This is a genomic window from Thermodesulfobacteriota bacterium (assembly GCA_026415035.1).
Taxonomy (GTDB): domain Bacteria; phylum Desulfobacterota; class BSN033; order BSN033; family UBA1163; genus RBG-16-49-23.
In genome coordinates, this window is the sequence record JAOAHX010000003.1 from 1 (window position 1) to 57,671 (window position 57,671).

General features: G+C 55.1%; 48 protein-coding genes (1 of these 48 running past the window's edge). 25 read left to right on the forward strand and 23 right to left on the reverse strand.

Annotated features, from left to right (window positions below; all coding sequences use genetic code 11):
* From N3G78_02650 to N3G78_02715, 14 genes are all read right to left on the reverse strand, one after another.
* Window positions 1–313 (reverse strand): aldehyde ferredoxin oxidoreductase (locus N3G78_02650; GenBank protein ID MCX8116817.1); only part of this gene is annotated, 313 nt, incomplete at its 3' end.
* Window positions 300–578 carry an IBR domain-containing protein gene (locus tag N3G78_02655; protein ID MCX8116818.1) on the reverse strand — a complete coding sequence of 93 codons (279 nt, stop codon included), beginning with the start codon at window positions 576–578 and terminating at the stop codon, window positions 300–302. The genes N3G78_02650 and N3G78_02655, both read right to left, overlap by 14 nt.
* A 220-nt stretch (window positions 579–798) precedes the next feature.
* Window positions 799–2,163, reverse strand: coding sequence for a hypothetical protein (locus N3G78_02660; GenBank protein MCX8116819.1), 1,365 nt, complete (start codon window positions 2,161–2,163; stop codon window positions 799–801).
* A 44-nt stretch (window positions 2,164–2,207) separates the two neighbouring features.
* Window positions 2,208–2,948: a 3-oxoacyl-ACP reductase FabG gene (gene fabG, locus N3G78_02665; GenBank protein MCX8116820.1), complete on the reverse strand. Its 741-nt coding sequence runs from the start codon at window positions 2,946–2,948 to the stop codon at window positions 2,208–2,210.
* Between the two features lie 35 nt (window positions 2,949–2,983).
* Window positions 2,984–3,595 (reverse strand): hypothetical protein, encoded by a 612-nt coding sequence (locus N3G78_02670; GenBank protein MCX8116821.1) that lies wholly within the window; start codon window positions 3,593–3,595, stop codon window positions 2,984–2,986.
* A gap of 30 nt (window positions 3,596–3,625) precedes the next feature.
* Window positions 3,626–4,162 (reverse strand): isoprenylcysteine carboxylmethyltransferase family protein, encoded by a 537-nt coding sequence (locus tag N3G78_02675; GenBank protein ID MCX8116822.1) that lies wholly within the window; start codon window positions 4,160–4,162, stop codon window positions 3,626–3,628.
* Window positions 4,159–4,464, reverse strand: a complete 306-nt coding sequence (locus tag N3G78_02680) for a lipid-A-disaccharide synthase N-terminal domain-containing protein (protein ID MCX8116823.1) — start codon at window positions 4,462–4,464, stop codon at window positions 4,159–4,161. Before N3G78_02680 ends, N3G78_02675 begins: the two co-directional genes overlap by 4 nt.
* Window positions 4,465–4,541: 77 nt before the next feature.
* Window positions 4,542–5,267, reverse strand: coding sequence for a glycosyltransferase family 2 protein (locus tag N3G78_02685; protein MCX8116824.1), 726 nt, complete (start codon window positions 5,265–5,267; stop codon window positions 4,542–4,544).
* A 131-nt stretch (window positions 5,268–5,398) separates the two neighbouring features.
* Window positions 5,399–7,093 (reverse strand): glycosyltransferase family 39 protein, encoded by a 1,695-nt coding sequence (locus N3G78_02690; GenBank protein MCX8116825.1) that lies wholly within the window; start codon window positions 7,091–7,093, stop codon window positions 5,399–5,401.
* Window positions 7,094–7,197: 104 nt separating this feature from the next.
* Window positions 7,198–8,217 carry a metallophosphoesterase gene (locus tag N3G78_02695; GenBank protein MCX8116826.1) on the reverse strand — a complete coding sequence of 340 codons (1,020 nt, stop codon included), beginning with the start codon at window positions 8,215–8,217 and terminating at the stop codon, window positions 7,198–7,200.
* Between the two features lie 83 nt (window positions 8,218–8,300).
* A complete protein-coding gene (locus tag N3G78_02700) occupies window positions 8,301–9,908 on the reverse strand; it encodes a glycosyltransferase family 39 protein (GenBank protein ID MCX8116827.1) in 1,608 nt (535 codons plus the stop codon).
* 5 nt (window positions 9,909–9,913) lie between these two features.
* Window positions 9,914–11,281 carry a glycosyltransferase family 39 protein gene (locus N3G78_02705; GenBank protein MCX8116828.1) on the reverse strand — a complete coding sequence of 456 codons (1,368 nt, stop codon included), beginning with the start codon at window positions 11,279–11,281 and terminating at the stop codon, window positions 9,914–9,916.
* 95 nt (window positions 11,282–11,376) lie between these two features.
* A complete protein-coding gene (locus N3G78_02710) occupies window positions 11,377–12,801 on the reverse strand; it encodes a HAMP domain-containing histidine kinase (GenBank protein MCX8116829.1) in 1,425 nt (474 codons plus the stop codon).
* Window positions 12,779–13,456, reverse strand: coding sequence for a response regulator (locus tag N3G78_02715; GenBank protein ID MCX8116830.1), 678 nt, complete (start codon window positions 13,454–13,456; stop codon window positions 12,779–12,781). Before N3G78_02715 ends, N3G78_02710 begins: the two co-directional genes overlap by 23 nt.
* 81 nt (window positions 13,457–13,537) lie before the next feature.
* On the opposite strand from N3G78_02715, the gene lnt reads away from it, so the two are divergent.
* From lnt to N3G78_02735, 4 genes are all read left to right on the forward strand, one after another.
* A complete protein-coding gene (lnt, locus tag N3G78_02720) occupies window positions 13,538–15,076 on the forward strand; it encodes an apolipoprotein N-acyltransferase (GenBank protein ID MCX8116831.1) in 1,539 nt (512 codons plus the stop codon).
* 353 nt (window positions 15,077–15,429) lie between these two features.
* Window positions 15,430–16,002: a DUF4126 domain-containing protein gene (locus N3G78_02725; protein MCX8116832.1), complete on the forward strand. Its 573-nt coding sequence runs from the start codon at window positions 15,430–15,432 to the stop codon at window positions 16,000–16,002.
* Between the two features lie 10 nt (window positions 16,003–16,012).
* Complete coding sequence (locus N3G78_02730) at window positions 16,013–16,786, forward strand: ChaN family lipoprotein (GenBank protein MCX8116833.1); 774 nt, start codon at window positions 16,013–16,015, stop codon at window positions 16,784–16,786.
* A gap of 207 nt (window positions 16,787–16,993) precedes the next feature.
* Window positions 16,994–17,386: a hypothetical protein gene (locus N3G78_02735; GenBank protein ID MCX8116834.1), complete on the forward strand. Its 393-nt coding sequence runs from the start codon at window positions 16,994–16,996 to the stop codon at window positions 17,384–17,386.
* A gap of 163 nt (window positions 17,387–17,549) precedes the next feature.
* Here N3G78_02735 and N3G78_02740 read toward each other — a convergent pair whose 3' ends face one another.
* The 6 genes from N3G78_02740 to N3G78_02765 form a co-directional block, all read right to left on the reverse strand.
* Window positions 17,550–18,830 (reverse strand): iron-containing alcohol dehydrogenase, encoded by a 1,281-nt coding sequence (locus tag N3G78_02740; GenBank protein ID MCX8116835.1) that lies wholly within the window; start codon window positions 18,828–18,830, stop codon window positions 17,550–17,552.
* A gap of 22 nt (window positions 18,831–18,852) precedes the next feature.
* Window positions 18,853–19,278, reverse strand: a complete 426-nt coding sequence (locus N3G78_02745) for a hypothetical protein (GenBank protein ID MCX8116836.1) — start codon at window positions 19,276–19,278, stop codon at window positions 18,853–18,855.
* 179 nt (window positions 19,279–19,457) lie between these two features.
* Window positions 19,458–20,129: a 2Fe-2S iron-sulfur cluster-binding protein gene (locus N3G78_02750; GenBank protein ID MCX8116837.1), complete on the reverse strand. Its 672-nt coding sequence runs from the start codon at window positions 20,127–20,129 to the stop codon at window positions 19,458–19,460.
* A gap of 13 nt (window positions 20,130–20,142) precedes the next feature.
* Window positions 20,143–21,993 (reverse strand): NADH-quinone oxidoreductase subunit NuoF, encoded by a 1,851-nt coding sequence (locus tag N3G78_02755; GenBank protein MCX8116838.1) that lies wholly within the window; start codon window positions 21,991–21,993, stop codon window positions 20,143–20,145.
* Entirely contained in the window at window positions 21,990–22,481 is a 492-nt protein-coding gene (gene nuoE, locus N3G78_02760; GenBank protein MCX8116839.1) for an NADH-quinone oxidoreductase subunit NuoE, read from the reverse strand. Before nuoE ends, N3G78_02755 begins: the two co-directional genes overlap by 4 nt.
* 88 nt (window positions 22,482–22,569) lie before the next feature.
* The gene (locus tag N3G78_02765; protein MCX8116840.1) at window positions 22,570–23,877 is read right to left on the reverse strand and encodes a helix-turn-helix domain-containing protein; all 1,308 of its coding nucleotides are present in this window, start codon (window positions 23,875–23,877) and stop codon (window positions 22,570–22,572) included.
* Between the two features lie 300 nt (window positions 23,878–24,177).
* Here N3G78_02765 and N3G78_02770 point away from each other — a divergent pair, with 300 nt between their 5' ends.
* The 14 genes from N3G78_02770 to glnD all read left to right on the forward strand — a co-directional run bounded on the left by N3G78_02770 (window position 24,178) and on the right by glnD (window position 44,360).
* Complete coding sequence (locus N3G78_02770; protein ID MCX8116841.1) at window positions 24,178–25,746, forward strand: FMN-binding glutamate synthase family protein; 1,569 nt, start codon at window positions 24,178–24,180, stop codon at window positions 25,744–25,746.
* Window positions 25,747–25,947: 201 nt separating this feature from the next.
* A complete protein-coding gene (locus tag N3G78_02775) occupies window positions 25,948–28,233 on the forward strand; it encodes a PEP/pyruvate-binding domain-containing protein (protein ID MCX8116842.1) in 2,286 nt (761 codons plus the stop codon).
* A gap of 30 nt (window positions 28,234–28,263) precedes the next feature.
* Complete coding sequence (locus N3G78_02780) at window positions 28,264–29,511, forward strand: Glu/Leu/Phe/Val dehydrogenase (GenBank protein MCX8116843.1); 1,248 nt, start codon at window positions 28,264–28,266, stop codon at window positions 29,509–29,511.
* 103 nt (window positions 29,512–29,614) lie between these two features.
* Window positions 29,615–31,318, forward strand: a complete 1,704-nt coding sequence (locus tag N3G78_02785; GenBank protein MCX8116844.1) for a GAF domain-containing protein — start codon at window positions 29,615–29,617, stop codon at window positions 31,316–31,318.
* A 10-nt stretch (window positions 31,319–31,328) separates the two neighbouring features.
* Complete coding sequence (locus tag N3G78_02790; protein MCX8116845.1) at window positions 31,329–32,762, forward strand: sigma-54 dependent transcriptional regulator; 1,434 nt, start codon at window positions 31,329–31,331, stop codon at window positions 32,760–32,762.
* 8 nt (window positions 32,763–32,770) lie between these two features.
* Window positions 32,771–34,507: an NAD+ synthase gene (locus N3G78_02795; protein ID MCX8116846.1), complete on the forward strand. Its 1,737-nt coding sequence runs from the start codon at window positions 32,771–32,773 to the stop codon at window positions 34,505–34,507.
* Between the two features lie 429 nt (window positions 34,508–34,936).
* Window positions 34,937–36,541, forward strand: a complete 1,605-nt coding sequence (nifA, locus tag N3G78_02800) for a nif-specific transcriptional activator NifA (GenBank protein ID MCX8116847.1) — start codon at window positions 34,937–34,939, stop codon at window positions 36,539–36,541.
* Window positions 36,542–36,740: 199 nt separating this feature from the next.
* The gene (locus tag N3G78_02805; GenBank protein ID MCX8116848.1) at window positions 36,741–37,526 is read left to right on the forward strand and encodes a hypothetical protein; all 786 of its coding nucleotides are present in this window, start codon (window positions 36,741–36,743) and stop codon (window positions 37,524–37,526) included.
* A 39-nt stretch (window positions 37,527–37,565) separates the two neighbouring features.
* Complete coding sequence (gene amt, locus N3G78_02810; protein MCX8116849.1) at window positions 37,566–38,918, forward strand: ammonium transporter; 1,353 nt, start codon at window positions 37,566–37,568, stop codon at window positions 38,916–38,918.
* 27 nt (window positions 38,919–38,945) lie between these two features.
* Window positions 38,946–39,284 (forward strand): P-II family nitrogen regulator, encoded by a 339-nt coding sequence (locus N3G78_02815; protein ID MCX8116850.1) that lies wholly within the window; start codon window positions 38,946–38,948, stop codon window positions 39,282–39,284.
* A gap of 204 nt (window positions 39,285–39,488) precedes the next feature.
* Window positions 39,489–40,226, forward strand: a complete 738-nt coding sequence (locus N3G78_02820) for a type 1 glutamine amidotransferase (protein ID MCX8116851.1) — start codon at window positions 39,489–39,491, stop codon at window positions 40,224–40,226.
* Window positions 40,227–40,229: 3 nt separating this feature from the next.
* Window positions 40,230–41,456 (forward strand): ammonium transporter, encoded by a 1,227-nt coding sequence (locus N3G78_02825; protein ID MCX8116852.1) that lies wholly within the window; start codon window positions 40,230–40,232, stop codon window positions 41,454–41,456.
* A 17-nt stretch (window positions 41,457–41,473) separates the two neighbouring features.
* Entirely contained in the window at window positions 41,474–41,812 is a 339-nt protein-coding gene (locus N3G78_02830; GenBank protein ID MCX8116853.1) for a P-II family nitrogen regulator, read from the forward strand.
* The gene (gene glnD / locus N3G78_02835) at window positions 41,802–44,360 is read left to right on the forward strand and encodes a [protein-PII] uridylyltransferase (protein ID MCX8116854.1); all 2,559 of its coding nucleotides are present in this window, start codon (window positions 41,802–41,804) and stop codon (window positions 44,358–44,360) included. Before N3G78_02830 ends, glnD begins: the two co-directional genes overlap by 11 nt.
* Before the next feature lie 26 nt (window positions 44,361–44,386).
* On the opposite strand, the gene katG is transcribed toward glnD, so the two are convergent.
* Window positions 44,387–46,552 (reverse strand): catalase/peroxidase HPI, encoded by a 2,166-nt coding sequence (gene katG, locus N3G78_02840; GenBank protein MCX8116855.1) that lies wholly within the window; start codon window positions 46,550–46,552, stop codon window positions 44,387–44,389.
* A gap of 162 nt (window positions 46,553–46,714) precedes the next feature.
* Here katG and N3G78_02845 point away from each other — a divergent pair, with 162 nt between their 5' ends.
* The 5 genes from N3G78_02845 to N3G78_02865 all read left to right on the forward strand — a co-directional run bounded on the left by N3G78_02845 (window position 46,715) and on the right by N3G78_02865 (window position 51,528).
* Complete coding sequence (locus N3G78_02845) at window positions 46,715–47,149, forward strand: transcriptional repressor (protein MCX8116856.1); 435 nt, start codon at window positions 46,715–46,717, stop codon at window positions 47,147–47,149.
* Between the two features lie 122 nt (window positions 47,150–47,271).
* On the forward strand, window positions 47,272–48,489 hold the full coding sequence (locus N3G78_02850) for an efflux RND transporter periplasmic adaptor subunit (protein MCX8116857.1): 1,218 nt from the start codon (window positions 47,272–47,274) through the stop codon (window positions 48,487–48,489).
* Between the two features lie 44 nt (window positions 48,490–48,533).
* Entirely contained in the window at window positions 48,534–49,229 is a 696-nt protein-coding gene (locus tag N3G78_02855; GenBank protein MCX8116858.1) for an ABC transporter ATP-binding protein, read from the forward strand.
* The gene (locus N3G78_02860) at window positions 49,204–50,361 is read left to right on the forward strand and encodes an FtsX-like permease family protein (protein ID MCX8116859.1); all 1,158 of its coding nucleotides are present in this window, start codon (window positions 49,204–49,206) and stop codon (window positions 50,359–50,361) included. The genes N3G78_02855 and N3G78_02860 overlap by 26 nt, the downstream gene beginning before the upstream one ends.
* Window positions 50,362–51,528 carry an ABC transporter permease gene (locus N3G78_02865; GenBank protein ID MCX8116860.1) on the forward strand — a complete coding sequence of 389 codons (1,167 nt, stop codon included), beginning with the start codon at window positions 50,362–50,364 and terminating at the stop codon, window positions 51,526–51,528. It abuts the gene before it with no gap.
* Window positions 51,529–51,537: 9 nt separating this feature from the next.
* Here N3G78_02865 and N3G78_02870 read toward each other — a convergent pair whose 3' ends face one another.
* Both N3G78_02870 and N3G78_02875 read right to left on the reverse strand, forming a co-directional pair.
* The gene (locus tag N3G78_02870; GenBank protein MCX8116861.1) at window positions 51,538–51,930 is read right to left on the reverse strand and encodes a VanZ family protein; all 393 of its coding nucleotides are present in this window, start codon (window positions 51,928–51,930) and stop codon (window positions 51,538–51,540) included.
* A complete protein-coding gene (locus N3G78_02875) occupies window positions 51,931–52,257 on the reverse strand; it encodes a hypothetical protein (GenBank protein ID MCX8116862.1) in 327 nt (108 codons plus the stop codon).
* 366 nt (window positions 52,258–52,623) lie between these two features.
* Here N3G78_02875 and N3G78_02880 point away from each other — a divergent pair, with 366 nt between their 5' ends.
* On the forward strand, window positions 52,624–53,946 hold the full coding sequence (locus N3G78_02880) for a glutamine synthetase family protein (protein MCX8116863.1): 1,323 nt from the start codon (window positions 52,624–52,626) through the stop codon (window positions 53,944–53,946).
* Window positions 53,947–53,999: 53 nt separating this feature from the next.
* Window positions 54,000–57,671: the 5' portion of a glutamate synthase-related protein gene (locus N3G78_02885; protein MCX8116864.1), read on the forward strand. Its footprint extends 2,103 nt past the window's final position; the window shows 3,672 of its 5,775 coding nt (coding positions 1–3,672); it begins with the start codon at window positions 54,000–54,002; its stop codon lies beyond the right edge, outside the window.

A 57,671-nucleotide genomic window follows, 5' to 3' on the forward strand; every position in this document is an offset into this window, starting at 1 on the left:
CTGCCCAGGCCAGCTCGGGCGTGAAGAACCCGCCCATGTTACAGCTGCCTAACATCCCTCCCAATGGAGACTTGGCCATCACATGGCATCTGGAGGTGGCGGAGGCCAGGGTGGCGGTGAGCAGCCCGCCGCTCACGATGAGGGTGTTTTTGGGACCTAAGGGATCGACGTTCTTCTCGGTGTGGTTGTAAAGCAGGTAGGCATCGAGGCCCCTTCCCCCGAGAAACTTCCGGCGTATCTCAATGGGAATCGGCCTGATGTCAATCTTACCCGTGGTGAGGTCGATATAAGCGATCTTTCTATCCAAGGCCATCTTTCTTCTCCTCCTTCATCTTTCTTTCGAATGCTTCCTCTGCGAGCCGTTTGTTCACGTCCCAGACAGGCCCTCGGATGCGGGGAAAACCCTCTTTTACCCAGGCCACCCGGAATTCACTCCCACAGGTGGGGCACTTCACGGTCTTCGCACCGGGCGCGGGTTGAAGCCTCCCCATGCAGCTGGGATTGTGGCATCTCACCATTCCATAGGTCCTGGTCTTTCGTAGGCTCTCGGCTGTTGAAAGTCCTTCCTTCTCCTCCATGGCAACCCCCTTTCTCGGAAAATGGAAGGGAAACCGGAAGACCTCCTGTTTCCCCAGGTTTAAAGTTCACAATAGTGAACCCACCGCTCCATGACGCCAACCTGCCAATATATGAGATTCTTAAACCATTATAAAATTTTTGTCAAGCCAAATTTTCGGAACCTAAAAAAAGTTCACGATAGTGAACAAAGAGGCGCCCCTCCCCCGTCCCGGGCCTCCTTCAGGGAGGGTCGATTGCGGAGAGTTCCTCCCGGGATCGCGAGGAGTCTAAAAGGGGGGTGGGGTTCCACCACTCGATCCAGGTCCCTTCCCGACTAAATCGAATATCCGTCCTCTTTTCGATCTCCCGGATCCAGTCTCCCAAGGAAGAGGCGTGGTGGATGATGAGGGGGGTGCTGTGGTCCGGAAGGATGTCCTCGTAGAATCGGTGGAGGAAGATGTTCCGGTCGATCTCCTGCAAAATCTCTCCCTCATCCCAGGGCGTGGGCCGGATAAAGCCGTGGTTCGCCCCTTCGTCTCTCCGATAGAGGAGATGATCCGGGAATCGGTCCTTGAGGCGTCGGAGGGTTTGAACCCCTTTTACGATGTCCGAAAACGTGATCCCCTTGCCGAAATATCTCAAAAGTCGATCGGAGAACGACTCGAATCCGATGGAGGCGAAGAGGAGTTTCACGTCCCCTTCCTGGGCCAACTGAAGGAGGCCCGGAAGATCCTCGGCATGGGCATTGATATCATCGACCCTGCAAACGAGGTGGATTTGCGAAAGGGCGAGGGACTGACGGGCCGCCTCTTTTAAAAGGAGGCCGAGGGAGCGGAGGGGATACTCGTCGATCAGTTCAAAAGGGATCTTTCTCCCGCCTTTTTCGGGCAGGCCCTGGATTTGGTGGATCACCTGATTGAGCGCGAGGGTCCCCTGGAACCCTTTGTCCCGGGCCACATCGCAGAAGGTGCACCCGCGGCTCGTCACCTCGATCGGCTCCCTGAATCGGTCCCGGATCTCCACCGGAGGGGGGAGGAGGAGTCTTTGAACTTTTTGGCCGTAGGGACAACCGATGCCCTGCAATACCTGACCGATTTGGACAGGGTGTTCTTTAAGGTCGGCGGAGAAGGTAAAGAGATTCGACCAATCGACCTCGAGGAAAAGGGAGGGGGTCCAGGGCGCCTTAAAAATCCCCCGGCCCGATCGGAAGAGTTCTGCCGGAAAGCCCTCTACGGGTCCGTGGTAGCAGAGATCAACCAAGGAGTGCAGCCCCTTGAATCGGCCCGGGTGCAGGTCACTGTCAGGCTCGCCCAAGTAATCCTCGGGGGCCTGGGGCCCGGCCAGAAGGATCAGGAATCCCAGGCGTTTAAGGTCCTTCATCAATGCGATCAGATCTTTCCGTCCACACAGGTGGGAGAAAGCGATGATCTTTTCCCTCCCCCGATAATGGTCAGAGAGGAAACGGAATAGGCCTTCCTTGGAGAATGAGCGTCCGAGGCCGACCACGATGGATTCAATGGATAGTTTTTTCTGAAAGTAGGTGGCCGCCAGTTGGGGCCCAAGGAGTCCATAGGGTTGGCCGGTGTGATGGGAGAGGATGATCATGGCCTTTAGGATCTCGTGAGGAGGAATAATCGACTCTGTTTAGGCTACATGTTCCAGCCGCCGGAGACCTCCACTTCGGCACCGGTCATGAAACTGGCCTCGTCCGAAGCCAGAAAGGCGACGACGTTGGCGACCTCTTCGGGTTGTCCTGCTCGCCTCATCGGCGTCTGGTCGATGATCATCTTCTGATACTTCTCGGCCATCTTCGAAACCGTGGGGGTCAAAATGAAACCGGGCAAGACAGCGTTCACATTGATCTGATATTTGCCCAGCTCCCTGGCCACACTCTTGGTCAGCCCGAGGATCCCAGCCTTGGCCGTGCTGTAGCTGATCTCCGAGACCGCTCCTCGCTTGCCCCAGACAGAGGAGATGTTGATGATCTTTCCATACCCCCTCTCCATCATATGGGGGGCTACCGCCTGAATGCAGTTCAAAGTCCCGGTCAAGTGGACGCCGAAGACGGCCTGCCAGTCCTCCTCCTTCGTTTTCAAAAGGCTTCCCGGACGATCGAACCCGGCATTATTGACCAGGATATCGACTCTCCCGAAGGTCGAGAGGATCTCCCGAACCATCTGGTCGACCTGTTTCCGATCAGCCACATCCACGGCAAAGAAAAGTCCTTTTCTTCCTAATCTCTCGATTTCCCTCCGGGTCTCTTCGCCCGTTTCGCGGTTCCATTCCGCAACGACCACATCCGCCCCCTCCTGGGCCATCTTCAGGGCAATGGCCTTCCCGATCCCCTGCCCTGCACCCGTCACAATGGCTATCTTCTCTTTCAACCTCATTCGTTCCTCCTGAATGATTGTGAATCGGAATAGATTTAATTAAAAATCCACAGCCTTCGCCATCGGTTGAATCGTTTGAGAAAGGCGGCCTCTTCCGGTGTCAAAAAAGAGGGAGACGCCCTCTCTTTCAATTTCAACAACCCTCCATAATCGACCAATTGGAGGAAAGGAAAGAGAAGGCGCCCGAGCCACCCTCCCTTGTCGAATGAAAAACTGCTGTTAAAATCGATCAAGAAGGGCTTTCCCTCATCGGAGACGAGGATGTTGCCCTTGTGTCGGAGGTCTAAATGGACGACGCCCCTCGCATGGACTTCTCTCAAAATCCTTTCCAATCGCCAGAAAAAAGAAGGTGAAAGCCTCTCGCCCCGACCGATGGCCTTCCCGGGAATATACTCCATGGCAAAGGCAAAGCGATCGATCCGTTCAATCGGCTGGGGAATGCCCTCCAACCCCTTGAGACGTTGGTAAATTTTCCACTCCTTTTCGATCAACCAGAGGCCGAGGGTCCAGCGAAGGAAGAATCCCCGACTCTTCACATCTTTGACCACGAAGGTCTGACCCTTCACCACAACTTGGTGGAGGTCTGGCTTCCCGAAACGCCCCTTCACCAGGCAGATGGAATTCTTTTCGATCTCTTCTCGCGTCATCTCTAAAGAGGGCGATCCAAAAGGATCGGTCTAAAAGACCGTTTCCCAGAAGGGCCTGGTCAAGATCAAAAGGACCCCGCCGAGGACGAGCAACAGAATCCCCTCTTCGCTGTTCTCGATAAAATTCTTGAATCGCCAGGGAACCTTCTCCTTAGAGTAGGGCCTCCATCGGGGGAGATAGTCGGGGACCTTCTCGTCGTACTCCTCATAGGACCGGCCAAAGATTCTCTTCAGCCGTTCCCCCTCGACCCTTTTCTTATAAGGGATGTAATGGAAGCAGAACATAAACATCGCAGCGGCAAGAAGGTAGATATTATCGGCCAAGATGCAAAAACCGGCCGTGATCAGGATCGAGCCGATATAGAGGGGGTTCTTTACATAAGAATAAGGGCCGCTCACCGTCAACACCTCGTTCTTTTGCAGGTGTCCGGCGGCCCAGATCCGGATCGACTCGCCCAATGCGATGAGGACAAGGCCCACCCCAATCCCTACGGGATTGGGTCTGGCGAAGACCACGAGCAGAATCGCCCCGAGGAATAGCGGAATTCTCCGAACCTTCCTGTTCATTCCCGATCCCCTTTCGTTAAAGCCCTTTCCGTTCCACCGGTTCCCTCTTTGGCCTTCTTCTTGTAGATGAACCAGAGGTTCCTGAAATAGATGAAATTCCCCGGAAGGTAGGCCAGGATGAAAACAGGGTCCATCCGATGAATGGCGTAGGCGAGAACGATCAGTCCTCCCGCCAGACTGAAATACCAGAAGGAGATCGGGATGACGCTCTCTTTCCTTCTCTCGGAGGCGATCCACTGAACGAGGAAACGCATCGTGAACATGGCCTGTCCGAAGAATCCGAAGAGGAGCCAAAAGTCCAATTTGAATCGGGGATATCTCGCCGAGAGATCCCTGAGAAAATCGGCAGCGAAACCAACGATTGGGAGATGTTCCATCCTCATATCCTCTCTTCAATCTCGTACTGGATGCGACGGCTCTTCAGCCACCTCACCCCCAAGAGGTCCACGAAGGCGCGCACGGCCCGGTTACGGATATTATACTTCGACTGTCCGAACCTCCTGGGATGGTGAGCAACCGGCACCTCGATCACTCGATGTCCCCCCATCTTCACCAGCGTCGAAAGAAACCGGTGCATCCCGTTGAAGGTCGGAATCTCCGCGAGGCACTCCCTCTTGAAAGCCCGGAGGGTGCAGGCGCTGTCGTGGATCTGTTCGTCGCTCAGCCAATTGCGGACCCGGTTGGCGATCTTGGAAGAGACCCTTTTCAGCCAGGGGTCGTCCCTCTTCTGCCGCCATCCTGTCGCCATGTCGTAACGGTCCAGATAACCTAACAGCTTCGGGATATCTTCGGGATCGTTCTGAAGATCGGAGTCGAGGGTGACGATCGTCCGACCCTTCGCCTCTCTCATCCCGACGAGCAAGGCCGTGCTCAACCCTCGGTTCTTCTTCAGGCCGATGATACGGAGGCCAGGATAGAGAGAGACCATCTCCTTCAGAACCTCCCGGCTTCGGTCAGAACTTCCATCATCCACGAAGATCATCTCGTAACCCAAGCCGAGGGAATTTAAAACCTTTGACAATCTCGGGATGAGGAGGGGAAGGTTCTCCTCCTCATTAAATACGGGAACCACCACGGAGAGTTCAAGGACGGAAGGAGGATTCATCTTTCTTGCCTTATGCTCCCATCAGAGGTAAATCATCCAGCCTGAAATCATCTTCAAAACCCTTGTAAAACCATCCTTTTCGTTGGAGAATGGGTGATCGGTCCCCCTATGCTCTCGTTTTTGCTTTAAAATTACCTGTTCGACACCAGAACGACATCGTCGCCTCCGACCTTCCTTCGGGCGATCACCTTCATCTCCGGCATCCCCTCCTTCCCCTGCATCTGGGCGAACTCCCTATATTTCAAAAGGCAGAAGACCCTTTCGGTGGATTGAAACAGGCGGAGGAGATCTTCCCTCTTATGAAGCTCCAAGATGGGTACGATCCCCGTGTAATAACTATAGGGTGCGATGACCGGAATCCCATAGACGGCCAGCTTCTCACCGGGTCGAATCCTCGAGGTGACCTCCTCGGAAATGAACCGGGCCGATTTAAAGGGATTGAGGGCGGGGAAGATGACGCTCTGGGTGTAGAAGATCGTCCCTCCCATGATCCCGACGATGAGCAAAAGGAGGGCCAGTCGTTTTCCAAAGCGACAAAGGAGGAAAAGGGCGAGGCTTCCCCCAATGAAAAGGAACCCGACCGGAAGGCTGTGGTAAAGGTAAGAATCGAATTTCGTTGACACGACGTAGAGGACACCCACCCCCAATCCGAGAAGAAGTCCCAGAAGGATATGGAAAGGAATGGTAAACCAACGGGGATGGAGGTTTCTCACCGATCCTGAAATATAATCTTCCCAAAACTTGCCCACCATCAGGGAAACCGCTGGGAATAGGGGGAGGAGGTAAAGTCCCCTTTTTCCCTTTGAAAGGGAGAAAAAGAGGAAGATGACCGCGAACCAGACCAGGAGGAAGAGGAACTCCCGCTTTAGTCCCTCCTTCCTGGTCGAGAGGCCGTGGGCGAGCGCGCCTGGCAGAAAGAAGATCCAGGGCAAAAAATCGGCCGGAAAGTTGTAGAGGTAATAGTAGAAGGGGCGGATGTGGCTCGACCCCTTCGCAAAACGGTCCACCGTGTGAAGCAGGATCGTTTCGTTAAAATACTCTTTCCCTCCTTTTAAGAGGGCAGGGCCATACCAAGCGAAAACAATGAGAAGAAACAAGATCATTCCAGGAAGGAGCCTCATCCTTTTGATGCCATCCCAATCTCGCCGGACCGCAAGATAGGCGAGGCTCACCAGGAGGGGAAGAATGAATCCCACAGGCCCCTTCGTTAGGGTCGCCAACGCCATGGCTATATAGAAACCAAATATGAGAAGGGAGCCCTCCCCTTCTCTTTGGTTTTGTCGAAAGGAGGGGCCCATAGGATCCCCTCTCTCTCCCTGTGAGGGAGGGGTCATCTCCCAATGCCACTTGACGAAACAGAAGAACGCCGCCGTCGTAAAAAAGGTCAGGGTCGCATCGATGTTGGCTCTTGTTGCAAGATAGGCAAACTCGAGGCTCGTGGCAAGGACGAGTCCGGAGATGAAGCCGGTTCGGGTCGAAAATAACCTCCTTCCGAGGAGAAAAGTAAGGAGGACCGTTAGCGTCGCAAAAAAGGCAGAAGGAAACCTTACTGAGAAAGAGGTAAAGCCGTTCCAGAGAAAAGACGAAAGGGCAATCAACCAGAAAAAGAGCGGAGGCTTGTCCCCGTACCTTTCTCCGTTAAAATGCATCAGAATCCAGTCTCCTCTGTGGACCATCTCCCTTGCCACCTGGGCATAGCGGGGTTCATCCGGATTCCAGAGGTCCCACTGCCCGAGGTTGACAAAAAAGAGGACAAAACAAAGGGCAAGGAGAAGGCCCACCTGCCCTGAGGGACGATTCGGTAAATGGAACAATCGGGAACCCATTTTATCCCTGTGTTCAAAAAACTAACCTATCTTAAACCAGCAACCTTATGATTTCAACTTTAACCACTCCCGTTCTCCCCTAACTTAAAGGGAGAGAAAAGGGGTCATGGGTGATTTTCCGAAAGGTTTTCCTTTTGCGAAGATAGACGCTTTGGAAAGATTCGGAGGGATCTGTTAAGCTGGAGGAGAAAGCCTCCGGCAACGACTATCAAACCAATGAAGATCAGGTAATAGACTTTGAGCGAGGTTCCGAGGGAAGGGAAAATGTTGGTAAAGACCCACTCTTCAAATCTATCCTCCAGCCCGAACTGTTGGGGAGCCGTGATCACCTCCTCAACGATCTTTTTGGGCTCCACGGTGATCTTTAGGATGTGGTGAAACTTGCCCCATTCCGGCTGGGACGGCTTCAGGCGTCCTCCCCCGCCCGAAACGATCAAATTAACCCCCCCTTTCTGGCCCCTCCAATGGCCGTGGTAATCCCCGAAGAAGCAGGCCGTCACTTTGTATTCCTCCAAAAGGCCGAGGAATTCTTCCTCCCTTGGAACGGGCAGGCTCCCTTCGATGTGATCCGCCAACCCTTTTGGCGGGTAGTGAATAAAAACGAAAATATGCTCTCTCCCTCTGCCCTTCAGAAGCAATGTCTTGCGAAGGTGGGCTAAAAAGAGGTGGGGCGATTTCACATCCACCCCGCAGATGATAAAGAGGCAGTCGTTAAAGATGAAATCAAAATTCCTTTCGCCATAAAGGGATTCATAAATCTCCGGGGTGACCCCCCGGTCCTTTCTCCGGATATTAGAACCGGTATAGTCGATATCATGATTTCCAGCCACCAGAAAGACCGGAAAGGGTGGGGCGATCTCGGCGGTCATTTCCGTGAGAAAGAAGCGGTGGTTCCAGAGGTCGGGTTTTTTAACGAAATCTCCCAAGATCACCAGGAAGGAGGGATGATCTTTCTTGAGGGCCTTTTCGATCAAAGTCTCGCTTGTCGCACTCCCACTGGTGTCACCGATGACCAGGAAGGAGAAAGGAAACCCTTCTTCCTTTAAGGCAGAGACGTTGGAGGGCCAGTTTCCCACCAGAGGTCGAGGGGGGAGGTTCAGGTAATCTTGGAGATATCCGATCACCCTCCACCAAAGATAAGCGAGGCATAAAGAAAGGAGCAGGGAAATAACCCAGATAAAAACCCGTTTCTTTTCCACCGCTAACCTCATCGATTGGACAGGAGCACGAGGTCCCAGTGCCATACCCTTTCCTCTTCGATCGGGAGGATTTCTCTTTTTAGATCTTTTTGAAGTTGATCGAGATCCTTCCTCTGGATCACCATGAAGACCCTCCCTGGGGACTCAAAGACTTCTTGGAACCGCCGCTGATCCCGGATCTCTTCCACGAAGGGAATCCGGGTATAATAAATCAGCCCCGCGGGGCGAAAGAAACAGACCTTTAATTCATCTCCTGGTTCCATTCTTTTGAGAACCCTCCCTGAAAAGGCCTTCATGGACCTCTGTTCGTTGAGCCTCTCCGGAAGGGTATGAGAGAGGTGAAGGTGCAGAAAGGAGAAGGTCGCAAGGAGACAGACGAAAGAAGCCCGCATCTTCCTCTTGAATGAGAAAAAGGTGGAGAGGACCAACCCAAGCCCTAAGTAAAAACCGATCAATAACCCCACGGAATGGTAGGCCCTCAAGGCCGGGAAAAACCGGTCAGGAATTCCACATACAAGCCCGGCAAATCCCAGAAGGGAAAATGAGCCCAAAAAGACCAGGGGGAGGAGGAATTTTTTGTCCCTTTCCCTTGAGCCCAACCCCCCATCCCACAGGGCCCCCACCATCAGAGCGGCGGCAGGATAAAGGGGGAGGATATAATTGTCTTTCTTTCCTTTCGAAAAAGTGAAGAAGAGGAACACGATCGCGAACCAGACGATTAAAAACAACGAGGCTTTTCTTTCGGGCCCTCCCTCCCGTAAACCCCATAGAAAGGCCCCCGGCAAAAAAAGGCTCCAGGGTAGGAATTCGAGGGGAAATCGACTCAAATAGAAATAAATCGGTTGGGGATGGAAATGTCTCCCAGAACCGGCCAGCCTTCCAAGATTTTGTTCGAATAGGATTCTCTCCCGATAAGGATCTCCTCCGATCCAGCAGGCCGGAAGGAGCCAGAGGGACACGACGGCGACAGAAAGGATAAAACCGGAGAATAAGTCACGGTTCCATGCCTTCTCCGCCCTTTTTCGAATCAGGGCATAGGAGAAAAGGATGGGAAAAGAAAGGTATATGGCTGGTCCTTTCGTGAGGACTCCCACCCCTGTGAAAAAACCTGCGAAGAGATAATCCTTCGGCCGCCTTTCCTCATTTTCGAAACCCCGATATAAAAAGAAAAGGGAGAGAAGAAAGAGAAGCGTAAAAAGGGAGTCCAACATCATCCAACGGGATAGGTGTGGGAATAAAAAACAGGAAGCCAGCACCAAACCGGACAAAAAACCTGCCCGGGTATTAAAAAGCCTCTCTCCCATTAAAAAGGTGACGACAAGGGTCATCAACCCGGCCAGCGCGGAGGGGAGGCGGTTTGAAAACTCGGAATCTTCCCCTAAAAAGAAGACCGAAAGGTTAACCAGCCAGAAAAAGAGAGGGGGCTTCTCCGCATAGAGGGCGCCGTTGAGGTGGGGGAGGATCCAATTTCCCCCCTCCCTCATCTCTCGGGCCACGAGCGCATACCGGGTCTCATCCGGATCCCAGAGGTCCCGGCCGCCGAGGTTGAAGAAAAAGAGCAGGAATCCTGCAGATAACAGAAGGGAGAGAAAGATCTTTCTTGAATTTGAATCCATGACGTTCAGGACGGGTGGATCTTGACTAATAAAAAGTTCATCCCTTTATTTTCAATGAATTTAATTGGAGTTATCCGAAATCCTACTTCGATCAACCCCTCCGCAACCTTTTGCGGGGTAATCACAAAGGCCTCCTTCTTCCCCGCTGTTGCCTGGATTAGCCCTTCGATGCCCTTCACTTGGGGAACGATCGGATCTCCATAAAAATTTATTTTGGTGAGAAGATCTACGTCCATCTGGTAGGCGAACAGGTTCTCCTTTCGGTAAGGCCTCAACGCCTTTTCAATGACCATTCCCCGGGAGCGTTTTTCATTCCCCTGAATCAACTTCAACTCATACCCATGCCAGGTGACGATTGCGGCAAGGGAGATCACCCCTAATAAGATGGGGGCGCGGGTTCTCCAGAACCCTCCCATCAAGAGAGCCAGTGCCGGAAGGGCGGGAAGCAAATATTTGGGAGCTCTTACGGGAAATAAGGTGAGAAGGGAGAAAAGGCCCAAAAACCAGAGGATGAGAAATGTTTCATCGGGGTTTCTCTCCTTTTTCCAGTAGTAAAGAACAAGAGAGGGCAGAAAGATGGACCAAGGAGCAAAATCGAGCCAGACCCGGTATCCGTAAAGATAGAAGGGAGCCTTCCGGGTGAGGATCTTCGTCTCTCGCCAGACCCTTAGGGCCTCATCCCATCCCACATGGTGAAGGAAGGGGACCAGCCAGAGACCAAAAAGGAAGACCACCCCCAAATATCCTATGAGGAACTCTTTTCGAAGGAGGAGCCTCAGTTCACGTCGGGTCATGAGGAAGAGGATCATGAGGGATAAAGGAAAGAGGATGCCAACCGGCCCTTTCGTCAATCCCGCCAACCCCATGAAGAAAAAGGAAAGCCCGTGGAGGCCAATCTTCCTCCCTGGATAGGCTAAATAAAAAAAGTAAAGGGAAAGCAGAATCAGTACCGAGAAGACCATGTCTGTTCTGGCGATCCTCCCCTGCCAGAAATAGAGGTAAGAGGAGAGGAGGACGCCTGCGGAAATCAAGCCGTATCGCTCCCCCTTCCAGAGCGTTCGACCCCAGAAATAGACGACGAGGACCCCGATCCAGGCAAATAGGGCAGAGGGGAGCCTCGCTAAAAATGGAGTGACCTCGCCGTAAAGCTTCGAGGGAATGGCAATGAGCCAGAACAGGAGAGGAGGTTTATGAAGAAAGATCTCTCCATTCAACCGGGGGACCACCCAATCTCCTGATCGGATCATCTCCTTGGCCACCTCGGCATAGCGGAGGTAATCATGATTTTCGAGACTTCTCCCCCAGAGATTAAAGAAGAGGAAGAATAGGCTTCCCCCGAGAAAGGCGAGGAATGGAACCCGAAGGCCCTTCATCCCAGGCAACTCCTTTTTTGTGGACCTATTCAATTGTAAACCGGAAAAATTAAGGGGAGGTTAAAGAAACATTAAGATTTCTTAAGGGGGTAGATTCAGGGTTTAAAGATGGGTAAATAGACGGTGAAGGTAGTCCCTTGACCCAATTGGCTTTCCACTTCGATCTTTCCGCGATGGGCATGAGCAATCTTTTCAGCAATGCTGAGTCCCAATCCAACCCCGCCCGTCTCCTTCGAGCGCGATTTGTCCACCCGATAAAAACGTTTAAAGATGTGGGCTTGTTCCTCCTTGGGGATTCCGATGCCGGTGTCCTCGACTTTTACCCTGACCACCTCCTCATTTTTTTCCATGGTGATCCGAATCCGTCCCTTTTGGGTATACTTAATGGCGTTGTCGATCAGATTGGTAAAGAGCTGTTGAAGTCGAGTCTTATCCCCCGCCACCGTCACTTGGGGAAAGGGGCCCGCGAGAAGCTCAATATTTTTCTGCTCGGCGAGGACCCTGAAAAGATGCACGAGCTCGCTCAAGAGGGAATCCAACGAAAGGAGCATGAAATGCAATTCCGCCTGGTTGGAATCGAATTTGGAAAGGAGGATCAGGTCATTGATCATCCGGTTCATCTTCTCGAATTCTTCCAAAAAATGGACCATGGCCTCCTGATATTCCTCGAGGCTTCTCCTCCCAGAAAGCAGGACCTCGGCTTCCCCTTTCAGGGCGCAGAGGGGCGTTTTCAGCTCATGGGAGACATCCGCGATGAATTCAGCCCTCTGTTTAAAGGAAGAATCCAAACGGGCAATCATCTCATTGATGGTATGGATGAGTTCGTCGATCTCGTCCCCCGTCCCCCGCGTCCCCAGCCTCTCGCCCAAGTTTTTTGAGGTGATGGTCTGCGTCTTTGAAGTGATATACCGGATGGGAGAAAGCGATCTTCGGGCCAAGACCCACCCTCCAACCGTTCCGAGGACCAATACGGTGAGAAGGCCTATGAAGATGCTGTTTCTGAACTGAACTAAATTCTTTCTTGCGAAATGAAGATGCGTTCCGATTTGAATGATCTGATGGAACGTCCCGTTTTGGTAAACCGGAGTACTGATGATACGATAAGGGGTTCGTCGCTTCGAAGAAATGAATCTCTCCCGGGTTTCCTTACCGTTTTTGGCGTTGGTCAACACCGTTTCAGAGACAGCATATCCGAGCGCTCGGAAGCCCTCCGAGGTGTAGAGAGGGGTTCCCTCTCGGTCCAAAATTTGGAAAAAGAAGGGATAATACTTCCTCCCCAGCACTTCATCTTCAAAGGTCATCAAAAAAAAGGATTCCTGGGGGGTACGGGACAACACCCGTTCCATTACCCTTGTCTCGTCCAGAAGAAACTGGTCGATCTCTTTAATGAGTTGATGTCTCAATCGAAAATAGAGGAATCCAAAAATGACCAGGGTGGACGTGGTAAAGGTAAAGATGTACCAGAGGGTCAATTTGAAGTCGGTCCTCCTGTACCATTTACCCCCGATCCTCAAGGACATATCCCACTCCTTTGACGGTGTGAAGCAATTTTGGCTTGAAATCCTTGTCGATTTTATTTCTCAGGTTAGAGACGTGGACCTCGATGATATTGGTCGAGGTATCAAAATGGTAATCAAAAATCTTCTCTGCGATCATCGTCCGCGTGATCACCTCCCCCGGGTGCCTCATCAACAATTCGAGAAGGGCATACTCTTTGGGAGTGAGTTCGATCCTCACCTTGTCGCGGTACACCCGGTGGCCTTCGGGTTCCAAGACGAGATTGGCCACCTGCAATCGGTGGGGATACTCCCCTTTCTTCTCTCTTCTCAAGATCGCCCGGATCCTTGCCAGAAGTTCGTTGAAGGAGAAGGGTTTAACCAGGTAATCATCGGCCCCTAAATCCAAGCCCTGGACAATATCGGTCTCTCTATCCTTTGCCGTTAAAAAGATAACGGGGACCGGATCTCCCCTTTTTCTCAATTCTTTTAAGACTTCTCTTCCATCTTTTTGAGGGAGAAGAATATCGAGGATGATGAGATCATAGATCTGTCGAAGCGCTAAACGCAACCCCTCTGCTCCGTCATAGGCCACATCTACAGAAAAGGAATGCTCCAGCAGCCCCTTTTTGATGAACCTTGCAATTCCCTTGTCATCTTCAATGCACAATATTTTCATGCCAAAATTCATTTTAACAAATTCCGGTAAGGAATCAAATCTTCCTTGAAAAACAAGGCGTTATTATTTAAGATGAGACGGATGAGAAAAAAAGATTATTTATTCGCCTTCCTTTCGGGGGTTCTCCTTTTCCTCTCCTTCCCAAGAGTCGATCTCGAGTTTTTAGCCTGGTTTGCTCTGGTTCCTCTCTTTTTTGCGATCGAAGGGAAGCGCCCGTGGAAGAGTTTTAAGCTCGGATTCTTGACAGGCGTCGTCTCTTTCCTCGGAATCCTTTACTGGATCATTGTGGCGGTCCATAATTACGGAAATGTCCCGCTCCTCTTGAGCATTCTGATCCTTTTACTTCTGGTAGGCTACCTCAGTCTTTTCATCGGGGCGTTTGCATATCTGTACCGTTTAATCCAGACCCGCCTCGAATTGCAGACCATCCTTTTGGGCCCTCTTCTTTGGATTTCCCTCGAATATCTCCGTTCTTTTTTGCTCACCGGTTTCCCTTGGGCAAGCATCGCCTATTCTCAGTATATCAACCTTCCCTTCATCCAGATGGCGGATCTTACAGGGATTTATGGCCCCTCCTTCCTCATCCTCCTGGTCAACACCACCCTCATTTCCGTGCTCCAGAGGTGGCCTCAGAAGTCTTTCCCTCTCCGGGAGGTGGTGACCACGACGCTCCTCCTCCTGGGAAGCCTGTTCTATGGGTATTTCAGAATGGCCGAAGTGGACCGGCAGGCCCTTCAAAATCCTCCCCTCAAAATCGGGCTGGTCCAGGGAAACATCGACCAGTCCATCAAATGGGACGAAGCCTTCCAAAAAGAGACCCTGAAGATCTACGAGCGACTCTCCTTCAAGGTGGCCGAGAAGAGACCCGACCTCATCATCTGGCCCGAGACAGCCACGCCTTTCTTCTTCCAGGATGCCAAAGAGTTTCAGCCGATCGTCCTCGATATCCCGAAGAAGACCGATGCCTATCTCCTCTTCGGGACCCCTTCCTACCGGATCGAACGCGGAAAGATCCATCATTACAACAGCGCCTTGCTCCTCTCCCCTCTGGGTGAGCTCAAAGGGAAATATGATAAGATCCACCTTGTCCCCTACGGCGAATACGTCCCTTTTGGGGAATATCTCTCCTTGGGCTCGCTGGGAGAAGGAATCGGAGATTTTAAACCGGGCAAAGAGATCGTCAACTTCTCTCTCCCCGCGGGCAAGTTTGGCGTGGTGATCTGCTTCGAGATCATCTTTCCGGACCTCTGTCGGAGATTCGTGAAAGAGGGGGCCAACTTCCTGGTCACCATCACCAACGACGCCTGGTTCGGCAGGACCTCCGCACCCTATCAACATCTCACCATCGCCGTGTTCAGGGCGATCGAGAATCGCGTCTTCATCGCTCGATCGGCCAATACCGGGATCAGCGCCTTCATCGATCCCGTGGGAAGAATTTACAAACAGGGAGGCCTTTTTACGGAAGAGGCGTTGAACGGAACCATCGGCCTATCAAAAGAAAAAACGTTTTACACGCTCTATGGCGATGTCTTCGCCTGGACCTGCTCCGGCCTCTCCATCGCCCTATTGGGCTATGCCTTGCTTCAGAGAAAGAAGAGGGAATTCATCCAAACGACATGAAGGTGGTGTCATGGCGAGGAGGATCGCGATGAAGCAATCTCATCCCCCTTTTGTCATCGGAGGGATCCCGCATCCGATGCCGAAGACCGAAGTGATCTCAAAGCATTGGTTCGCTACGCTCGCGATGATGAACAGGGGATTGCCATGCCTGAGAGCCCTCATGCACTTCGACGTGGAGGCATGGGCTACGCCCTCGCAACGACTTCGTCGGATTGCCACGCACCTTGCAGGTGCTCGCAATGACAGAAGAAAAACGTTTGTAATGACGGTGACAATAATTATCTCATTTGCATGATTTTTGAGGGCTTTGGGACTAATAAACGATGAAGACTTTCAGGGATTAAACGGAAATGTTGACAGAAACCTTACTCGGGATTGCCATTGGGATAGGGTTGAGCGCCGCCTGCGGGTTCAGGGTCTTTGTGCCATTGCTGGTGATGAACCTTGCTTCCCTTGCGGGCCATCTCCATCTCTCGCCAGGGTTTGAATGGATTGGAAGTGAATACGCCACCCTCGCCTTTGGCATCGCAACCGTCGTCGAAATCCTTGGGTATTACATTCCTTGGGTAGATCAATGCTTAGATCTGATCGCTACACCCGCAGCCATCCTTGCAGGAACGATCGTCACCGCCTCCATGGTCATGGAGCTTTCCCCTTTTCTGAAATGGACCCTCGCAATCATCGCTGGCGGCGGGGCCGCCGCATTGGTGCAGGGATCCACCGTGGCCCTCCGCACCAAATCGACGACCCTCACCGGGGGCATGGGAAACCCCTTGGTCTCTACTGCGGAAGCGATCGGTTCGCTCATCACTTCTTTGCTCGCCATCCTCGTTCCCATTCTTTGTCTGGTGCTTCTCGCCCTGCTCATTTTTTGGGCCATCCGTAAAGCCGGCCGCCTCATTTTTAGAAGGACCAAAATACCATAGGAGATTTGCCATGCCCTGGTTGATGAGAAAAGGGGTCCTCTATGAGCTGGAGGATGCTTTTGATATGCTGATGGATTATCGGGTGATTTTCTTCGGAGAAGAACATGGCTCCCGGATGTCACACGAAGCCGAATTTTCTCTTCTTAAAGGCCTTGCCAAACGAGACCCGAAGATCGTCCTCGCCCTTGAGATGTTTGAGCGGGATGTTCAGGAGGTCCTCGATGCTTATTTAAAAGGGGAAATATCCGAAAAATCATTTTTGCGACGCTCCCGTCCCTGGCCGAACTACAAGGAGGATTATCGCCCCCTCATCGAGTTAGCGAAGAGGAAGAGAATCCCCGTGATCGCAGCGAACGTCCCTCGGAGAGCGGCCGCCGCTGTCTCTCGAGCGGATAAGATTTCCCCCCATGTCTTGGGAAAGGATAAAATCTATCTTCCTAAATCCATCCATCTCCAGTCAAAACAGTATTATCAGCGCTTCGCCTCTTCAATCGAGGAAATGCCCCATTTTACCCCTATGAAAGGGATGAAGTTGGACGGCCTTTACAAGGCGCAGGTGTTAAAGGATGCCGTCATGGCTTCTTCCCTTGAACCGTTTTTAGACCGCCGTGTCTTCTTCTGCTGCGGACACTTTCATGTCGATTATCACCTGGGCATCCCTTTTCAGCTTCGGAAGAATCATCCGAGACTCCCCATGGCCGTCGTGGTCCCCGCCTCGACCGTCGCCCACCTGCCGATGAGGGATCGGGGGAGGATCGCGGACTTCATCTGGGTGGAGGATTGACCCTCCCCCCTTGGGACGGGGTCGGAACAAACCCGCTTTGTCGGATCCCAAAAGTCCAGCCCGGTAGGAGCGCTCATCTACGGGTGACAGCATCGAAACCATCCGCCGGGTTAAAATCGGAACCTTCCGGACCCGATCCAGCTTATTGGCGATGCGTTCCAACGCCTCATCGCTCGTCTCCCAATGCCAACGATCGAAAGGCTTTAGGTGAAGCGGAAGGCTATACCCCCGCAAGGTTTTTTCTCCCTCCACATTATAGAATTGCTCAAAGTAGGACATGACCAATTCTCTCAAGGTCCGGTAAACAGGCTCTCGAAACCGCAATCCTACAAAATTGGATTTGGCCACCGCCCCCCAATGGCCATATCGCTTATAAAGGGCAAGCAGATGATCGTCGTCTCTGCTGTTGGGGATCATCTCCAAGAGGAGAGGGGGATGGCCGAGCCTCCGGAGGAGACAGGCGGCAAAGAGGGCCCCATCAAAACAATGGGCCACCCTCTCTCTCAAGACCCGCAAAGGACAGCGGTAGATGGCCTCCGTACTATAAGGAATGTCATCGAGAAAGGCCTGGATCTTTGCCGGATCGGTCAAGGTCTTTAGAAACCTATATTCCTCCTTACTCAACGCCTGTTCCAAACCCTGAAGGGTTCCCATGAAAGGGCCTCGAATTTTGTGGAAATATCATTACTCGAAAGAGAGGGCAATCCCGGAGGTGATCCGCCCTTTTTGGGTCTTGCCTCGAAAAGGATCTCCCCCCTTCGGATCACCAGTACTCCATGGCATCCTTGAAGATCCAATAGAGCTCTTCCTCTCCGACGGGACGGGGAGAGAGCTTGATCACCCGGTGTTGAGGCAGTGTCCCCTTCACCAGCTTTGGGATATCGGCCTCCGTGTAGCCAACTCCCTTTAACCCATTTGGAATCCTGAGACGTCTCATGAAATCGATGACTCGGCCGGCGAGGATCTCTCCCGCGTCGGCAAGTTTCGCCTTTGAGACATCGGCCCCGAGGGCCTCTGCGGCCTTGAGGTGGCGCTCCGGACAGGCCGGTGCGGTAAAACGGAACGCTGCAGGGGCATTGAGCACCACCGCCATCCCATGAGGCACCAAGGGATGATCCTTGGGGTAACCCTCGGCCTGGTAGTCCCGGACCATCCCCGAAACGGGATAGGACATCCCGTGGGGAAGCGTGACTCCCGCGTTTCCGAACCCGACGCCTGCAAAAGACGAGGCCAGGGCCATCATTCCCCGGGCCTCGTCGTCCGAGGGATCTTCAAAGACCCTGAGGAGGTACTTCGAGACGATTCGCATCGCCTCCAGTGACCAGATGTCGCTGACAGGGTTCGAACCCTGATAGGCCGGCCGGAGGATGGGCCTTTCCGGTTTGGGCCTCTGGTTGAAGGGCAGGGCGGTGAAAGACTCGATGGCGTGGGTCAGGACATCGAGGCCGGTGCAGGCAAAGACCATGGGCGGAAGCGTCCTCGTATGGAGGGGATCGACGATGCCCAAGGTGGGCTTCAATCGACGGTGGGCGATCCCTGTTTTCGCGTGCATCTCCTCGAGGTCGAAGATGGCCACCCCTGTCGTCTCGCTTCCGGTCCCTGCCGTGGTTGGAATAGCGAAAAGGGGCTTCAAGGATCCCGGGACGGGCAATCCCTTTCCGATGGGTGGGTTCACATAGTCGAGAAAATCCTCAGGGGGATAGGTCGAGTAGAGATTGGCCACCTTTGCCGTATCGATCGTGGAACCTCCGCCGACCGCCACGAAGGCATCGAAAGGTTCGGATCGGGCCACCTCGATCGCCTTCTTGACCGATCGATCCGTCGGTTCGATTCTCACCTCTGAGAATAGGGTAAAGGCGATCTCTTCTTTCTGGAGCGATTCGAGGACCATCTCCACGGGCGNAAGATTCTTCAAACCCGGGTCGGTCAGCACCATCACTCTCTTGATCCCCATCTCGGCAAGGTCCATCCCCAATTCCCGGGTGGCCCCGGATCCGAACCGAAGGTTGGACGTCGCCATCTCGAACGCATAGTCATATTCCATCTTTCTCCCTCCTCTTTCCGGCTTATGGAGACCTCGGTACCGCGTTCATCCTCACGACCACATGGCCCCATCCGCCGCATTGTGGCCCCGTGTCAAAACAGCCGGTCGTGTTAAACATCACCTCGTTGGGGTCTCTGCCGTTCATCAGGTTTTCGAAAAAGGCATTGATCAGGACCGTCAGGTTGGGCATGAGGAAGGCGCAGACCCGCTCCGGACTTTCCCTGGTCAAAAGATTGCCCGAGTTATCAAAAACGATCTTCTGGCCAACGACGTGCCCCGAATGGCAGCCCTTCGAATCGATCACCTCTGCCACCAGCCTGTATCTGGAGGCCTCCAGGGCATTGCGAAAGAGCTTCTGGAATTTTGGATTCTGCGCGATCTTCTCCCAATCTTCCTCTGGTAGCTTTAACCGCTTCTTGATCCGCTCCGTGATGAGATGGTGATCCAATTTGCCCTCCTTTCTGGGGTAAGACCTCCTCAGATCTGTTTTGGCCGATGCCTTGCCGACCCTTTAGGTTTAAAAGAAAATGATCGAAAAATGCAAGGAAAAAAGAGACCTCCTCCCCCACCAAGGGGAAGGGGGAGGAAAGGGTGAGTGAAGGGGGATAATGGATCGCTATCGGGAGGTCAAAGCGGATTCTGATCGCAGAAACAGCCGAAGGTCCCCCCGGGACAGCAGGTCGGCATCCCTTCCAGCCGGACACACCTTCCGCAGAGCTCACCAGGGTCTTTGACCCCATGGCAAGGAACGATCAGGCCGGGACAGATGAAATCGCACCCCCGGCATAGACGACAGGTCTCGGGTCTTACATTAAAGGGCATGCTGATCTTCCTTCTGGTTCCCCTCCCCGCGAAACCAAGGGCCTTCCCGTCCATCTGCTCGTAACACATTCGAACGCAGAGGCCACAGAGCACACACCGATGATCCTCCATGGGAAACCGAACTTTGAGAAGTCCCATTCGTGCCGCAATATCCTGCGCGATCTTCACGTTGGGCGCGCTGGCCACCAGAAGCTCGGCCAGCATTCTTCTGGCCCGGATGATCCTCGGGGTCTGGGTTTGGACCTCCAGCCCCTCTCTCACCTCGTAGGTGCAGGCCGTATCAATAAAAGGCCTGCCTCCGTTCTGGCTGATCTCAACGACACAGATCCGACACCCTCCATAAGGGGTGAGATGTTCCATATAGCACATCGTTGGAATGTGGATGCCAAACTCACGTCCTGCCTCAAGCAGGGTCTTTCCCTCCTCGACCTCCATCAGCCTTCCATCCATGGTGATCCGAACGGTCTTCCTTTTCATGGGGTTTTCTCCTCTATTGAACCATGATGGCCTTCTCTTTACAGACAACCTGACAGGAACCGCATTTCGAACAGAGCTCAGGGAGGATCCGGTGAATCCTCTTCTTTTCTCCCTCAATGGCCCCTGTCGGACAGATCTTGGCACAGGCCCCGCATCCGGTACATCCCTCCGAGATCGAGTATCGAATGAGCGAAGCACAGACGCCTGCGGGGCATCTCTTCTGGTGAACATGGGCTTCGAACTCGGGTCTGAAATACCTCAAGGCGGAAAGAACCGGATTGGGCGCCGTCTTTCCAAGTCCGCAGAGAGAGGTATCTCCAACCACAAGGGCGAGCTCTTCCAGAAGCGCGAGGCTCTCTCCGTCCCCTTTCCCCTCGGTGAGGTCATCGAGGATCTGCCCCATCCTCCTCAACCCCTCCCGACAGGGAAGGCATTTGCCGCAGGACTCCTCTTCGAGGAAGTGGACGAAGTACTTCGCCACATCGACCATGCAGGTCCCCTCGTCCATCACGATCATCCCGCCGGAGCCCATCATCGAGCCGGCATCTGTTAAACTGTCGAAATCGACAGGAAGGTCGAAGAGTGAAGCTGGGATGCAGCCCCCAGAGGGTCCTCCGGTCTGGACCGCCTTGATCTGTCGGCCATCCCTCGGCCCCCCTCCGATATCGAAGATGATCTCTTTGAGGGTGATACCCATGGGCACCTCGACCAGACCGGTATTCTTTACCTGGCCCACGAGAGAAAAGATCTTCGTCCCCTTGCTCTTCTCCGTCCCGATCTTCGAGAACCATTGACCTCCCTTTTCAATGATTAAGGGAACATTGGCCCAGGTCTCCACATTGTTCAGGGTGGTGGGCTTGCCCCACAATCCCTGTTTGACCGTGCGAATCTGCTTGCTTCGAGGTTCTCCGACCCTGCCCTCGATCGAAGCGATCAGGGCAGTGGACTCCCCGCAAACAAAGGCCCCTCCCCCTTTGACCACCTCCACGTCGAAGCTGAAGGAAGAACCGAGGATATCCTTCCCCAACAATCCCGCCCTTCGGGCCTGCTGGATGGCCATCACGGCATTTTGGTAAGCCAGGGGATATTCATGTCTCACATAGATGAATCCCTCCTGGGCTCCCACGGCATAGGCCCCGATCATCATTCCTTCGATGACCGAATGGGGATTCCCTTCCATGAGCGCCCGATCCATAAAGGCTCCTGGGTCTCCCTCGTCGCAGTTGCAGATGACATACTTGGTCGCACTGGGCGTTTGCCTACACTCCTCCCACTTTCTCCAGGTGGGAAATCCTGCTCCTCCTCTTCCCCTCAAACCCGACTCCTTGATCTCGCCGATGACTTTCTCTGGCCCCATGTCGAAAAGGGCTTTGGCAAGCGCTCGATAGCCTCCGATGGCGATATAATCCTCGATCCGGGTCGGGTCGACGAGATCGTTTCGGCTGAGGAGGAGCCTCATCTGAGATCGATAAAAAGGGATCCTTTCGAAAGGGGCGATCTTCTCCCGGCTTCGCTCATCCTCGAAAAGGAGGCGGTCGATCCGGTTCCCCTTCTGGACGCTCTCCTCAACAATCTCCTTTACATCCTCGGGCCTCACCTTCTGATAGAAGACGTTCATGGGGTGGATGGTGACGAGAGGCCCTCTCTCGCAAAAGCCCGGGCACCCGGTCACCCTGAGATGGACTTTTCTTTCCAGTTCGCGCTTCCTCAACTCTTTTTGGAAGGTATTCTTCACCTTCTGGCAGTCGTAGGCCTGACATCCGGTTCCCCCGCAGATAGAGACCGTGACATCAAACCTCCTCTCCCTTTCAAGGATATCCCTCTGCCACCGCTCTAACTCCTTCACGGACCGAATCGTTCTCATGACATCACCTCTTTCCCCTTATTCCGAACCCTCCCTTTGCTCATCTTCTCAACCAATCTTCTCGCCTTCATCGGGTTCATCTCTCCGTAGAACTTCCCGTCCACCATCATCACGGGCCCGATGGCACATACGCCCAGACAGTTCACCACATTCAATGTGAATCGTTGGTCAGGGGTGGTCTGGCCTGGCTCGATATGGAGCAGGCTTTTAAGCTCTCTCAAAATCTTTGGCCCTCCCCTGACATGGCAGGCCGTCCCCATGCAGAGGGTGATGGAATGTCTGCCAACGGGAACGAGGCTGAAGGCCTTGTAGAACGTGGCCACGCCATAGATCTCGTTGATGTCCATCCTGAGCCTCGAGGCGACCACTTTCAGCGCCTCCTCCGGCAGGTACCGATACCGGTCCTGAACCTCATGAAGGATGCTGATCAATGCCGTCCTTTTCCCCCCAAACTTGTCAACGATGAGATCGACCGTCTCTAAATCCATTTTCGCCTCCAGAGATCAATTTAAATTAAAATTTTTGGAGAAAATTTTATCTATGCTTAATTTTCTTGGAAAAAATTTTTAGTTAATTTCAAAAACCTTCCCTTGGAGGGCTTATGACCCAGAGGAAAGCTGCATCCCCTTTCCCTACGTTTTCCCACCTCGTAGGAGAGATGGAGCCGATATAGAGGCTATCTCCTTGCTTTAAGATGTACTTTTCTCCATTGAAGGCCACCTCCATCTCCCCCCGGATTACGAAGACGAATTCATCCCCCTTATGATTGAGAAAATGGTCTTTGACCTCTGCTCCCTCTGCCAAAGTGATAAGATAGGGCTCCATCCTCCGGTTAAGGGTGTCGGAGACAAGGAGGTGAAATTGAATATCCCTTCCTTTCAGACCTGGAAATCGAACCTCCAGCCGTTCTTCGGGTTTGATCAATTTCTTCTGGATGAAATCTCCCTCCCCATCGGTTAAAAAGTAGATTGGCTGGACGTTCAACTTTTCGCTCAGCTTGAAGAGGGAGTCGAGAGATGGGCTGATGAGGTTCTTTTCGAGCTGAGAGATAAAGCTGGGGGTTAATCCAACCTGGCCGGCCAGTTCTTTCTGCGTCATTCCCAACTTTTTCCTCATGCTCCTGATCTTCTCTCCGAGGTTTCCTGGCCTTCTCCCACCGATCGCAGGGAATAGGATCTCTTCTCCCCATACCTCATACTGCTTGGGCTGGAAAGCGGTCCTCGAAAACCTCCCTTCGATCTTGTTCGCTTTGAAAAAGAGCTCACCGTTCTTCTTTTCAAGTTCGATGGCCACCTGGGTAATATGTCTCAAATTGGCCTTGAAAGAGGGGGTATGGGCCTCTTTCTCAAGGATCCAATAGGCGACCGTCTGTAAATCGTATAGTCTGGGGCAGGAGTAGGTGAAGAATTTATAGGTTAGGTTTTCCTCCCCCCAGACGTCCTGCATGCCCGTTAAACTGTCAAAGACATATCGGGTCCCCTCTCCCTTCTCGACCTCGATCCGATCCATCGCCTCCCGGAAATGGGAGAGATCCCTCGGCCTCTCTACCCTGATTACATTTCCCCTATACTTCTCCTTCTCCCTCTCATAGAATTGGGTGAAGAGGGGGTCATTATTCCCTTTTCCAGAGGTGAAGCAATCGAGGATGGTCAGGTTTTCCATGTGGAAGAGACGCCCTAACCGTTTTGTGAGAGTGGTGGGAGAGTGGTTGAAGCTGACATAGACCAGTTTATAGCCGCTTCTGAGATTATGTTCCACAAACTTTTTGAGGAAGGCCTCGATATAGGTACCCGCCTCGACCTCCCAGACGACATTGTCCCCCGTTTTCAAAAACCCCAAAAGGTGGTCGATGTAGCTTATGCCCGTTGAAATTTTTAAACTCATTTCATTTTAGCTGAAATTTATTCTATCTAACTTAAGCTAAAATGCTTTTATCCTTTTTGGCGATAAATGTCAACAAAAAATTTCATTCATCAAAAAATAGTCGTAAATTCTTGTCGAAATTTTTCTTGACAAAAAATGACATTTGTCTTAATAAAAGCCACACAATACAAAGGGGTATTGTGAAGGGTTGTCTTTAGACACCCTAATCCGATACAAGGCCGTATTCAGAAAAGACAAAGGCGTCAAACAGACTTTGACGCCTTTTTTTGTTGAAAAATTTCGATAAGGAGGAGTGGAATCATGACGCTTAGTAGACCCAACAGAAGTCCGGCTACCTTCACAAAGAATCGTGTTGAGCCCGCACCCATCTCCGGGATTTGTGTGACCTGCCTCGATGGGTGCCCTGGGCCATGCGAGGTGGGTCGTTCGGCCTTGAGGGGGAGGGAGATCCTCTATCCCCAACCCTATTCCAAAGTCACCGCCGGATCGGAGAAAGACTACCCTGTGGACTACTCCCACTTCAACATCCATGGAAGTTGTGTCGGAGCGATCGGGGTTGAAGCCGACCCGGACCATGCGGCCTTCCCTGCGGTGGATGTCTCCACGGAGGTGGGGGCCAAAGAAAAGATCAAAATGAGGGTCCCCTATTTTACTGGCGCGCTCGGCTCCACCGACATTGCCAGGATCCACTGGGAATCCATGGCCATCGCTGCCGCCATCGCAGGAACGCTCGTCGTCGTGGGAGAGAACGTCTGCGGGATGGACCCCGAAGCGGAGTTCAAAAACGGCCGGGTGGTTCGTTCACCCGAGATGGAGCGCCGGGTCAGGACCTTTCAGCAGTGGTACGATGGATATGGTGGAATCGTCGTCCAATACAATGTGGAAGATGGACGCCTTGGGGTACCGGAATATGTGGTTGAAAAATTGGGCGTTCAAATCATCGAACCCAAATGGGGCCAAGGAGCCAAGGATATCGGTGGTGAAGTAAAACTCCCTTCCCTCGAAAGGGCCCTCCAGCTCAAGAGCCGAGGTTACATCGTCCTTCCGGATCCTGAGGATAAGGTGATCCAGGAGGCCTTCAAACAGGGCGATTTCAAGGAGTTCGAACGCCACTCCAGACTGGGGATGGTGGACGAGGAAGGGTTCCATAAAGAGGTGGAGCGTCTGAAAAGGCTCGGGGCCAAATATGTGACCCTGAAGACAGGGGCCTATCGGCCTGCCGACCTGGCCAGGGCCGTAAAATATGCCTCCGATGCCAGGATCGATCTCCTCACGGTCGACGGGGCAGGCGGAGGGACCGGGATGAGCCCCTGGAGGATGATGAACGAGTGGGGGATCCCCACCGTCTACTTAGAATGCCTCCTCTACCGATACCTGAAACGCCTGGAGGAGAAAGGGGCCTTCCTCCCGGACTGCGCCATGGCAGGAGGGCTTGCCCTCGAAGACCACATCTTCAAGGCCGTTGCCTTGGCAGCCCCCTATGTCAAGGCCATCTGCCTGGGCCGGGCGAGCATGACAGCGGCCATGGTCGGAAATACCGTTGGAGAGATGATCAAAAAAGGGAAGGTCCCAGCAGATATCGCCAAATACGGAACCGACATCGAACATGTCTTCATCCTCGCCGCCAAGTTGAAGGATAAATACGGAAAAGATTTCGAGCGAATTCCGACCGGCGCGATCGGCATGATCACCTACTTCGACCGGCTCAATGCAGGGCTCCAGCAGCTCATGGCAGGGGCAAGAAAATTTGCCTTAAAGTTTATCACACGAAATGATCTCATGGCCCTCACCCGGGAGGCCTCAGAGATTTCGGGCATCCCCTACGTGATGGAAGGCGATCGGGAAGAAGTCGATAAAATCCTCGGTTAATTTTGGGGCCGCGCGCTGTCGGGGAAATCCTCGCCCTGACAGCGCCCCTCTTTGCCCCCCTTCCCCAAAAGCTTGACCTACCTTAGGTTTCTCACCTTGTCTCCTCTTCGAAGAGGCGACCTCCAGCCGCTTGAAAAATAAACCAAATACAGATAGATTAAAGGTGTTCAGACCTCCTCGAAGGGAGTGGTTTCCCCTGACATGAAGGATGTCCTCAAAACCCATCGGCTTGTAAAAAAAATCAATCGCTACCCTACCCTTACGGGTCTGATCCGAAGCATTTTTATGGACGTCCTCGAACAGAGGTCAATCATCACGCGGGAAAAACTCTATCAACAAGCCCTGGCCGCGCTCCAGGAAGATGGCCTTGTGGATTCTGAAGAGAATCGGCAGGACTACATCGAAGCCCTGATCGATGCCTACACCGCCACCCATCTCAAACCCAACGAGATCGAAGATTATATCAACCTGGCGAGGAAAAAGGATAAATGCCAGACCTTGAGCATCGTCGTAAATCGTGATCAAGCCACCGCCCTCGAAATCTTCAAGGCCCTCCGGGAATTCTGTGAAATCCCCAAAGGGGAGGTCTTCATTTCGAGGGAGGAGGCCGAAGGGATTCGGGTCGCCCTGATCACCCGTTTCATCTCCAGTCACCTCCCTTTTATCAGCTTGGCCAAAAATTACATCACCATCCGCGACATCGACAGCATCCTCCAGAAAACCCTTTGGAGCCGGAAGAGGCCTGGAAAATTAGGAGGGAAAGCCGCCGGGATGATCCTCGCCCTGAGAATCCTCCTCCCCATCCTCGAAAAACCCGACCCTGAACTTGAAGCCACCATCCGGGTGCCCGACACCTGGTATTTGAACTCCGGGGTCTTTTCTGAATTTTTAGATCGAAACAACCTCTACCTCTTCCATACGTTCAAATACAAAGATCGCGAGGCCATCGAGGCCGAATTCGAAAAGATCGAAGAGAAATTCCGATTTGCCACCTTCGCCCCGGAAGTGGTGGAAGACTTCCGGAGGATCCTCGAGGAGATCGGCGAACACCCGATCATCATCCGCTCTTCAAGCCTGCTCGAGGACAGTTTCGGTTTGGCCTTCTCCGGGAAGTACCTCTCCGTCTTCCTCACCAATCAGGGGGACATAGAGACCCGGCTGAATCAATTCATCGCCGGATTGAAACGGGTCTTTGCAAGCACCTTCGGCCCCGACCCAATCCTCTACCGGATGGACCACGGGCTCTTAGATTACGATGAAAGGATGGCGATGGTGGTCCAGAAGGTCGTCGGACAGCGCTTCGGAGATTACTTCCTCCCCTTCGCCTCGGGCGTGATGTTCTCCCGCAATGTCTATGCGTGGAATCCCAAGATCCGGAAGGAAGAGGGCCTCGTCCGGATGGTCTTCGGCCTCGGAACGAGGGCGGTCGACCGGGTTGGGTCCGATTATCCCAGGATGATCCCCCTCAGCCATCCCCAGCTTCGACCCGAAGTGACCGCCTCTCAGATCATGAAATATTCTCAAAAAGAGGTGGACGTCCTTAACCTAAAAGAGGGGACCCTCCAGACGGTCAGTTTCCAGACCTTGGCGGCGCAGATCGACCATCCGGACCTTTTCTACGCCGTCTCGATTGCGAAGGATGGGCATCTGGCCCCGCCCTTGTTCAAAACGCAGAATCTCAAGGGCGAGACGCTCTGCCTCACCTTCGATAACCTATTGACCCAATCGAACTTCGTTCCCATCGCCAAGAAAATCCTTTCCAAAGTCGAAGCCGCCTATGGCCGTCCTGTGGATATCGAATTTGCGTGGGATGGCCAAAAGTTCTATCTCCTCCAGTGTCGCGCCCTCTCGATCCGAAAAGAGGTCCAAAAGGTCTCCGTTCCCGATCGGGTACGGGAGGAGGAGACCCTGTTCGTCACCCACACGGCGCTCTCAAATAGCATAGTGGAGAATCTCGAATATATCGTCTATGTCGATCCCCGGGCCTACGACCGGCTTCCCACCTATGAAGAGAAGTTCCGGATCGCTCACGTCGTCAATGCCCTGAACAAACACCTCGGCGCGAAACGCTATGCCTTGATGGGACCGGGGAGGTGGGGGAGTAACGATATCAATCTGGGAGTAAAAGTAACCTACGCAAACATCAATAAGGCGAAGCTCCTGGCCGAGATCTCCTTTGCCAAAGATGGCTATACCCCTGAAGTCTCTTACGGGACGCATTTTTTCCAGGATCTCGTCGAGGCCGATATCCTGATCGTCTCCCTCTTTCCGGACGATCCGAAGGCCTATCTGAACGAAGCCTTTCTCTTGGACTCCCCCAATCTCCTGGGCGAGATCGTCCCCGAATTTAAAGATGCCGGAGAGGTCGTCCGGGTCCTGCACATCCCTTCCCTCCGACCCGGTCAGTTCTTGCACGTCTATACCGATGTTCAGAACCAGAGGGGCGTGGGCCTCTTGGGACCGCCCCAGAGGGGTTTAAATTCTTAAAAATTTATCAGTGTAGAAAGGAGAAAAGTCATGGCTGAGTTGAATCCCTTTACCATTGCCCAAAGGCAACTGGATGTCGCGGCAGAACGATTGGGGTTGGACCGGGCCACCCAGGATCTGCTCCGCTGGCCTCAACAGGAACTCAAGGTCACCCTCCCCGTCCGGATGGACGATGGCAAGGTCCAGGTCTTCCATGCCTACCGGGTTCAGTACAACACCGCCCGAGGCCCTGCCAAGGGTGGACTTCGCTGGCATCCCGAGGAGACGATGGATACCGTCCGCGCCCTGGCCGCCTGGATGACCTGGAAGACCGCTGTCGTCGATATCCCTCTCGGTGGAGGAAAGGGGGGGATCACATGCAACCCCAAGGTGATGTCCGAAATGGAAAAGCAACGCCTGGCGAGGGCCTACATCCGGGCCATCGCCTGGACCCTTTCGGTCTCGAAGGACGTCCCGGCCCCGGATGTCTATACCACGCCTCAGATCATGGCCTGGATGATGGATGAATATGAGACGATTGTGGGCCACCACCACCCTGGCGTGATCACAGGGAAGCCCATCCCCCTGGGTGGATCGGAAGGCCGCGGGGATGCGACGGCTCGGGGAGGGATCTATGTGACCCGGGAGGCAGCCAAACAGTTGAACATCGACCTTCACGGCAAGACGATGGCGATTCAGGGGTTCGGGAATGCCGGCCAACATGCCGCCCTCCTCGGGAACGAACTTCTCGGCCTCAAACTCGTTGCCGCCTCGGACTCCAAAGGAGGGATTTATAATGCCAAGGGCCTCGATCCCAAAAAAGTGGTGGAATATAAAAATCGCACCGGGACGCTCGAAGGATTCCCAGAGGCTGACCGCATCACCAACGACGAGCTTCTTGAACTGGAGGTCACCGTCCTCTTCCCGGCGGCCCTTGAAAACGTGATTACGGCGAACAACGCGGGTCGGATCAGGTGCAAAATCTCCTGTGAACTGGCCAACGGCCCGACCACTCCCGAGGCCGACGATATCCTCTTTGAGAACAATGTGTTCGTCCTGCCCGACTTCCTCGCCAATGCAGGAGGAGTGACGGTATCCTACTTCGAGCAGGTCCAGAACACCTACAACTTCTACTGGCCCCTCGAGGAGGTCCATCGCAGGCTCGATGAAAAGATGACCCGGGCCTTTCACGGGGTCTATCAAATGTACCTCAAAGAGAGGGTGAACATGAGGCAGGCGGCCTACCTCGTCTCAGTGGCCAGGGTAGCCGAGGCTTGCAAACTCAGAGGATGGGTCTGAGGCGGGAGGCCCGATGCGAAAAGATCCCCCTTTTGGCTTTCGGAAAGGGCGATCTCGTGGGGCCATCCGATCCAAAAAAGGGATGGGCAGGTGAGGAGCCGGGATGGACAGGCCTACTGAGGCACGGGAGATCAACGCCCTCCTCGAAATCAGCAAGGCCATCGCCTCCGGCCTCTATCTCGAGGATGTCCTCCGCCTGATCGTCACCGTGACCGCCAACGTCATGGACTCGAAGATCTGCTCCCTCTGGATCCTGGACGAGAGGGACCAGCGGTTGAAATTGAAGGCCACCCAGAGCCTGAGCGAAGCCTACCTCAAGGAACGAAGCCTCGCCTTGGGCGAAGGGGTGGTCGGCCAAGTGGCCCTCCATAACAAACCGATGGTGATTCCCGATGTGCTGAAAGACCCCCTCTACAAGGAGAAGGACCTGGCCCGGAGGGAGGGACTGGTCTCCATGCTCAGCGTGCCGATGTGCATTAAAGAGAAGGTCATCGGCGTCATCAACTGCTACACCTCCTATCCCCGGACCTTCTCCAAAGCGGAGGAGGATTTGCTTCTAACCGTGGCCAACCAGGCAGCCATCTGCATCGAAAACTCCGGCCTGATGGAGACCCTCGACTCAGAGGAGATCCTCCGTTTGGTCCTGGAGGGGTTGACCAAGAACATCGGATTTGACCGAGCCAGACTCTATCTCATCAATGAGAGAAGAAATGTGCTCGAATGCAGGATGGCGGTGGGCGTCGATGTGGAGTTGATCCAGGGGATCGAATTCCCCCTCCGGCCAGAGGCGAGCATCGTCTCGAGGGCGGTGATCGAAAAAAAACCCTATGTCATCCCCGATGCCCGGGACGACCCGAGGGTCAACCCGTTCCTGAAAGAGAAACTCCGCCTTCACTCTTTGGTGGTCATCCCCCTGCTGGCCAGAGGGAAGGCGTTGGGAGCCATTGCCGCAGATCATACCGAACCGGGAAAGACCCTGACCGAGGAGACGCTCCAATCGGTCATGACCTTTGCCCAGCAGGCAGGGCTGGCCATCCAGATCGCCTCCATGTATCAGGAACTTAAACAGTTCAGCCGGAAGATGGAGGAAAAAATCCAGGAGACGACCGCTTCCCTTCGACAAACAGAGGCCCAGCTCATCCGTTCCGAGAAGCTGGCCGCCCTCGGCCATCTTGCGACGGGCCTTGCCCATGAGATTCGAAACCCCCTGACGAGCATCAACATCCTCATCCATTCCCTGATGGACCGCATGCCCGAGGGGAATGCTCAACGGCAGGATTTGAAAGTCATTGCAGGGGAGATCGAACGTATCAATGAGATCGTGAACCAGTTCTTGCGATTCGCCAAGCCCGCCCCTCCCATTTTCGAAAGGACCGAGGCGGCCTCGATTTTCGAGGAGATCCTTCCCCTGCTTCGGCCCCAGATCGAGAAACAGCAGATCGAGGTCCGAAAGGTTTTCCAGCCCCTGCCCATGATCTTGATGGATCGAGAACAGGTCAAACAGGCCCTCTTCAACCTCCTCCTCAATGCGGTCCAGGCCATGCCCTCCGGGGGGCGATTGACCCTCGCTGCCAAGAATTCAGAGGACGGCCAATGGATCCAGCTTCTCATCGAGGACACGGGAATGGGGATCTCCGAAGAACATCTGCCGAGGCTCTTCGATCCCTTCTTCACCACGAAAGAGGAAGGGATGGGCCTCGGCCTCTCCATCGCCCATCGCATCATCGACCAGCACCACGGAAAGATCGAGGTGGAGAGCACCCCGGGAAAGGGAACCCGGTTTACGGTCTGGATCCCCATCTCCTGAGAGGTGAACGATGCAGACCATCTTGGTGGTCGACGATGACAAATCGATCCGCTACTCTCTGATGAGGATGCTGGAAGGGGAGTACACGGTCCTCACCGCCCCCAACGGGGAGGAGGCCCTGTCCCAGATGAAGGCCTCTTCTCCCGACCTCATCCTCATGGATATCCGGATGCCCGGCCGGGGAGGCATCGAGGTGCTCAAGGAGATCAAGGCCATCGATCCCAAGGCCCTGGTCATCCTCATGACCGCCTACGGAACGACGGAAACCGCGATCGAGGCGATGAAGCACGGGGCCTTCGACTACATCCTCAAACCCTTCCCGATCCAGCAAATGAGAGAACTGGTCCAGAAGGCGATGACCCTGAGAAGGCTCATGAAACAGGAAGTCACGGTCGCCCCTGAGCCAGCCCCTCAGAGGGAGGAGGAGCAGATCGTCGGGTCCTCTCCCAAGATGCAGGAGATCTATAAGGTGATCGGCCAGGTCGCTCCCAGCGATGTGACCGTCCTCCTCCGAGGAGAGAGTGGCACGGGAAAGGAATTGATCGCCCGGGCGATCTACCAACACAGCCTCCGATCCAACCACCTCTTCATGCCGGTCAATTGCGCCGCCATTCCCGATACCCTTCTCGAGAGCGAACTCTTCGGCCATGAGAAGGGGGCCTTCACCGGCGCCCTCACCCGACGCATCGGAAAACTGGAGCAGTGCCATGGAGGGACGGTCTTCCTCGATGAGATCGGAGACATGTCCCTTTCCACCCAGGCCAAACTCCTCCGTGTCCTCCAGGAAAAATGTTTTGAAAGGTTAGGCGGAAGGGAGACGATCCGGGTCGACATCCGCCTCATCGTAGCCACCCACAAGGACCTCGAGGAGATGATCCTCAGGGGAGAGTTCCGTGAGGACCTCTACTACCGGCTCAATGTGGTCTCTATCAAAATCCCGCCCCTGCGAGAAAGGAAAGAGGACATCCCCGCCCTCGTCTCCTATTTTCTCAGGCGGTTCAATCGGGAATTGAAAAAGGAGATCTCGGGGGTCACCCCCGCTGCCCTGGAAAAGATACTGGCCTACCATTGGCCGGGGAACGTGAGGCAGCTTGAAAATGTCGTGAAGCGGGCCATGCTTTTCTGCCAAGGGGACTGGATCCTCGAAGACCATCTCCTGCTGGAAGGGGAGGAGAAGCAGGAGGGGACGGCCGACCGTCTCCCGAAAAATCTCGAGGGCCTTTACGATGCCCTCTTCGAGGCCTTGGCCCCGAAATCTTCAATCCGAGGGGACCTCGATTTGATCTCGGCCATCGAGAAGGAGATGATCCTCCGGGCCCTGCGAAAAACGAAGGGCAACCAGGTCCAGGCTGCCTCCCTCCTCGGGATCAACCGGAGCACCCTCCGGGGAAAGATGGAAAAATACCACATCAAAAAAGAGATGCTCATCTCGGAGGAGGTTTAGAAAAAAAGATGCGAACCCTCAGGATCGGGCTCTGCCAGATCAACACGACCGTCGGAGACATCAAGGGGAATACCCGCAAGATCCTCGATTACCTCTCAAAAGGAAAGGAGATGGGCGCGGACTTGCTCGTCTTTCCTGAGATGGCGGTGACCGGATATCCCCCCGAGGATCTCCTCTTCATGCCCAGGTTCATCGAGGCAAACCTCAAGGCCATCCAAGAGATCGCCCGGGCCACGAGATCGATCACCGCTATTGTCGGTTTTGTGCACAAAGAAGGCGATATCTTCAACTCCGCAGCCCTGCTTCACCACGGCAGGCTGGTCGATGTCTATTCGAAGGTCTACCTCCCCAATTACGGGGTTTTCGACGAGCTGCGCTATTTTCGGCCAGGAAAAGGGAATTTCATCTTCACCCTCTATTCCATCCCGATCGGGATCAGCATCTGCGAGGACCTCTGGTATCCGGGCGATCCGATCCGCACCCAGGCCCTTTATGGCGGTGCAGAGTTGATCATCAACATCTCCTCTTCGCCCTACCATTCCGGCAAGACCGAAGCGCGGGAGAAACTGATCGCCACCCGGGCCTCGGATAACCTGGCCATCGTCGCCTATTGCAACCTCGTGGGGGGCCAGGATGAACTCGTCTTCGACGGCGGCAGCATGATCTTCGATCAGAAGGGAGAGCTGATCGTCCGGGGAAAGCAGTTTGAAGAGGACCTGGTCCTGGCCGACCTCGACCTGGAGGCGGTTTTCCGGATGAGGCTCCATGACCCGCGCATCCGAAGGGAACCTCGGGTCCCAGAAGAAAGGGGATTCCGAAGGATCGACCTCCCAGGAAAGAAAAGGCCTGCCAGGAAGCCCCCCCCTCTCCCTAAAAGGGACTCCCACCCCATGGATCGTCTCTCCGAGATCTATGCTGCCCTCACCCTCGGAACCCGAGATTATGTCCGGAAGAATGGTTTCCACACCGTTCTGGTCGGCCTGAGCGGGGGGGTCGACTCCGCCTTGACCGCCGCGATCGCGGTCGATGCCCTTGGAAAGAAGGGGGTGGTCGGCGTGGCCATGCCCTCCCCCTATACCTCGAAAGCCTCCCTGGAGGATGCCAACCGATTGGCCAAAAACCTCGGCATCCGGATGATGACCATTCCCATCACCGAGATCTTCCAGGCCTATCTTAAAACGCTCGCCGCCCCTTTTAAGGGGCTGAAGCCCGATGTGACCGAGGAGAACATCCAGGCCCGCATCCGGGGAAACATTCTCATGGCCCTCTCCAACAAATTCGGATGGCTCGTCCTGACGACCGGAAACAAAAGCGAGATGAGCGTCGGTTACTGCACCCTCTACGGCGATATGGCCGGGGGGTTTGCGGTGTTGAAGGACGTTCCCAAGACCCTGGTCTATGAATTGGCCCGTTACAAGAATCAAAGGGAGGAGAAAGAGGTCATTCCAGAGAACATCCTCCTCAAAGCCCCTTCGGCAGAGCTGAGGCCCAACCAGAAGGACGAGGATTCCCTACCGCCCTACTCCATCCTCGATCCGATCCTGCAGGCCTACGTGGAGGAGGACAAAGGGCTTCGGGAGATCACCGGGATGGGCTATAAAGAGGAGACCGTCAAGGAGGTGATCCAGATGGTCGACCGGAATGAATATAAACGACGGCAGAGCCCCCCGGGCGTCAAGATCACGCCCCGGGCCCTTGGCAAAGACCGGAGGCTTCCGGTTACCAACAAATACCGGAATTTTTAACCCGTTCAAAATCGGTTCACCTCCCTTCTCCCTGAGAATCCTTGGGATCACTTTCTCCCCCGGCTCGATTTCAACTCCTTACCCCTTGCACATCGCATGGCTTTCCTCTCATTGTTATTTTTTCTGGGATCGCCTAACTTCCTTGCCCAACCATAGGGGGAGGGGGACCTTTTGAGGTTTGAATGAGGACGGGTAAGGGGGCCAACCAAGATCCCTAAGTTAGTTTTTCACCAGGATGGCCAAAATTCACCAAAACCCTTGTTTATAACAACGAGGTGGCGCGCCCCTTCTTTCTCTGCCTAAGCAGATCAACCATTGGACAATCCAGGAAAATTTATATAGGAAAACCCGAAACCCCTTCCCTCGGCACCCGGATTGCTGAAAAGTTTGAACAACCTGTTTAAGGGAGGCTGGGATTCTTTGAACAGGGTGGTCCCGATCAGACCCTTTCCGGAGTTGCCGAAGAAAATTCAGGCTCCTTCCCAGGATCAATTGATCCTCTCCCTCGAAAGAAAGATCAAAGAGCTTACCGTCCTCTATCAGATCAGTCAGCTCATCGGATCGAACTTCGACTGTCAGAAGGTCTTTCCGGATATCCTCGAGACCTTTCATACCCATCTGGGGATGAGCCGCGGGACGATCACCCTCCTAAACCCCCTCACTCAGGAGTTGGAGATCCGAGCGGCCCACGGGATGACCGAAGAAGAAATCGGGAGAGGAAAATATTTGGTCGGGGAAGGCATCACGGGAAAAGTCGTAGAAACGGGCGAGCCCATGGTGGTCCCTCAAATCGGGAAGGAACCGCTTTTTCTGAACCGGACCAAATCGAGGGAGAACCTGACGAAGAGCGATACCTCTTTTATCTGCGTGCCCATAAAGAATGGTTCGAACGTTCTGGGTGCGTTAAGCGTGGACCGCCTTTTCAAAGAAGAGATCTCCTTTGAAGAAGACGTTCGACTCCTCTCCATCGTCGCCGCCATGGTCGCCCAGGGCCTCAAAATCCAACAGATGGTCGAGGAGGAAAAGAAACAGCTCCTGTTTGAAAACACGACCCTGAAGGAAAAATTGAAGGAGAGATATAATCTCTTCAATATCCTTGGGACAAGCCAAAAGATGGCGGAAGTGTTTCAAATGATCGAGAAGGTGGCGAACAAGGACGTCACGGTCCTCATCCGAGGGGAGAGTGGGACCGGGAAGGAACTGGTGGCCAATGCCATCCATTACAACAGTCCCCGGGCCTCAAAGCCCTTCTTAAAATTGAACTGTGCCGCCCTCCCGGGGAATCTCATCGAGAGCGAATTGTTCGGACATGAGAAAGGGGCCTTTACGGGAGCCACGGAGCAGAGGATCGGAAAATTTGAAAGGGCCGATGGGGGCACGCTTTTTCTCGACGAAATCGGAACCCTCCATTTAGAGGCCCAGGCCAAGCTCCTGAGGGTCCTCCAGGAAAAGGAGTTCGAGAGAATTGGCGGAAACCGGACCTTGCGGGTGGATGTCCGTATCCTCGCGGCCACGAATAAAAATCTGGAAAGGGCCATCGAGGAAGGGACCTTTCGGGAGGATCTCTATTATCGCCTCAGCATATTCCCCATCTTCCTCCCTCCTCTCCGGGAGAGGAAAACGGACATCCTTCTTCTGGCCGACTTCTTCATCGACAAATTCAACCAGAAACATAAAAAGAAGGTTCGGAGAATTTCGACGCAGGCCACAGACCTGCTCATTCAATATCATTGGCCGGGGAATGTCAGAGAGCTCGAAAATTGCATCGAAAGGGCCGTCCTTCTGTGTACGGACGGCGTGATCCGCCGTGATCACCTACCCCATAGCCTCCAGGGGGGAGAACGATCAAACCCCGTTGCGGCCCTCTCTTTCGAAGATTCCATAAAGAACTTTCAAAAGGAGCTGATCATCGATGCCCTCAAAAAATCACGGGGGAATATGGCCCAAGCGGCCAGGCTATTGAAGACGACGGAAAGGGTTATCTCCTACAACGTCAAAAAGCTTCGGATTAACCCAAAAGCCTATCGTTCCTGATCCCACAAAATTGTGGGAATCTCTCTTTTTCCCAACGTAATTGTCATTTTTTTTCGCCCCCCATCGATCTCCCACTCCCCTCTAACCTTTCATCCCTATTCAAAAAACTTTTGGATTTCACTCCTTGACGTCGATTCGGGGCGAAGGGGATTGCTTTGGCATCCTTCTTGATCCTATCGGGGAAAAAAAGGAGGCTAAGATGAAAAAGACAAATCTCTTGGCATTTCCCCTTTTCGGTCTATTCCTGGTCAACGGCATGGCCTTTGGGACCCCCACCACAACCCATTGGACTCCCGCGACAACCGACATCCAGCCTTTTGGAGTGCTCCACTTGGGCGTCGATAACTATTTCACGGTCTTCCAGAGAGCTCGAGACGGGGGAAGCGCTTTTGGAACGGACATCGGGTTGACGATCGGCGTTCTCCCCTTCGAAAAACTTCAGTTGGAGGTGGGGATCGATTACATAGAACCCACGGATCACCCTGTCTCCTTCAATGCCAAGTTAGGAACCCCCGAGAATGCCCTCTTTTCCGGGGCGCCCGCCCTCAACCTCGGGATCTTCAATGTGGGCACCAAGAAAGACGTGACCAACCAGAATATTGTATTTGGAATGGTAGGAAAAACGATTCCCATTCTTGGGGCAAGGCTATTTGCAGGCCCTTATATAGGAAACGGGAAAGTCTTGGTTGACAAAAATGGGAAGAGGGAAAACAAAGGGTTTATGATCGGGCTGGACCGTGGTTTCTTCCCCGCTAAGGATAAGGAAGGAAATGAATATAAGAAGCTTGTCCTGGTTGCGGATTACGCATCCGGAAAGAATGCGATCGGAGGCGGTGGCGTGGGCCTGATCTATTACTTCACTCCCAACATCAGCCTCCTCACCGGACCCGTGTGGTTCAACGAAAAGGAGATCAACGGAAAATGGAAGTGGACGATTCAGTTCGACGTCAATCTCCCACCGGTCAATCAGTGGTTCAAGAAATAAGAAATCTCCCGACATCTTCTTTCGTCAAGGAGGCTCTAAATGAAAAGATTCAACTTCCTCATCCTGGTTTCCTTAATCGCCGCCATTCTGTGGCCCGATCTTGTGGGGGCAGAGGAAAAAGCGGCGCCTGATTTGAAGGTGGTCGCGGACACGCTTTGGGTCCTGATCGCGGCCGCCTTGGTCTTTTTCATGAACACCGGTTTCGCCACGGTCGAGTCTGGCCTCTGCCGGGCAAAAAACACGGTCAACATCCTATCGAAGAATGTGATCGTCTTCTGCGTCACAAGTCTGGCCTTTTGGGCGGTCGGGTTCGGTCTTATGTTCGGCGACGGCCATCCTCTGGTCGGCCTAAAGGGTTTCTTTCTCATTGGGGCCGATAACAGTCCGGCCACGGGAGAGGCCTATCGAGGGGTCTTCTCCTCGCTCAATTGGACCGGGGTGCCCCTTTTGGCCAAATTCTTTTTTCAACTGGTCTTTGCCGGAACCGCGGCCACCATCGTTTCCGGAGCGGTGGCGGAGAGGATTAAGTATTTCTCCTTCTTCGTCTTCTCCTTTCTCATGGGGGCCTTGATCTACCCCATCCAAGGCCACTGGATCTGGGGGGGCGGATGGCTCTCTCAGCTGGGATTCAAGGATTTTGCCGGCTCGACCGTCGTCCACAGCATCGGAGGCTGGTCTGCCCTTGTCGGGGCCGCCCTTCTCGGCCCACGGTTGGGGAAATTCGGACCCGACGGAAAGGTGAATCCCATCCCCGGTCACAATCTCGGTATGGCCACCCTGGGGATGTTCATCCTCTGGCTCGGATGGTTCGGATTCAACGGGGGAAGCACCATGGCGGCGGATCCCAAACCCATCTCTCTGATCATCCTCAACACCAATATGGCCGCCGCTGCCGGGGGCATTGCCGCCACCTTCGTCTCCTACCTGGCGATCGGAAAACCTGACCTCAGCATGCTCCTGAACGGAGTGCTGGCAGGCCTGGTGGGGATCACGGCCGGCGCCGATGGCGCAACCGTCTTCGGTTCCATCGTCATCGGGTTCGTCTCGGGGATTCTCGTGGTCTTCAGTGTCCTCTTCTTTGACCGGATAAAGGTGGATGACCCGGTGGGCGCTATCTCCGTCCACATGGTCAACGGCGTGTGGGGAACCCTCGCGGTCGGTTTGTTCCACTCTGAGGCAGGCCTTCTCTACGGCGGGGGACCGAAACAGCTCCTCATCCAGATCGTGGGAATCCTTTCCGTGGCTGCCTTCAGCGTTCTGGCTAACCTCCTGGTCTGGAAGATCATCAAGGGGGTTATGGGTCTCAGAGTTTCCGAGGAAGAAGAGATGGAGGGACTGGACATCGGCGAACACGGGATGGAAGCCTATCCTGACTTTTCATCGAGAGCATAGGCTCATCTGTCCACAGGGGAGGAAGAGATGAAAAAAATCGAAGCCATTATCAAACCTTTTAAGCTCGATGAAGTGAAAGATGCCCTCACCAGGATCGGGATTCAGGGGATGACCGTCACCGAGGTAAAAGGGTTTGGGAGGCAAAAGGGACATACGGAATTCTACCGGGGGGCGGAGTATCAGGTCGATTTCATCCCCAAGGCCAAGGTAGAGTTGATCCTTCCCGACGAGCTGGTCTCCCAGGCCATCGAGACGATTCAGCGGGTGGCCAAAACAGGGAAGATCGGGGACGGGAAAATCTTTCTTTCACCCGTGGAGGAGGTGGTCCGGATCAGGACCGGAGAGAGGGGAAAGGAGGCGATATGAAGTCGTCTTAGGGAATCAAGGGATGAGGAGGTGTTTAATTTCCAACAGCCTGATCAAATTCCAACGAGAAGACTCCCATAAGAGGCCTCGCAGGATTCTGCCCTCCCGAATTTCTCTTCTAACAACTCTTCAAAAATCTTGATCAAAACGTCCTTCGATCGGGTGGCTCCCCGCTCTGGCATAGCGATTGCTGATCTTTCTTGCATGAAGGTCTTGATCCTCAAGCACGTCAACACCGAAGGACCGGGCCTGATCGAAGACTTCCTCATCCAACAAGGAGCCCCTTATCACATCATCGACCTCTCCCTATCCCCATACCTTCCAAAGCCCGATGCATTTTCTCACATCGTCATCCTCGGCGGCCCCATGAACGTCTATGAGGAGGACCGATATCCTTTCCTGAAAATGGAGGACCTCTTTTTGAAAGAGGCGATCCAGAGGGGAAGGACGATCCTGGGTATATGCTTGGGGGCCCAGTTGATTGCGAAGGCCTTGGGGGCCAGGGTCTACAGAGCCCCCCTCAAAGAGATGGGATGGGATCAGGTGGTGTTGACCGAAGAGGGTCGAAAGGATCCCCTCTTCTCCGGCTTCCCGAAAAGATTCTCCGTATTTCAGTGGCACGAGGACACCTTCGACCTCCCGAATCAGGCGAAGTTGCTCGCCACCTCGGCCTTCGTATCCCATCAGGCCTTCCGATATGGAGACGAGATCTACGGCCTCCAGTTTCATCTCGAGATGACTGAAGAGATGATCCGGGCGTGGGTGGAGGAAGATGAGGAAATAAGGGAGAGGAGAACGAATATTCTATTGCAGACGGAAAACGAGATGGAAGGATACCGAAAAAGGAGCATGAAATTCCTGAAACGTCTCTTTTACCAAAAGGTGCCCAAGGATCTCAGACCCCGAAGCAGGGGCAGGGTCGATTCGGAGAAAAGGAGGTAGGAGATGAAAGTCGATTCCGGCGATACGACGTGGATCTTGGTGGCTTCGGCCCTGGTGATGTTGATGACCCCAGGTCTCGCCCTCTTCTACGGGGGCATGGTCAGGAAGAAGAACGTGCTCGGAACGATCATGCAGAGCTTCATCGCCATTGCCGTGATCACGGTCCAATGGGTCCTCTACGGGTACAGCCTCGCCTTCGGCCCGGATATTGGAGGCGTGATCGGAAGTCTCGACTGGATTGGGTTAAGGGAGGTTGGGCTGGATCCCCATCCCGATTACTGCCCCACGGTCCCCCACCAGGCCTTCATGATCTTCCAGATGATGTTCGCCGTGATCACTCCGGCCCTGATCACAGGCGCCTTCGCGGAACGGTTTAAATTCAAAACCTACCTCGTCTTTCTCCTCCTCTGGGCGACCTTCGTTTACGATCCCCTGGCCCATTGGGTTTGGGGACTAGGGGGATGGATTCGGAATCTCGGGGCCCTCGACTTCGCCGGCGGTCTGGTCGTTCACATCAGCTCCGGGATCGCGGCCCTTGCGGCCTCCCTGGTCGTGGGCAAGAGAAGGGGATACGGGGAGGAACCCATGCCCCCCCACAACCTGACCCTGACCCTGCTGGGCGCAGCGCTCCTCTGGTTCGGATGGTTCGGCTTCAACGGAGGCAGTGCGATTGCGTCCGGCTCCCTGGCGACCTCGGCCTTCGTCGTGACCCACATCTCTACCGCTTCGGCCGCCCTCTCCTGGATGTTCGCCGAGTGGTTTCACAGGGGGAACCCGACGGTATTGGGAGCGGCCTCCGGCGCCGTCGCAGGTCTGGTGGCCATCACCCCGGCCTCTGGTTTCGTCGGACCTCTTTCGGCCATCGCCATCGGCCTGGTCGCGGGGGTCCTCTGTTATGCTGCGATCAACCTCAAGACGAAACTGGGATACGACGACTCCCTCGATGTGGTCGGCGTTCACGGGGTGGGAGGCACCTGGGGCGCCCTGGCCACGGGGCTCTTCGCCTCCAAGGCCATCAACTCGGCCGGCAACGACGGTCTCTTCTTCGGGAACCCCGCCCTCTTGGGCATCCAGGCCTTGACCGTTGGGGTTGCCTGGATCTACTCTTTTGGGATGACGCTCCTCCTCCTAAAAGTGCTCGATTGGACCATGGGGTTGAGAGTGAGTGAGGAGCATGAGATCCATGGCTTAGACTTGAGTCAGCATGGCGAAGCGGGATATACTTTCTGATACGATGGGGAGGAGATATGAAGAAGATCGAAGCGATAGTGAAGCCCTTCAAACTGGAAGAAGTGAAGGATGCCCTGACCAAAATCGGCATCCAGGGGATGACGGTGACCGAGGTCAAAGGGTTCGGCAGGCAAAAGGGCCACACCGAGGTTTACCGGGGAGCCGAATATACGATCGATTTTGTCCCCAAGATCAAGATCGACCTCATCGTGAGCGAAGATCGGGTGGCTCAGGTCATCGAGACCTTGGAACGGTCGGCGCGAACCGGCAAGATCGGAGATGGCAAGATCTTTGTCTCTTCGGTGGAAGAGGTGATCCGGATCCGAACCGGAGAACGTGGCAAGGATGCCCTCTGAGTTAGGGATTACAAAACAAGATCTGATCGCGTGGAGACACCGAATTTTAACCGAATTACCTCCCCAAGCCGTCCCGGAGGATTATCTCCGGAGACACGCGGAGATGATCGACGGGGTGGTGAGGAGGGTCTTTCAATCGGCCCGATCGAACCTCCCCTCCCCCTCGGTCTGTCTGGTCGCGGTGGGAGGTTATGGCCGGGCCGAGCTGGCCCCTCATTCCGATATCGACCTCCTCCTGCTTCACTCCCCTACCCGCGGGGACCAACTCCCAAGCCTTTCGGAGAAGATCCTCTATCCCCTCTGGGACCTTGGGCTGGAGGTGAGCTGCAGCCTGAGATCGGTCGAAGAATGTGTGAAGATGGCCCGTTCCGATCTCAAGGTCAAAACCAGCTTGATCGATAGCCGCTACCTCGACGGCGCATACGAGGAATTTCGAAAATTTTATGCCCTCTTTACGAAAAAGCTGCTCCACCGGAGGGTCCCCCCTTTTGCCGAGGCCTTGGCCCGTGAGACCCACCTTCGCCATAAGAAATACGAGGATCCAGCCTATATCTTAGAACCCGACCTCAAAGAAGGCGAGGGCGGTCTCAGGGATTTCCAGGCAGGTCGATGGATCCTCCGGGCCAAATATAAGACTGATCGTCTCGACTCCATCCTCTTCCCGGACCATTCCCGAAGGCTGATCCGAAGCGTCCAGTTCCTCTGGCAGATCCGAAATCATCTCCATCTTTCCGCCGAACATCGGCAGGACCGTCTCACCTTTGAATGGCAGGAGACGATAGCCCCCCTCCTTGGATTCCCCCCGGGGCCCAAAGGGGTGGAGGCGATGATGCGGCAGTACCACCTCGCCACCCGGGAGATATCGACCTTTTACCACCAGATGCTGGACCATGCCCTTTTCGAGCCCTCCTTCTTCAGGAAGATCATCGGCCTGGTCCGGTCGAAAAGGATCGACGACCATTTTGGAATTGCCGGAGGGGAGATTCATCTCCTCGACCCCGCCGCTTTTAAAAAAGACCCTGCTCAGCTCATGGACCTCTTTCGGTACTGCCAGGATTTGGAGGCGAAACCCGATCTCCGGACCGAAGAGGCCATGGCCGAGGCCCTTCCGTGGATCGATGAAAATTTCCGGACCTCGCCCAGGGTCAACGAGACCTTTCTCTCGATCCTGAGAAAGGGAAAAGGGCTGGAGGACCTCTTGCGGAGGATGCACGATGTCGGGCTCTTATCCCGATATATCCCCGAGTTCTCCGAGATCGAAGGAAGGATCCACTACGACCTCTACCATGTCCATCCCATCGACCGCCATACCCTCCTCGCCGTTGGCGAGTTGTTGAAGTTGAAGGAGGGGGCGTATCAAAAAGACCACCCCCTCCTCACCTCGACCATCAGGGAATTGGCGAACCCGGAAATCCTCTTTCTTTCGGCCCTCCTCCACGACATTGGAAAGGGGAGGGAAGGGCCTCACCCCCTCGTCGGCAGCCAGATGGCAAGGCAGATCGGCAGACGCATGGGGTTGCAAGCCGAGGAGATCGCCCTTTTGGAATTTTTGGTCCGTCATCATCTCCTGATGGTGGAGACCGCTTTTCGCCGCGACCTCCATGACGAACAGGCGATCGCCTCCTTCGCCAGGGAGGTCCAGGACTCGACCCGGTTGAAGATGCTCTACCTTCTCACCTTCGCCGATATCAAGGCCGTCGGCCCTGAGGCATGGAACTCTTGGAAAGACTCCCTCCTGATGGAACTCTTTCTCAAGGCCTTGCATTATTTGGACAAGGGGAAGGATCCTCTAACCCCCGTCAAAAGGCCGGAGAGACTGGCACGTCTCAGGGAACGGGTCCCTCCGGAAATTTTTTCCACCTATGCGGAGCACCTTCCGGACCGTTACCTGGCCACCTACCCTCCGGAAGAGATCGCCTCCCATCTCCAGATGGCTCACCGTCTGAAGGGGGAAACGGTGGTGATGGAATGGCATGGGGAGGCGGAGGGCCGGGTGAAGGTGACGATCTGTACGAGAGACCGCTATGGCCTCTTCGCCAAAATCGCGGGATCCTTCTACCTGAACCGCTTGAACATTCTGGAGGCCCAGATCCACACCTGGGGAGATGGTGTGGCCCTCGATACCTTCTTCGTTCAAGACCCGACCGGAGAGGGCGACCGGAGGATGCGCCAGTTTCAGCAGGATCTTGTGGAGATCTTAAATGGAAAGGTCTTGCTCAAGGATCTGTTTTCTCAGCGAGGGGGACCTGTCCTGAGTTTCCAGAAGGTGACCCCGAAAGTCCAGGGGGAAGTGAAGGTCAATAACCGGGATTCCGATTTCTATACGATCGTCGAGATCACCGGCCAGGACCGGTTGGGGATTCTTTACGAAATCACCCAAGCCTTGACCGACTTCGGTTGCACCATCCTCTTTGCCCGGATCTCCACCCTCGGAAACCAGATCATCGATGTCTTTTACATTCAGGATGAGTGGGGAGAGAAGATCACGGAACCGAACCGGATGGATCACCTCAAACGATTGCTCCTCCAGCGACTCGGAGGTCCCTGAGGCCTCCTCTCCCCGCCCTCGTGGCTCTATCTCTTCCATCGAAGATCGAACCGATCGAGGTTCATCACCTTGTTCCAGGCCTCGACGAAATCCCTCACAAACTTCTCTTTCCCGTCGGAAGCCCCATAGACCTCGGCCACGCTCCGAAGCTCTCCGTGATGCCCGAAGATCAGGTCGACCCTCGTGGCCGTCCACGTGGGGGCCCCTGTCTTCCGGTCACGGCCCTGAAAGAGGTAGGCCTCCCCATCCATGGGCTGCCACTCCGTCCTCATATCGAGGAGGTTGACGAAGAAGTCGTTGCTGAGGACTCCGGGAGTCTTCGTGAAGACGCCATGGGGCGAGAACTTATAGGTAGCCCCTAACGCCCTCAAACCCCCGACGAGGACGACCAGCTCCGGCACCGTCAGCCGCAGAAGCTGGGCCTTGTCCACAAGAAGATATTCGGGGTTGGGGGTCTTGGGATCTTTGATATAGTTCCTGAAGCCGTCGGCCACAGGCTCCATGGCCGCATAGAAGAGGGTATCGGTCTGCTCTTGGAGCGCATCGACCCTCCCCGGCGTAAAAGGCACGGTCACATTCATCCCGGCCTTTTTTGCGGCGGCTTCGATCGCGGCGCATCCCCCCAGGACGATGAGGTCGGCGAGGGAGACCCTCTTTCCGTCCTTCTGTCCGGAGTTGAACTCGTTCTGGATCGTTTGGTAGGTGCTCAGGACCTTGGCCAGATCTTCAGGATGGTTGACCTCCCAGTCCTTCTGCGGAGCCAGGCGAATTCGTGCGCCATTGGCTCCTCCCCTTCGGTCCGAATCGCGATAGGTCGAGGCTGAGGACCAGGCGGTATAGACGAGCTGGGCGATGCTCAGGCCGGAGGCGAGGACCCTCTCCTTCAACTTCCTGATGTCTTCCTCGTCTATCAGTCGATAATCCCTCTTGGGCAGGGGATCTTGCCAGACAAAGACCTCTTCCGGCACCTCGGGGCCGAAGTAGCACTCCCGGGGACCCAGATCCCGATGGACCAGTTTGAACCAGGCCTTGGCAAAAGCGGCTTCGAACTCTTTGGGATTTTCGAGAAATCGCCTTGCGATCTTCGCATACTCCGGATCGAATCGGAAGGCCAGATCCGCGGTCAGCATCATGGGAGGATGCTTCTTGTTGGGATCGTGGGCATCCGGAACGATGGCGGGCGCGTTCTTGGCGACCCACTGATTCTTTCCAGCGGGGCTCTTCGTCAACTCCCATTCAAAATTGAAAAGGAACTGGAGGTAGGCGATCCCGAATTTCGTGGGCGTGGAGGACCAAACGAGTTCGAACCCGGAGGTGTAGGTATCGGGTCCTTTTCCCGTCTTATAGGTATTCTTCCAGCCGAGCCCCTGCTGTTCCACGGGAGAGGAGTCGGGATCAGGGCCCACGTAGGTTTCGGGGCAGGCCCCGTGGCATTTCCCGAAGGCATGGCCTCCAGCGACCAGGGCGACGGTCTCCTCGTCGCTCATCCCCATCCGGTTGAAGGCCACACGGATCTGCTTGGCCGAGGCCACCGGATCGGGATTTCCCTCAGGCCCCTCGGGGTTCACGTAGATGAGCCCCATCTCCGTTGCAGCAAAGGGTTTCTCAAGCTCCCCTTCTCTGAACCGTCCCTTTCCGGAGAGCATCTCGATCTCCGGGCCCCAGTCCGGGCTTTCGTCCGGCTCCCAGATATCCTCCCTCCCGCCTGCGAAGCCGATGGTATGCACGCCCATATGCTCCAGGGCCACATTGCCGGCCAGGATGATGAGATCGGCCCAGGAGAGCTTACGTCCGTATTTCTGCTTGATGGGCCAGAGGAGCCGGATCGCCTTGTCCAGGCTCATATTGTCTGGCCAATCTCCTCTGGGAGGAAAGCGGAGGTCGCCGGTTCGCGCCCCTCCCCGGCCGTCGAAGATCCGGTAACTTCCCGCACTGTGCCAGGCCATCCGGATGAACAGGGGGCCGTAGTGGCCGAAATCGGCAGGCCACCAGTCCTGGGAGGTGGTCATCAGGGCCTTCAGGTCTTCCTTCACCTCCGAAAGGTTCAACGTTTCGAACTCCTTCACATAGTCGTAATCGGGCCCGTAGGGGTTGGCATGGGAACAATTCTGCCTCAGCATCTTCAGGTTGAGCCGGTTCGGCCACCAGTCGGTGATCCATCGCTTCTTTCCTCCTTGGTCCTTCTGTTCCATAGGCACCTCCTCGATTGACTTTCAGGCAAGCCGCCCTTCCCCTAACATATCAAATGGCTTGCCCCCTTTCAAGGAAAATGTTAAGATGAAATTGCGGATTCGACCTAAATAGGATTAATTACTTTTTAGGAATTTAACCCAGTGACGGGCCGGGTGTCAAGGGTGGGGCGGAATTTAGATGATTTCATCGAGGCGTGCAAGGCCTTTGGGCTAAAGATCACCCCCCAGAGGATTGCCATTTACGAAGAGGTCCTGAAGGCCACCGACCACCCCTCGGCGGAAGGGATCTATCGGATCCTCAAGCCCTCCCATCCGAATCTCTCCTTCGACACCGTCAACCGGACCCTCCTCACCTTTGCGGAGATGGGATTGATCCAGATCGTGGAGGGCTCCGGAGATGTCCGGAGGTTCGATCCCAACATCGAACAGCATCATCATCTCCGGTGCCTCGGATGCGGCTCCATCACCGACTTCTACGACCGAACGTTGGACCACCTAAAAATCCCCAAGGCGATTCGCGAGACCTTCTCCGTCAAGAAGGTCCGCGTCGTGATCGAAGGGACCTGCCACCGCTGCCGCCGGATAACCTGCCAGTAGGAATTTCAACCTCCAATCCCTCGAAGATCCTTTGGTCCCACTTTTAAAAAGTTCTTAATCACCCAAACCCCATGGGGGAGGCTTCATTGTTAACGGCCTTTGGATTATGTTAGGATTTTTTCATGGCCGTGGAGGATCTCTCAAAGCTCAGGATCGAAAAGTCGAAGGCCATCCTCAGGCCCAGGGGGCGGAGAAGGATCTTCCTCTGGGGATTTCTGGCCCTGCTTTTGATCGCCGCAGGTGTCCTCTATCAGAGGGGAATCCTCTCCCCTGCCGTGGAGGTCCGGATCGCAACGGTCTCGCAGCTCTACCCCTCTCAGACCCTCACCGTCCTCAATGGGAGCGGTTATGTCGTCCCCCAGCGAAAATCGGCCCTGGCCTCCAAGGTGACGGGCCGTCTCGTCTGGCTCGGCGTCAAAGAAGGGGATCGGGTCAAGGAAGGCCAAATCATCGCCCGCCTCGAGAGCGAGGACGTGGCAGCCGCCAAGGAACAGGCAGAGGCCAACGTGAATGCCGCTCGTTTCAATGCGGAGCTGGCCAAGGCTGAACTCCGGGAGGCGACCCTTCAATTGGACCGAAACAGGGCCCTCCTCGAAAAGGGGGTGATCGCAAGGGCCACCTACGATACCGCCCTCGCCCGATACGAGAAGGCCGTGGCCTCTGTGGAGGCCTCCGAGGCCAATCTCCGGGCGAGTCTTGCGGCCCTCGAAGTCGCCAAGATCAATCTCGAATATTCGTTGATCCGGGCTCCCTTCGATGGCATCGTCCTCACCAAAAATGCGGATGTGGGAGATATCGTCACGCCCATCGGTGCGGCCGCCAATGCCAAATCGGCCGTCATCACGATTGCGGATATGAACTCCCTTCAGGTGGAGGCCGACGTCTCCGAGTCGAATCTCAACAAGATCAGGGTCGGTCAGCCCTGCGAGATTCAGCTCGATGCGCTCCCAGGGGAGCGTCTCCGTGGGGTCCTCCATACCATCGTTCCCACCGCGGATCGAACCAAAGCGACCGTCATGGTCAAAGTCCGCTTTGTCGATCGAGATGCCCGGGTGCTACCGGAGATGAGTGCCAAGGTGGCCTTTCTCTCCCGTCCCCCCAGCCGAGAAGAACAGAGACCCCGAATCGCCATCCCTCCTTCCTCCATCGTCAACCGGAAAGGAGGGGAGCGCGTTTTTCTCGTCAAGGAGGAAAGGGCGATGGAGGTCCCGGTGAGGCTCGGCGATAAAATCGGCGACATGGTGGAGGTCCTCGATGGGATCAAGGTCGGAGACCAGATCGTCCTCCATCCCCCTGACCGCTTAAAGAACGGCATGAAGGTGAAAGCCGCGGAGAAATAAAGGGGGATGGCGTTTGGAATTCGGTGACAGGAGATTGTTATCTCATGCCTCCCATCGTTGAAATCCTCCATGTGAGCAAATCCTACCGCAGGGGAAACCGGGTCATCCCCGTGCTCACGGACATCAACCTCAATATCGAAGAGGGAGAATTTCTCGCCTTGATGGGACCCTCGGGGTCGGGAAAGAGCACGCTCCTCAACCTGATCGCCGGCCTCGACCGGGTGGATTGCGGAACGATCCGGGTCGGGGGCATCGACCTCACCCACCTCTCCGAAAACGAGCTGGCCCAGTGGCGCGCGATGAACGTCGGCTTCGTCTTCCAGTTCTACAATCTCATCCCGGTGTTGACGGCCTTCGAAAATGTGGAACTCCCCCTCCTCCTCACTGGCCTCTCTCGAAAGGAGAGGCAGGCCCATGTGGAGATGGCCCTCCGGATCGTCAACCTCGAAGAGCGGATGGATCATTACCCGGCCCAGCTCTCCGGAGGGGAACAGCAACGGGTGGCCATTGCCCGGGCCATTGTGACCGATCCCACGATCCTCGTTGCCGACGAACCCACCGGAGACCTCGATCGGATCTCCGCCCGGGAGGTCCTCGACCTGATGGATCGACTCAACGGCGAGTCCCGAAAGACGATCATCATGGTCACGCACGATCCCAAGGCGGCCGAAAGGGCGAGGGTCATTCGCCATCTCGACAAAGGATTCCTGAACGATGTTTATTCTCAAACTCCTGTTTAGGAATGCCCTTCGTCATAAACTCCGGACCTTCTTAACCCTCCTCGGGATCACCATAGCCATCCTCGCCTTCGGCCTCCTCCGGACCTTTATCCATGCCTGGTATGGAGGGGTGGAAGCCTCCTCTGCCACGCGCCTCGTCACCCGAAGTTCCATCTCCCTCATCTTCCACCTTCCCCTTTCCTACAGGGAGAAGATCCGCCAGATTGATGGGGTGAAGGCCGTTTCGTGGGGAAACTGGTTCGGGGGAATTTACAAAGATGAAAAACATTTCTTTGCCAACTTCGGGGTGGACGCCAAGAGTTATCTCGAGCTCTATCCGGAATATATCCTCACCCCAGAGGAGGAGAGGGCCTTTCTCAGGGACCGCAAAGGCTTCATCGCGGGAAGGAAGTTGGCCGAGCGGTTCGGCTGGAAGATCGGCGACATCGTCACCCTCCGGGGGACCATCTACCCGGGGGAATGGGACTTCGTCCTCCGGGGCATCTATCGGGGGAGGGATGAGACCATCGACGAGACCCAGTTCTTCTTCCATTGGGATTATCTGAACGAGGTGTTGAGGAAGAGGGGGTCCTCCCTGGCCGATACGGTGGGCTGGTATATGGTGGGCGTGTCCCGGGCCGAGCGCGCTGCGGAAGTGGCCCTCGCCATCGATCAGACCTTCAAGAACTCCCTCGCCGAGACCTTGACCGAGACCGAAAAGGCCTTCCAGCTCTCCTTCATCGCCATGTCCGAAGCGATCCTCATCGCCATCGAACTCGTCTCCTTCATCGTCATCGCCATCATCATGGCGGTCGTGGCCAACACGATGTCCATGACCTACCGGGAACGGATCGGGGAATATGCCATCTTCAAAACCTTGGGTTACCCTTCCTGGCGCATCGCAGGGATGATCCTCGGCGAATCGATATTGATCACGACCACCGGGGGCCTCTTCGGAGTCTTCCTCACCTTTCCGGTGGCCCAAAGGGTCGGCAAGATCCTCAGCACCTACTTCCCCGTCTTCAATGTGCCGGAAGGGGCCATCTATTTGCAGATCCTGGCCTGTTTGGTGGTGGGGGTCCTTTCAGCCCTTGTCCCCACCTATCGGGCGGTCACCATTCGCATCGCAGATGGGTTGAGGAGGATCGGTTAGGTGGGTGTGCCTCTGGCCTACAGTATCCGGAATCTCTGGACCCGAAAGCTCACGACCCTTTTTACCGTCTCGGGGATGGCCCTGGTCGTCTTCGTCTTCTCTTCAATGCTCATGCTGTCCGAGGGCCTGAAGAAGACCCTCATCGAAACGGGTTCGAGCGACAATGTCGTGGTCATCCGGAAGGGTGCGGCCACCGAGGTTCAGAGCGGGGTGGATCGTTATCAGGCCTCCATCATCGAAACCCAGCCGGAGGTCGCGGTGGGAGAAGACGGAAAGCCTCTCCTCTCGAAAGAGACCGTGGTCATCATCAGCCTCCCCAGACGGGGAAGCAAAAAAGAAAATTACATCACCGTCCGGGGCATCGGGGAGGCCTCCCTCGGCCTCCGGCCCCAAGTGAAGCTGCTCGAGGGCCGGCTCCCAAGGCCCGGAACCTCAGAACTCCTGACGGGCCGAAGCGTGGCGGAACGTTTCGAAGGGGGAGGCCTCGGGGAGTCGCTCCGATTCGGATTGAGGGAATGGAAGGTGGTGGGCGTCTTCGACGCAGGCCCGACCGGGTTCAACTCCGAGATCTGGGTCGATGGAGATCAATTGATGCAGACCTTTCGGAGGAATGCCTATTCCTCGGTCCTCTTCAAACTCCGGGATCCCTCCTCCTTCGAAAGGGTCAAAGGTCGGATCGAAAACGACCCCCGTCTCACCCTCGAGGCCAAACGGGAGAACCAGTATTATGGGGAGCAATCGAGGATGATGGCCACATTCCTTCGAATCCTCGGGACCTCCCTGACGATCATCTTCTCCCTGGGCGCCATCATCGGGGCCATGATCACCATGTATGCCGCGGTCGCAAATCGCACCGCCGAGATCGGGACCCTTCGTGCCCTCGGGTTTAAAAGGGTGAGCATCCTGACCGCCTTCCTTCTGGAGGCCCTGTTCTTGGGATTGAGCGGAGGCCTCCTGGGCCTCTTTTTCGCCTCTTTTCTCCAATTTTTCACCGTTTCGACGATGAACTTCCAGACCTTCTCCGAGCTGGCCTTCGACTTCACCCTCACCTGGGAGATCGCCTATCAGGCCCTGGTCTTCTCCCTCATCATGGGGTTCGTGGGAGGCTTGTTGCCGGCCCTCCGGGCCGCCCGGATGAACATCGTCGAATCCCTAAGGGCGACCTGACCTCACCCTCTATCCTCTCCCCTTATGGAAAGATCGGTAAAAGGAAAGGGCGGCGCCGGCGAGCACAATCCCAACGAGGTTGAGCAGCAGATCGAAACCAGAGGCCTCCCGGCCCGGGATAAAGGCCTGGTTCAACTCGTCGAGGAGACCTGTCAAGAAGGAAATACCGCCGGGGAGCCAGAGGGAGGAGAAATGGGGAGCGGGAGAAGTGGCCCAATGACTTCGTCTGGCGGACAGGGCAAGGGTGAGGAGGGTCATCAGGACCCCATAAAGGGGGATGTGGAGGAGGCTATAAGGATTCCAGAGGTGGTTAAGGGCGTCACGCCCGATCAACCTCGGAAGGACCAGGAGGGAAAGTATATAGATCGCGGATAGGGCGGTAAAGGCTCGATTCAGAGACATTCAGGAAAGCAACTCCTTCAGGAGCATCTCATTTCGCTTCTGGACTTTCTGCATCTCCGCCAGCTGGAGGTCCTCGAAAGGCTGCCTCCTCCCTTTATGCCTTAACCGGGAAATCTCCCCTTCGAGGTAACGGAGCGTATTCGCCATGGCCTCGGCCATCGAAGAAATCGACCCTTGGGCCTTCTCATAAGTCTCCTTGTCGAGATAGGCCCGGTTGACCAGGCGGAACCGCTCAAAACATTTCTTAAACTCCTCTACCACCTCTTTCTTCCCTTTTCTCTTTCTGTCGAGGGTCTTTGCGGTCTCCAAGAATCGTTCCACATCCATAAGGCCTCCTGCCTTTCATCCAAAAATTTCTTAAATTTTATCACAAGACATCCCATTTAACCAATATTGGAAAAAGGGAAGAGGCCCCCTCCAAAAGGAAATGTTCTGATTTAATCATGATGATGAAAAACCGCCATCAATCCCATTCCATTCGGGCCTCCGACGCCATCCCCTCACGGGAGGGTTGCTAAACATCTTCTTCTTTTTCAAAAAGTTATAAAATTCACCCATGTCCCCTCATGGGGATCACCTTCGGCATAAGGTTTGCTAAATATTAAACCAATCATTGGATTCTTTGGATTGTCAAAAACTGACACGGACCGCCTTCGAGGAGTAGCAACTAAAATTAAAATATAGGAGGAAAGGATGGACAAGGAGACCGTATTGAAGTTGGCAAAGGAGAACGATGTGAAATTTATCCGCCTCTGGTTTACGGACATCCTCGGGTTCCTGAAGGGGTTTGCCATCACCATCGACGAGCTGGAGGGGGCTTTGGAGGAGGGCATGGGCTTCGATGGCTCCTCCATCCAGGGCTATGCCCGGATCGACGAGAGCGATATGATCGCCAAACCCGATCCCCAGACCTTCCAGATCATCCCTTGGCGCCCCAAAGAGAATGCGGTCGCCAGGATGTTCGCCGACATCTATGAGCCGGACGGGACGCCCTATAAGGGCGATCCGCGATGGGTCCTGAAAAAAACCCTCAAAAAGGCCCAGGATCTCGGCTACACCTTCTATGTAGGGCCTGAACTGGAGTACTTCTACTTTAAAAGCAACGAAGGAGCTCCTCAGACCCTCGACCGGGGGGGATACTTCGATCTCACCCCGCTGGATGTCGCCACCGAACTTCGTCGCGAAACGATCCTCACCCTTGAAGCCATGGGCATCCGGGTCGAATACAGCCATCACGAGGTGGCTCCGAGCCAGCACGAGATCGACCTTCGTTATGCCGATGCCCTGACCATGGCCGATTACGCCATGACCTACCGCCTGGTGGTCAAGGAGGTGGCCCTCAGGCACGGCGTCTATGCCACCTTCATGCCCAAACCCATCTTCGGCCAGAACGGGAGCGGGATGCATACCCATCAATCGCTCTTCAAGGGCGACAAGAATGCCTTCTTCGACCCAAAGGACGAATTCCATCTCTCCAAGGTCGCCAAGGCCTACACCGCTGGGATCCTTAAACACGCCAAAGAAATTACCGCCATTACCTCCCAATGGGTCAACTCCTACAAGAGACTGGTGCCCGGCTATGAAGCCCCTGTTTACATCGCTTGGGCGAGGCGAAACCGTTCAGCCCTTGTCCGGGTTCCGATGTATAAGCCTGGAAAGGAGAAGGCGACCCGGATCGAGCTCCGCTCGCCGGACCCCGCCTGCAACCCCTACCTGGCCTTTGCTGTGATGCTCGCCGCTGGCCTGAAAGGCATCGAAAAGGGCTACGAGCTTCCTCCCCCGGTGGAGGAGGACATCTTCGAGATGTCCGAGGAGGCCCGGAGGCAACATGGCATCGAATCGCTTCCCGGCAGTCTGTACGAGGCCATTCAGTTCGCCGAACAGAGCGAACTGGTGAGGGAGACCCTCGGAGACCACATCTTCCAAAAGTTCATCGAGAACAAGAAGATCGAGTGGGACCAATATCGCACCCACGTCTCCCAGTTCGAAATAGAGAAGTATCTGCCGATCCTGTGACCCCCTCGTCTTCCTCGATCGGTCTTTTCATACCCATGAGTGAGGGCCGGTGAATGAAGTCAAAACAGAAAAAATCGGCCTGGAGAAAGTATCTCCAGGCCTTTTTACAGGAGACCCCTGATCTGAAGATCATCGACGATCCGGAAAAGTTCGAATATTACCGGACCGACCTGAACGTCGACCTCCCCCCCTTGGTCCGTGACCTGATGCTCAAAAGCCTTCCCGATCTCGTCCTTAAACCCGAGACGGAGGAGCACCTGAAAAAGATCCTTTCTTTCGCCAACGAACACCGGATCCCCATGACCGTTCGGGGTGCAGGGACCTGGGGTTACGGGGGCTCGGTCCCGACGCAGGGCGGGATCCTCGTCGATCTCAGCCTGATGAACTCGGTCGAGGTCGATGCAGAGGCGCTTCGGGTAACGGTTGGGCCTGGCGCCCGTTTCCTCGACATTCAGAAGAGACTCGAATCAAAGGGGTTGGCCCTCTCCACCATCGCTTCGGGAAAAGGGGGAACCCTTGTCGGCTGGATTGCCACGGGCGGGATGGGCCTCGGCACCTTACGGCACGGACCGGTGAAGGACCAGATCGTCTCCCTAAGGGTCATCACGCCGGACGGAACGGTCAAGGACCTTTCGAAGGAGGACCCTGAGATCCACTATTTCATCGGCACAGAGGGGCAGTTGGGAATCATCACCCGGGTCACCCTTCGCGTGGTCAGACTTCCCTCCCAGTGGTATCCCGTCGCCCTCGCCTTTGGGAACGCCTCCTCGGCCTACTCCTTTGCAAAGGGTTTGGCCTCCAAAACGACCCTCCAACCCGAGGATATCGTCCTCTACCATCCAAACCTCATCTCCGCCCTCCATCTCCCCTCCGATTCCAAGATCGCCACTGACCTCCGTCACCTCGTCCTGGTCTCTTTCGACAACGAGGAGGAGGTCCACCGATTGAAAGAACATCTGGAGGCCTCCGGCATCCTCCCCCTCGACGATGCCCTGGCCCGCGACCTCTGGGAGAAACGGTTCCTTCCGATGTCGATCAAATCCCTTGGCCCATCCCTCCTGGCCAGCGAGGTGATCCTCCCTGTCGGTCAGGTGGCCCCCTATCTCGAAAGACTCCAAGAGATGGCCAGGAACCTGGCCGTGACGCTTTATCCCATCAGCCACCTCATCAACCCGGGAGAAGTCCTCCTGCTGGTGATGATGACCACGGACAATCGGAAGAACATCTTCTACCTCGACCTCATCTTCATCCCGATGATGCTCAAGCTGGCGGTCCAGTCTCACCAGGGAAAGCCCTATGGCATCGGCATATGGAATACGCCCTTTCTCCGCCACCTCTTCGGCCGCGAAACCCTAAAAACGCTCCGGCAATATAAGCGAAAGGTCGATCCACACGGCATTCTCAATCCAGGGAAATTCTTCGCCACCTCGGGCCGCTGGGGCTCCTTCCAGAAGGCCCTGTTCCAGGAGGATCTTTTCAATCTCGGCCTCAGCGCCTCCCAGTGGTTGATGTTCAGGCTCCTCTCCCTCTTTCCCGTGGAGAAGTTGAGGCTTCGCACTCCCATGGTCTCCGAAAGACTGGAACCGATCGCCAGGGAGATCCTCTCTTGCGCCCAATGCGGCACCTGTGTGACCCGTTGCCCTGTCTACCGGGCCACGGGAGATGAAACCCTTTCGGCCCGGGGAAAATTCTTCACCCTCAAGAAGGCCATCGAAAAGGGAGAGCTGGAACTCTCAAAAGCCCTTCCCCTCTATTTCTGTCTCCGTTGCGGCCGATGCGACGAAGAGTGTCAGGTCCATATTAACCACCTCCCTTTGTTCGAGGCCCTGGAAGGATATCTCGCCGAGGCCAGCGGATTCCCAATCGAAGAGATCAAAAGGTTCATCGCTGAGGTGGAGAACAGCCCGGACTTCCAGCGCTACCTTGACGTCGTCCGAACGGGCTTCGACCAGAAGATCCACGAAAAAAGGAACACCTTTCCGAGGTACCGGGTCTGGATCGATGAGGCCCACTGCATCCATTGTGGAACGTGCGTGGATGCCTGCATCTACAGTGTTCGGAAACGAGACGAATCCGATCCCCGTCTCATTCGAATCGAGGACGAAGGGCTCTGCCGGGGATGCGGTTCCTGCATCGAACGGTGTCCCCAGATGGCGGCGGGATTTCCGGCGACGATGGTGGAGCTCCATCCCTGTTTCCTCGAGATCGATGACCCCTATTGGACCGGTCTGACCGTGGCCCGCATCGACCTGGAAGCCACCACCGGTAAAATCCCCGTCTCCGGCACAGGACAGGGCGATCCCCATCGAGGATCAGGGAATGATGGAATCCGTTTCGGCCATTTCCACATCGTCGGTCCGGCCCAGAACCTCCTCTACGAAAGCACCGAAGACGCCATCGCCATCCATTTGGGCCAGAAGCCGAAGTATCTGACCTTCCACGATGGGAGGATCTTGACCCCGCCTCCCAGGCTCATTCATCTGAAGACCCCGATTCTCTTCGACCTCCTTCCCCTCAAGATCGACGAGGGCTGGCTCGAGGCCCTGCTCGAGGCGTCGAAGGCGACGGGGACGCGCCTGACCCTCACGCTCGATGATTTTGACCGCCTCCGGCCGAGGATCGGAGACCGGACAGGCCAGATCATCCTAAGGCTCACCTCGGACGAGTTGAAGAGGGAAGGAGGGAGGTTGAGGGAGATCCCGGTCGAGCTCTTCGAAGTCGAGATCGACGAGGCGGTCCTCAATAAGGCCGGAGATCTAAAAGGCCTTCTCCCGGAGAAAGCGCTTCTTTCCGCCGTCATCAAATTGGACCCCGAGGACATCACCCCCGACCTTCAACCCTCTTTGGCCCTCCGCGAATGGATCGATCGCCTCATGGCGTCACCCTTCGATCTTCTCTGCCTTACCTCGGACTACAATCCAACGACCAAATACTATCCGACCACGGACGCCGTCCCAGCGGTCCATCGCTATCTCATCGAACAAAAGGCGCGCCACCGATTCTCCATCCTCGGGGCCGGAGGCATCCGCTCCGCCGCAGATACCCAGAAGACCATTCAGCGGGGGGCAAACGGGGTCAAGATCGATTGGCCCGTCCTCATGGCGGGAGACCCCCACGCCCGCCAGAAATTCCTCAGGGGAGAGAGGACGGTCCTCCCCCAAGACCCGGCCACCTTGGCAAAGCGCCTGATCAACCTCATCCGGGTCTGGAACATCCAGATCATCGAGGTCCTCGGCGCCTCGGGTTTCAAAGACATCAAGAAGACCGTAGGGGAGGAGAATCGCCTGATCATCTTCGACGATTTGGAAGAGAGGATATACGACATCTTCCACGACCCGCATCGCTTGAGACGAAACGAGGAAGCCAACAAAGCTAGGGTCCAAAGGGAGGGTCTGATGGCGGGCCTTGGATGGCGTTACAGCCAGTTGAAAGGGATGATCCAACCCACCCCGCCTCCCCATCGATTCTACGACGAAAAGATGCCCCGGGCCTGTCACCGGATCTTCGACCAAGATCACGTCTGGCCCGCCTGGCTCCTTTCGTCCGTAGGCCGAATGGCCTCGGGGGATCTGGCCACCCTCTCCCTCAAGAAGGTGGAGTCGATAGGAAATCTCGGCGATGGTTTCGATGCCATCGGGATCTGTTTCAGGCAGGACCCAGACGGGATTTCAGAGGAGAAGCTCGATGAGGTCTCGACCGCGCTCCAGCTCTCTCCCACGCTTCGA

Coding starts and splice junctions, on each gene's coding strand:
- N3G78_02655 (MCX8116818.1), bottom strand. CDS start 578: ATGGAGGAGAAGGAAGGACTTTCAACAGCCGAGAGCCTACGAAAGACC.
- N3G78_02660 (MCX8116819.1), bottom strand. CDS start 2,163: ATGATCATCCTCTCCCATCACACCGGCCAACCCTATGGACTCCTTGGG.
- fabG (MCX8116820.1), bottom strand. CDS start 2,948: ATGAGGTTGAAAGAGAAGATAGCCATTGTGACGGGTGCAGGGCAGGGG.
- N3G78_02670 (MCX8116821.1), bottom strand. CDS start 3,595: ATGACGCGAGAAGAGATCGAAAAGAATTCCATCTGCCTGGTGAAGGGG.
- N3G78_02675 (MCX8116822.1), bottom strand. CDS start 4,162: ATGAACAGGAAGGTTCGGAGAATTCCGCTATTCCTCGGGGCGATTCTG.
- N3G78_02685 (MCX8116824.1), bottom strand. CDS start 5,267: ATGAATCCTCCTTCCGTCCTTGAACTCTCCGTGGTGGTTCCCGTATTT.
- N3G78_02690 (MCX8116825.1), bottom strand. CDS start 7,093: ATGGGTTCCCGATTGTTCCATTTACCGAATCGTCCCTCAGGGCAGGTG.
- N3G78_02700 (MCX8116827.1), bottom strand. CDS start 9,908: ATGGATTCAAATTCAAGAAAGATCTTTCTCTCCCTTCTGTTATCTGCA.
- N3G78_02705 (MCX8116828.1), bottom strand. CDS start 11,281: ATGAAGGGCCTTCGGGTTCCATTCCTCGCCTTTCTCGGGGGAAGCCTA.
- N3G78_02710 (MCX8116829.1), bottom strand. CDS start 12,801: ATGTCCTTGAGGATCGGGGGTAAATGGTACAGGAGGACCGACTTCAAA.
- N3G78_02715 (MCX8116830.1), bottom strand. CDS start 13,456: ATGAAAATATTGTGCATTGAAGATGACAAGGGAATTGCAAGGTTCATC.
- lnt (MCX8116831.1), top strand. CDS start 13,538: ATGAGAAAAAAAGATTATTTATTCGCCTTCCTTTCGGGGGTTCTCCTT.
- N3G78_02730 (MCX8116833.1), top strand. CDS start 16,013: ATGCCCTGGTTGATGAGAAAAGGGGTCCTCTATGAGCTGGAGGATGCT.
- N3G78_02750 (MCX8116837.1), bottom strand. CDS start 20,129: ATGAAAAGGAAGACCGTTCGGATCACCATGGATGGAAGGCTGATGGAG.
- N3G78_02755 (MCX8116838.1), bottom strand. CDS start 21,993: ATGAGAACGATTCGGTCCGTGAAGGAGTTAGAGCGGTGGCAGAGGGAT.
- nuoE (MCX8116839.1), bottom strand. CDS start 22,481: ATGGATTTAGAGACGGTCGATCTCATCGTTGACAAGTTTGGGGGGAAA.
- N3G78_02765 (MCX8116840.1), bottom strand. CDS start 23,877: ATGAGTTTAAAAATTTCAACGGGCATAAGCTACATCGACCACCTTTTG.
- N3G78_02770 (MCX8116841.1), top strand. CDS start 24,178: ATGACGCTTAGTAGACCCAACAGAAGTCCGGCTACCTTCACAAAGAAT.
- N3G78_02775 (MCX8116842.1), top strand. CDS start 25,948: ATGAAGGATGTCCTCAAAACCCATCGGCTTGTAAAAAAAATCAATCGC.
- N3G78_02780 (MCX8116843.1), top strand. CDS start 28,264: ATGGCTGAGTTGAATCCCTTTACCATTGCCCAAAGGCAACTGGATGTC.
- N3G78_02785 (MCX8116844.1), top strand. CDS start 29,615: ATGGACAGGCCTACTGAGGCACGGGAGATCAACGCCCTCCTCGAAATC.
- N3G78_02790 (MCX8116845.1), top strand. CDS start 31,329: ATGCAGACCATCTTGGTGGTCGACGATGACAAATCGATCCGCTACTCT.
- N3G78_02795 (MCX8116846.1), top strand. CDS start 32,771: ATGCGAACCCTCAGGATCGGGCTCTGCCAGATCAACACGACCGTCGGA.
- N3G78_02805 (MCX8116848.1), top strand. CDS start 36,741: ATGAAAAAGACAAATCTCTTGGCATTTCCCCTTTTCGGTCTATTCCTG.
- amt (MCX8116849.1), top strand. CDS start 37,566: ATGAAAAGATTCAACTTCCTCATCCTGGTTTCCTTAATCGCCGCCATT.
- N3G78_02815 (MCX8116850.1), top strand. CDS start 38,946: ATGAAAAAAATCGAAGCCATTATCAAACCTTTTAAGCTCGATGAAGTG.
- N3G78_02820 (MCX8116851.1), top strand. CDS start 39,489: ATGAAGGTCTTGATCCTCAAGCACGTCAACACCGAAGGACCGGGCCTG.
- N3G78_02825 (MCX8116852.1), top strand. CDS start 40,230: ATGAAAGTCGATTCCGGCGATACGACGTGGATCTTGGTGGCTTCGGCC.
- N3G78_02830 (MCX8116853.1), top strand. CDS start 41,474: ATGAAGAAGATCGAAGCGATAGTGAAGCCCTTCAAACTGGAAGAAGTG.
- glnD (MCX8116854.1), top strand. CDS start 41,802: ATGCCCTCTGAGTTAGGGATTACAAAACAAGATCTGATCGCGTGGAGA.
- katG (MCX8116855.1), bottom strand. CDS start 46,552: ATGGAACAGAAGGACCAAGGAGGAAAGAAGCGATGGATCACCGACTGG.
- N3G78_02850 (MCX8116857.1), top strand. CDS start 47,272: ATGGCCGTGGAGGATCTCTCAAAGCTCAGGATCGAAAAGTCGAAGGCC.
- N3G78_02855 (MCX8116858.1), top strand. CDS start 48,534: ATGCCTCCCATCGTTGAAATCCTCCATGTGAGCAAATCCTACCGCAGG.
- N3G78_02860 (MCX8116859.1), top strand. CDS start 49,204: ATGTTTATTCTCAAACTCCTGTTTAGGAATGCCCTTCGTCATAAACTC.
- N3G78_02870 (MCX8116861.1), bottom strand. CDS start 51,930: ATGTCTCTGAATCGAGCCTTTACCGCCCTATCCGCGATCTATATACTT.
- N3G78_02875 (MCX8116862.1), bottom strand. CDS start 52,257: ATGGATGTGGAACGATTCTTGGAGACCGCAAAGACCCTCGACAGAAAG.
- N3G78_02880 (MCX8116863.1), top strand. CDS start 52,624: ATGGACAAGGAGACCGTATTGAAGTTGGCAAAGGAGAACGATGTGAAA.